Source organism: Acidovorax sp. NCPPB 3576, from assembly GCF_028473605.1.
Lineage (GTDB): Bacteria > Pseudomonadota > Gammaproteobacteria > Burkholderiales > Burkholderiaceae_C > Paracidovorax.
Window position 1 is genome coordinate 337501 of the sequence record NZ_CP097267.1, and the last position, 53358, is coordinate 390858.

Sequence of the window (53358 nt, forward strand, 5' to 3'; positions counted from 1 at the left end):
TGCTGGAAGATTAAATGATGGGGTGCAAGCTCTTGATTGAAGTCCCAGTAAACGGCGGCCGTAACTATAACGGTCCTAAGGTAGCGAAATTCCTTGTCGGGTAAGTTCCGACCTGCACGAATGGCGTAACGATGGCCACACTGTCTCCTCCTGAGACTCAGCGAAGTTGAAATGTTTGTGATGATGCAATCTCCCCGCGGAAAGACGGAAAGACCCCATGAACCTTTACTGTAGCTTTGTATTGGACTTTGAACAGATCTGTGTAGGATAGGTGGGAGGCTTTGAAGTGAGGACGCTAGTTCTCATGGAGCCAACGTTGAAATACCACCCTGGTGTGTTTGAGGTTCTAACCTAGGTCCATTATCTGGATCGGGGACAGTGCATGGTAGGCAGTTTGACTGGGGCGGTCTCCTCCCAAAGCGTAACGGAGGAGTTCGAAGGTACGCTAGGTACGGTCGGACATCGTGCTAATAGTGCAATGGCATAAGCGTGCTTAACTGCGAGACTGACAAGTCGAGCAGATGCGAAAGCAGGACATAGTGATCCGGTGGTTCTGTATGGAAGGGCCATCGCTCAACGGATAAAAGGTACTCTGGGGATAACAGGCTGATACCGCCCAAGAGTTCATATCGACGGCGGTGTTTGGCACCTCGATGTCGGCTCATCTCATCCTGGGGCTGTAGCCGGTCCCAAGGGTATGGCTGTTCGCCATTTAAAGAGGTACGTGAGCTGGGTTTAAAACGTCGTGAGACAGTTTGGTCCCTATCTTCCGTGGGCGCTGCAGATTTGAGGAAGCCTGCTCCTAGTACGAGAGGACCGGAGTGGACACACCTCTGGTGTATCGGTTGTCACGCCAGTGGCATTGCCGAGTAGCTAAGTGTGGAAGAGATAACCGCTGAAAGCATCTAAGCGGGAAACTCGTTTCAAGATGAGATCTGCCGGGGCCTTGAGCCCCCTAAAGAGTCGTTCAAGACCAGGACGTTGATAGGTCAGGTGTGGAAGCGCAGTAATGCGTTAAGCTAACTGATACTAATTGCTCGTGCGGCTTGACCCTATAACTTTGATCACCATTTGATCAAGTTGTTATGCCAAGTGACGCAGTCAAAATACAAGCTGATTCCAAACTCTATGAATTCGCCGCCTTGATCACATCAAGGTAGCTCCAAGTTATGCCTGATGACCATAGCAAGTTGGTACCACTCCTTCCCATCCCGAACAGGACAGTGAAACGACTTTGCGCCGATAATAGTGCGGGTTCCCGTGTGAAAGTAGGTCATCGTCAGGCTCTTACAGCCCAAAGCGCCCCGACATCCAACGATGTCGGGGCGCTTTGCTTTTGGGGAATGAAATCCTCTCCTGTAAAACATCGCTCACTCTATTCGGCTTGATTGACCAGCCCCCAGTCAGGCATTCCCTTCACTTGGGTCCAAGCGTTGATAACGCTTTGCATGGCCAATTCGGCGCTGTTCATCGGCCCAAGGCAGTGGACGAAGCCGCAACTCGCTGCCCCTCCAATAAGCCAGCCCCCCCATCCCCGCCCACTCAATCCGCTCCAGGCCCGGCGGATACGCTACGATTGACGTTACGTCAACGTCAGCAAACCCTCCCCACCACGGCAGCCCGCTGACAGGGATGGGTCTCAACTCCACGAGTCTCCCCCACCTCCTATGGCCGCCAACACCTACACCATCAGCGACCTCGCCAAAGAGTTCGACCTCACCACCCGCGCCATGCGCTTCTATGAAGATCACTCATGAGTCAATTAGATTGACGAAATCTTCTCCGTGCAGCGAAATACTGATACAATCATGAATTCTCCGGAGGGGTGCCCGAGTGGCTAAAGGGGGCAGACTGTAAATCTGTTGGCTTACGCCTACACTGGTTCGAATCCAGTCCCCTCCACCAAATATGAAGCTGCACTTAGTGCAACGCGGATTCTGCAAAGATGATGCGGGAGTAGTTCAATGGTAGAACCCTAGCCTTCCAAGCTAATGACGCGGGTTCGATTCCCGTCTCCCGCTCCACTCTGCAGCTGATTGATAGTTTGCTCGAGAATGTGATGTCTCGAAGGCGCCCATGTGGCTCAGTGGTAGAGCACTCCCTTGGTAAGGGAGAGGTCGCGGGTCCGATTCCCGCCATGGGCACCACAATTTACTTTGTTGGTCGCGATGTGTGCGATCACAGGTTGTGTTGGTGTAATTTTTTTCGGAGTCGAAAAAATGGCAAAAGGTAAGTTCGAACGTACCAAGCCCCACGTGAACGTGGGCACCATCGGTCACGTGGACCATGGCAAGACGACGCTGACGGCGGCTATCGCCACGGTGCTGTCCTCCAAGTTCGGCGGCGAAGCCAAGGCATACGACCAGATCGACGCAGCGCCCGAAGAAAAGGCCCGCGGCATCACGATCAACACCGCTCACGTGGAATACGAAACGGCCAACCGCCATTACGCCCACGTGGACTGCCCCGGCCACGCCGACTATGTGAAGAACATGATCACCGGCGCTGCCCAGATGGACGGCGCCATCCTGGTGTGCTCGGCCGCTGACGGCCCAATGCCCCAGACCCGCGAGCACATCCTGCTGGCTCGCCAAGTGGGCGTGCCCTACATCATCGTGTTCCTGAACAAGTGCGACATGGTCGACGACGAAGAACTGCTCGAGCTCGTCGAAATGGAAGTGCGCGAACTCCTGGACAAGTACAACTTCCCAGGCGACGACACCCCCATCATCCGCGGTTCCGCCAAGCTCGCCCTGGAAGGCGACAAGGGTGCCCTGGGTGAAGAGGCCATCATGAAGCTGGCAGAAGCACTCGACTCTTACATCCCCACGCCTGAGCGCGCTGTGGACGGCGCATTCCTGATGCCCGTGGAAGACGTGTTCTCGATCTCTGGCCGTGGCACCGTGGTGACGGGTCGTATCGAGCGCGGCATCATCAAGGTCGGCGAAGAAATCGAAATTGTCGGTATTCGCGACACGCAAAAGACCACCTGCACGGGCGTGGAAATGTTCCGCAAGCTGCTGGACCAAGGCCAGGCTGGCGACAACGTCGGTCTGCTGCTGCGCGGCACCAAGCGTGAAGACGTGGAACGCGGCCAAGTGCTGTGCAAGCCCAACTCCATCAAGCCGCACACGCACTTCACCGCCGAGGTGTATGTGCTGTCCAAGGACGAAGGTGGCCGTCACACGCCTTTCTTCAACAACTACCGTCCTCAGTTCTACTTCCGCACGACCGATGTGACTGGCGCCATCGAGCTGCCAGCCGACAAGGAAATGGTCATGCCCGGCGACAACGTGTCGATCACCGTCAAGCTGATCAACCCCATCGCCATGGAAGAAGGCCTGCGCTTCGCCATCCGTGAAGGCGGTCGTACCGTCGGCGCCGGCGTCGTGGCAAAGATCATTGCTTAAAGCATAAATGTAGGGGTATAGCTCAATTGGCAGAGCGTCGGTCTCCAAAACCGAAGGTTGTAGGTTCGATTCCTACTGCCCCTGCCACTTGATCGTGGCAATTACAAGCCCGCCAGGCTCTGGCGGGCTTCGGTGTCTTGTGGACGCCGAAACTTAAAGTAAGAAAATCAGTTAAGTATGGCCACGTCTCAAGTCGAAACTGTTAGTACGGGAGCTGATAAGGCTAAGCTCGCTGCTGTGGTGGCAATTGTTCTTGCCGCGATTGCTGGATTTTATTTGCTTGGTAAGCAGGGCCCTATCGTTCAGTGGGCGGCGTTGCTTGTCGGGCTTGCAATTGCCGTAGCGGTGTTTCTGGTATCCGAGCCTGGCCGTCAATTTGTGGGCTTTGCGCAGGATGCTTGGCGTGAGGTCAAGAAGGTTGTCTGGCCTACGCGGAAAGAGACACTACAAATGACGGCATACGTTTTTGCGTTTGTCGTCATCATGGCGCTCTTTCTCTGGTTCACCGACAAGACTTTGGAATGGGTTTTGTACGATTTGATTCTGGGGTGGAGAAAGTAATGACAGACACTATTGAAGTCAGCGGCGCTGAAGCTGCCACTCCAGCAACCCCTGTGAATCCTGATTTGCGCTGGTACATCGTTCATGCCTATTCCGGGATGGAAAAGGCGGTAGAGCGCAATATCGTGGAGCGCATCGGTCGCGCTGGCATGCAACAAAAGTTTGGCCGCATTCTCGTTCCGACCGAAGAGGTCGTTGAAATGAAGAATGGTCAACGCAAAACCACTGAACGCCGGCTCTTTCCCGGCTATGTGTTCGTAGAAATGGTCATGGACGATGACACTTGGCACTTGGTCAAGCACACGAACAAGGTGACAGGGTTTGTTGGCGGTGCAAAAAATCGTCCAGCTCCTATTTCTGAAGAAGAAGTTCAGAAAATCGTCAGCCAAATGCAAGAAGGCACAGACAAGCCTCGGCACAAGATTGAATTCATGGTGGGAGAGCTGGTCCGTGTTAAGGAAGGCCCTTTCACTGACTTCAATGGCTCTGTCGAAGAAGTCAATTACGAGAAAAGCCGGGTGCGCGTTTCCGTGATGATTTTTGGCCGTTCTACCCCTGTAGAGTTGGAATTTGGTCAGGTCGAAAAAACCTGATTGTTCAGATTCGCATTTTTCGACTCGGTGCGAATTGTTTAATGAGTCGTAAACCCCGGGGAGCTGAGGCCAGCGGCCAAGGCGTTAATACCCGTAAGGAGTGAACCATGGCGAAAAAAATCGTCGGTTTTATCAAGCTGCAAGTTCCAGCTGGTAAGGCCAATCCATCCCCACCGATCGGTCCTGCGCTGGGACAACGTGGTCTTAACATCATGGAGTTCTGCAAGGCGTTCAACGCTCAGACTCAAGGTGTCGAACCAGGTTTGCCTTTGCCAGTGGTCATCACGGCATTTGCAGACAAGAGCTTCACCTTCATCATCAAGACGCCGCCTGCGACGACATTGATCAAGAAGGCCATCAAGCTTGAAAAGGGCTCTGCCAACGCATTGAGCACCAAGGTCGGCAAGATCACGCGCGCACAGCTCGAAGAGATCGCCAAGACCAAGATGAAAGACATGAACGCTGCCAACGTCGACGCCGCTGTGCGTACGCTGGCTGGCTCTGCTCGCTCGATGGGCGTGACGGTGGAGGGTTTATAAAATGGCCAAGCTGACCAAGAAGCAAAAAGCCCTGCAAGGCAAAGTCGACAGCAACAAACTGTACGCGTTCGCTGACGCCGTTGTGATCGTGAAGGACGCCGCTACGGCCAAATTCGACGAATCCATTGATGTGGCCGTTCAGCTCGGCATCGACGCCAAGAAGTCTGACCAAGTGGTTCGTGGCGCTGTGGTGCTGCCGAATGGTACTGGCAAGACGACCCGTGTGGCCGTGTTCGCCCAAGGCGCCAAGGCTGAAGAAGCCAAGGCCGCCGGCGCTGACATCGTTGGCATGGATGACTTGGCCGCCATGGTCAAGGCTGGTGACATGCCTTTCGACGTGGTGATCGCCGCCCCAGACGCCATGCGCGTCGTGGGTACGCTGGGTCAAATCCTCGGCCCGCGCGGTCTGATGCCGAATCCCAAGGTGGGCACCGTGACGCCCGACGTCGCTACGGCTGTGAAGAACGCCAAGGCTGGTCAAGTGCAATTCCGCGTCGACAAGGCCGGTATCGTGCACAGCACGATTGGCCGCCGCTCATTCGACAACGACAAGCTTCAGGGCAACTTGGCTGCATTGATCGAAGCGCTGACCAAGGCCAAGCCTGCAACCAGCAAGGGCGTGTATCTGCGCAAGGTGGCGGTGTCTTCCACGATGGGCCTGGGTGTCCGCGTGGATACGCAATCCATCGCAGCGTAATTGCAAGAAATCTTCGATCCTGTCCTTGGATGGGTTCGATGTGGTGGGCTGCGGCTGTTTCGGGAGCCGCAGGCCATCCAAGACCGTTGGTGCGCGAACCGGTCGCGCTTAAATCCAAAGTGATGCCAACGCAGATGGCGATCCCGCTGCAGATGGAAAATTTTCCTGAACAGTTGGTCGCTGCAACAAGAGCGTGCATGAGGCCTGTGCCGAGTGCGCATTTTAAGGAGTAGACCTTGAGTCTTAATCGCAGTGAGAAAGAAGCGGTCATCAGTGAAGTGACCAGCCTCGCCGCTAAAGCTCAAACGCTTGTGATCGCGGAATACCGTGGCATCACGGTCGCCGACATGACCAAACTGCGTGTTGATGCTCGCAGCAAGGGCGTGACCTTGAGTGTTCTGAAGAACACCCTGGCTCGCCGTGCTGTGGCTGGCAGCGCATTTGACGTGGTGGCAGACCAGATGACCGGTCCGCTGATCTACGGCTTCTCCGAAGACGCTGTGGCTGCCGCTAAGGTGGTGGCCGATTTCGCGAAGACCAACGACAAGTTGGTGATTCGTGGTGGCGCTTTCGGTGGCAAAGCCCTGGATGTCAACGGCGTTAAGCAGCTGGCTAACATTCCTTCCAAGGAAGTTTTGTTGGCTCAGATTTGTGGCTTGCTTATGTCCCCCATTTCGCGTACCGCCGTTGTGCTGGGCGCGTTGGCGGCCAAAAAAGGCGAAGGCGCTGCCGAGACGGCCGCCGAACCTGTCGCGGCTTGATTGCCCGGCAGACAACCAACCAATTGTTAGGAAATAAAAATGGCATTCGATAAAGACGCATTTTTGACCGCTCTGGACAGCATGACGGTTCTGGAACTCAATGAGCTGGTGAAAGCCATTGAAGAAAAGTTTGGCGTGAGCGCAGCCGCTATGGCCGCTCCTGCTGCCGGCGGCGGCGGCGGTGCTGCTGCAGCTGCAGAAGAGCAAACGGAATTCAACGTTGTGCTGACCGAAGCCGGCGCGAACAAGGTTTCCGTCATCAAGGCCGTGCGCGAAATCACGGGCCTGGGCCTCAAGGAAGCGAAGGACCTGGTGGACGGCGCTCCGAAGAACGTCAAGGAAGGCATTGCCAAGGCTGACGCCGAAGCTGCCGTCAAGAAGCTGGTGGAAGCTGGCGCCAAGGCTGAACTCAAGTAATTCGCCTGGATTCCAGGGCTGGGGGCTCCGCAAGGGCTCCCAGCCTTTGGTGCTTATGGGGTTTACGCCCAGAGCGCACCAGAAAGCAGTGCCTACAGCACTGCTTTCTAGTGTCTTCTGACCATCCCGACAGCAGAAGATACCTTGGTTCGGGTGATGTGCAATGCATCGCCGTCCGCCATGGTTGGTAGTGGCCAACCGCCAAGCCTGCAAGGAAGCGCCTTTGCAGGTCAGTCGTCGAAGACCCAGGACTCATGTCTTTGCCCGGAGATCTCATGGCCTATTCCTATACCGAACGCAAGCGGATTCGCAAAAGTTTCGGCAGCCGCGACAGCGTGCTGGAAGTCCCTTACCTGCTTCAGATGCAGAAGGACGCATACACCGCGTTCCTGCAAGCTGACAAGGCCCCTCAAAAAAGAACCGTAGAAGGCTTGCAGGCTGCGTTCGATGCTGCTTTCCCCATCGTCTCGCACAATGGTTTTGTCGAGATGAAATTCATCGAGTACAACCTCGCCAAGCCAGCATTCGACGTGCGGGAGTGCCAGACCCGTGGTCTTACCTTCGCGTCGGCTGTGCGGGCCAAGGTGCAGTTGATCATCTATGACCGCGAGTCCTCGACATCGCAGTCCAAGGTCGTGAAGGAAGTGAAAGAGCAAGAGGTCTACATGGGCGAAGTGCCCTTGATGACCGATAAAGGCTCTTTCATCATCAACGGCACGGAACGCGTGATCGTTTCGCAGCTGCATCGCTCGCCTGGCGTGTTCTTCGAGCACGACAAGGGCAAGACCCACAGTTCCGGCAAGCTGCTGTTCTCGGCACGCATCATCCCCTACCGTGGTTCGTGGCTGGACTTCGAATTCGATCCGAAGGACATCCTGTACTTCCGCGTGGACCGCCGTCGCAAGATGCCGGTCACGATTTTGTTGAAGGCCATTGGCCTTAACCCCGAATCGATTCTGGCGAACTTCTTCGTCAACGACAACTTCCGCCTGATGGACAGCGGTGCGCAGATGGAGTTTGTCTCCGAGCGCCTGCGAGGCGAAGTGGCGCGTTTCGATATCACCGACAAGTCCGGCAAGGTCGTCGTGGCCAAGGACAAGCGCGTCACGGCTCGCCATACCCGCGAACTGGAGCAGTCCGGCACGACGCATATCAGCGTCCCCGAGGACTTCCTGATCGGCCGCGTGGTTGCTCGCAATATCGTCGATGGCGACACCGGTGAAATCATTGCCAAGGCCAACGAAGAGCTGACCGAAGCGTTGCTCAAGAAGCTGCGCTCCGCCGGTGTGCAGGACCTCCAGGTCATCTACACGAACGAACTCGACCAAGGCGCCTATATTTCGCAGACGCTGCGCATCGACGAAACGGTGGACGAATTCGCTGCACGCGTGGCGATCTACCGCATGATGCGCCCCGGCGAGCCGCCGACGGAAGACGCGGTGCAGGCCCTGTTCCAGCGCCTGTTCTACAACCCCGACACGTACGACCTGTCGCGCGTGGGTCGGATGAAGTTCAACGCGAAGATCGGCCGCGACGAATCTACGGGGCCCATGGTGCTCTCCAACGAAGACATCCTGGCCGTGGTCAAGATCCTCGTGGACCTGCGCAACGGCAACGGCGAAGTCGATGACATCGATCACCTGGGCAACCGCCGCGTGCGTTGCGTGGGCGAATTGGCTGAAAACCAATACCGCACCGGGCTGGCGCGTATCGAGAAGGCCGTGAAGGAGCGTCTGGGCCAAGCCGAGCAAGAGCCGCTGATGCCGCATGACCTCATCAACTCCAAGCCGATTTCCGCGGCGCTCAAGGAGTTCTTCGGTGCGTCCCAGCTGTCGCAGTTCATGGACCAGACCAACCCGCTGGCCGAAATCACCCACAAGCGCCGCGTATCGGCCCTTGGCCCGGGTGGTCTGACCCGCGAGCGTGCGGGCTTCGAAGTGCGCGACGTGCACGTGACCCACTACGGCCGCGTGTGCCCGATCGAGACGCCTGAAGGTCCGAATATCGGGCTGATCAACTCGCTGGCTCTGTACGCCCGCCTGAACGAATACGGCTTCATCGAAACCCCTTACCGCCGAGTGGTGGATGGCAAGGTGACCGATCAGATCGATTACCTCTCCGCCATCGAAGAGGGCAAGTACGTGATCGCCCAGGCCAATGCCACGCTCGACAAAGAAGGCCGCCTCACGGGTGACCTGGTGTCGGCGCGTGAAAAGGGCGAATCGACGTTGCTGAGCGCCGAGCGCGTGCAGTATATGGACGTGTCGCCTGCGCAGATCGTGTCCGTGGCTGCGTCGCTTGTGCCGTTCCTCGAGCACGACGATGCGAACCGCGCGCTGATGGGCGCCAACATGTCCCGCCAGGCCGTGCCCGTGCTGCGCCCGGAAAAGCCCATGGTGGGCACCGGCATCGAGCGAGTGGCTGCCGTGGATTCGGGCACCGTGGTGACCGCTAACCGCGGTGGGGTTGTGGACTATGTGGATGCGACCCGTATCGTGGTCCGCGTGAACGATGCGGAAGCGGTGGCCGGTGAAGTGGGTGTGGATATCTACAACCTCATCAAGTACCAGCGCTCCAATCAGAACACCAACATCCACCAGCGTCCCATCGTCCAGAAGGGCGATGTGCTGGCCAAGGGGGATGTGATCGCCGACGGCGCATCGACGGACTTTGGCGAAATCGCCATCGGCCAGAACATGCTGATCGCGTTCATGCCCTGGAACGGCTACAACTTCGAAGATTCGATCCTGATCTCCGAACGCGTGGTGTCCGAAGACCGCTACACCTCGATCCACATCGAGGAACTGGTGGTCATGGCTCGCGACACGAAGCTGGGCGCGGAAGAAATCACACGCGACATTCCGAACCTGTCGGAACAGCAACTGAACCGCCTGGACGAGTCCGGCATCATCTACGTGGGTGCCGAAGTGCAACCCGGCGATACGCTGGTGGGCAAGGTCACGCCGAAGGGCGAGACCACGCTGACTCCGGAAGAAAAGCTGCTGCGCGCCATCTTCGGCGAGAAGGCCTCCGACGTGAAGGACACCTCGCTGCGTGTGGACCAGGGTTCGCAAGGCACCGTGATCGACGTGCAGGTGTTCACTCGCGAAGGCATCCAGCGCGACAAGCGCGCCCAGCAGATCATCGACGATGAACTCAAGCGCTTCCGTTTGGACCTGAACGATCAGCTGCGCATCGTGGAGGCCGACGCGTTCGACCGGATCGAAAAGCTGCTGAATGGCCGTGTAGCCAACGGCGGCCCGCAAAAGCTGGCCAAGGGCACGAAGATCGACAAGGCCTACTTGGCCTCCGTCGAGAAGTTCCACTGGTTCGACATCCGTCCCGCAGAAGACGAAGTGGCGACGCAGCTCGAATCGATCAAGAACTCGCTGGAGCAGACGCGCCACAGTTTCGATCTGGCTTTCGAGGAAAAGCGCAAGAAGCTCACGCAAGGCGACGAGTTGCCTGCGGGCGTGCTGAAGATGGTCAAGGTGTACCTGGCCGTCAAGCGCCGCCTGCAGCCCGGAGACAAGATGGCCGGCCGCCACGGCAACAAGGGCGTGGTGTCCAAGATCGTTCCGGTCGAAGACATGCCCTACATGGCCGACGGCACCCCTGCCGACATCGTGCTGAATCCGCTGGGCGTGCCATCGCGCATGAACATCGGCCAGGTGCTCGAAGTGCACTTGGGCTGGGCCGGCAAGGGCATCGGACAGCGCATCGGCAACATGCTGCAGGAGCAGGCCAAGGCGTCCGACATGCGCAAGTTCCTCGAAGAGGTCTATAACTCGCGCGGCCGCAAGGAAGACCTGTCGCAGTTCAACGACGATGAACTGATGACCATGGCCGGTCACCTCACCAACGGCGTGCCGTATGCCACCCCGGTATTCGATGGCGCTTCGGAAGAAGAGATCAAGGACATGCTCAAGATCGCCTATCCGGACGACATTGCCGAGCGCAAGGGCCTCACGTCCGCCCGCACCCAGGCTTACCTGTTCGATGGCCGCACGGGCGAACGCTTCGAACGTCCGACCACCATCGGCTACATGCATTACCTGAAGCTGCACCATTTGGTGGACGACAAGATGCATGCCCGTTCCACGGGTCCTTACTCGCTCGTCACGCAGCAGCCGCTGGGCGGCAAGGCCCAGTTCGGCGGCCAGCGTTTCGGGGAAATGGAAGTGTGGGCGCTGGAAGCCTATGGCGCCGCCTACGTGCTGCAGGAAATGCTGACCGTGAAGTCCGATGACGTGGTGGGGCGTACCAAGGTGTACGAATCCATCGTCAAGGGCGAACACGCCATCGAAGCCGGCATGCCGGAATCGTTCAATGTGCTGGTCAAGGAAATTCGTTCCCTGGGCCTGGACATCGAACTGGAACGTTCTTAAGTATTTGAAGGGAAAGAGTCCATGAAATCGTTACTCGACCTGTTCAAGCAATTCACGCCGGATGAGCATTTCGATGCCATCCGCATCGGCATGGCTTCGCCAGAAAAGATCCGTTCGTGGTCTTTCGGCGAAGTGAAGAAGCCCGAGACCATCAATTACCGTACGTTCAAGCCCGAGCGCGACGGCCTGTTCTGCGCCAAGATTTTTGGTCCCATCAAGGACTACGAATGCCTGTGCGGCAAGTACAAGCGCCTGAAGCACCGCGGCGTGATCTGCGAGAAGTGCGGCGTTGAGGTCACGCAGACCAAGGTGCGCCGTGAGCGCATGGGCCACATCGACCTGGCCGCGCCTTGCGCCCACATCTGGTTCCTGAAGTCGCTGCCATCGCGTCTGGGCCTGGTGCTGGACATGACGCTGCGCGACATCGAGCGCGTGCTGTATTTCGAAGCCTACGTGGTGACCGACCCCGGCATGACCCCGCTGAAGAAGTTCAGCATCATGTCCGAGGATGACTACGACGCCAAGCGCAAGGAGTACGGTGACGAGTTCATCGCCAAGATGGGCGCGGAAGGCATCAAGGACCTGCTCGAAGCCATCGATATCGACCTCGAAATCGAAAAGCTGCGCGGCGACCTGACCGGCTCCGAAGTCAAGGTCAAGAAGAACGCCAAGCGTTTGAAGGTGCTGGAAGCCTTCAAGAAGTCCGGCATCCGGCCCCAGTGGATGGTGCTCGACGTGCTGCCCGTGCTGCCACCGGACCTGCGTCCGCTGGTGCCGCTGGACGGCGGCCGCTTTGCGACCTCCGACCTGAACGACCTGTATCGCCGCGTCATCAACCGCAACTCGCGTCTGCGCCGCCTGCTGGAGCTGAAGGCCCCGGAAATCATCGCGCGCAACGAAAAGCGGATGCTGCAGGAAGCCGTCGATTCGCTGCTGGACAACGGCCGCCGCGGCAAGGCCATGACGGGTGCCAACAAGCGCGCCCTCAAGTCCCTGGCCGACATGATCAAGGGCAAGAGCGGCCGGTTCCGCCAGAACTTGCTGGGCAAGCGCGTGGACTACTCCGGTCGTTCCGTGATCACCGTGGGCCCGACGCTCAAGCTGCACCAGTGCGGCCTGCCCAAGCTGATGGCGCTGGAACTGTTCAAGCCTTTCATCTTCTCGCGCCTCGAAGCCATGGGCATCGCGACGACGATCAAGGCCGCCAAGAAGGAAGTCGAATCCGGCACGCCAGTGGTCTGGGACATCCTGGAAGAGGTCATCAAAGAGCACCCGGTCATGCTGAACCGTGCGCCAACGCTGCACCGTTTGGGCATCCAGGCCTTCGAGCCGATCCTGATCGAAGGCAAGGCCATCCAGTTGCACCCGCTCGTTTGCGCGGCCTTCAACGCCGACTTCGACGGTGACCAGATGGCCGTTCACGTCCCGCTGTCCGTGGAAGCGCAGATGGAAGCCCGCACGCTGATGCTGGCCTCCAACAACGTGCTGTTCCCGGCCTCGGGCGAGCCCTCCATCGTCCCGTCGCAAGACGTGGTGCTGGGCCTGTACTACGCCACCCGCGACCGGATCAACGGCAAGGGTGAAGGCCTGGTGTTCGCCGACACTGGCGAAGTGCAGCGCGCGCTCGACGCCAATGAGGTCGAGCTGGCTGCGCGCATCACGGTGCGCCTGACCGAGTGGGCCAAGGACAAGGAAACGCGTGAGTTCGTGCCTTCCACGTCGCTGGTGGAAACCACGGCCGGCCGTGCGCTGCTGTCCGAGATCCTCCCCAAGGGCCTGCCCTTCAGCAACATCAACAAGGCGCTGAAGAAGAAGGAAATCTCCAAGCTCATCAACGTGAGCTTCCGCAAGTGCGGCTTGAAGGAGACCGTGGTCTTCGCCGACAAGCTGCTGCAGAACGGTTTCCGCCTCGCCACGCGCGCCGGCATTTCCATCTGCGTGGACGACATGCTGGTGCCGCCGCAAAAGGCCGGAATCATCGAGCGTTCCGAGAAGGAAGTGAAAGAGATCGAACAGCAGTACGTGTCCGGTCTGGTGACGGCCGGCGAGCGCTACAACAAGGTGGTGGACATCTGGGGCAAGGCCGGCGACGAAGTGTCGAAGGTCATGATGGCCCAGTTGGCCAAGCAAAAGACGATCGACCGCCACGGCAACGAAGTGGACCAGGAGTCGTTCAACTCCATCTACATGATGGCCGACTCCGGCGCCCGCGGCTCCGCAGCGCAGATTCGCCAGCTGGCCGGTATGCGTGGCCTGATGGCCAAGCCGGACGGCTCCATCATCGAGACCCCCATCACGGCGAACTTCCGTGAAGGCCTGAACGTGTTGCAGTACTTCATCTCCACCCACGGTGCCCGTAAGGGCCTGGCGGATACGGCGCTGAAGACGGCCAACTCGGGCTACCTCACGCGCCGCCTGGTGGACGTGACGCAGGATCTCGTGGTGACCGAAGAGGACTGCGGCACCTCCAATGGTTCGCTGATGCGCGCCATCGTCGAGGGCGGTGAAGTCATCGAATCGCTGCGCGACCGTATCCTGGGCCGTACCACGGCCGACGAAGTGCTGCATCCCGAAACGCGCTCGGTGTTGGCTCCTGCCGGCCAGATGCTCGACGAAGACCTCATCGAGGAGCTCGAAAACGCGGGTGTGGACGAGGTGAAGGTTCGCACGGCGCTGACCTGCGAAACGCGCTACGGCCTGTGCGCCAAGTGCTACGGACGCGACTTGGGCCGTGGCGGCCTGATCAACCTCGGCGAAGCCGTGGGTGTGATCGCTGCCCAGTCCATCGGCGAACCCGGCACGCAGCTGACCATGCGCACGTTCCACATCGGCGGTGCCGCTTCGCGCGCTGCCATCGCGTCGAGCGTGGAGGCCAAGTCCAATGGCGTGATCGGCTTCAACGCCACGATGCGCTACGTGAGCAACACCAAGGGCGACCTGGTGGTGATTGCCCGTTCCGGCGAGATCGTCATCCATGACGAACATGGCCGCGAGCGCGAGCGCCACAAGGTGCCTTACGGTGCGACGCTGGCGGTCAAGGCCGACCAGACGGTCAAGGCCGGCACCATCCTCGCCAACTGGGACCCGCTGACCCGCCCGATCATCACGGAGTTCGCCGGCCAGGTGAAGTTCGAGAACGTCGAGGAAGGCCTCACGGTTGCCAAGCAGGTGGACGATGTGACCGGTCTGTCGACCCTGGTCGTGATCGATCCGAAGCGCCGCGGCTCCGCCAAGGTGGTGCGTCCCCAGGTCAAGCTGATCGACGCGCAGGGCCAGGAAGTGAAGATTCCCGGCACCGACCACTCGGTGACCATCGGCTTCCAGATCGGCTCGCTGATCCAGGTGCGCGATGGCCAGGACGTGGGCCCCGGCGAAGTGCTGGCGCGGATTCCGGTCGAAGGCCAGAAGACCCGCGACATCACCGGCGGTCTGCCCCGCGTGGCCGAGCTGTTCGAAGCCCGCTCGCCCAAGGACAAGGGCATGCTGGCCGAAATCACCGGCACGGTGTCCTTCGGCAAGGAAACCAAGGGCAAGGTGCGGTTGCAGATCACCGATCCGGACGGCAAGGTCTGGGATGAACTGATCCCCAAGGAAAAGAACATCCTGGTGCACGAAGGCCAGGTCGTGAACAAGGGCGAGTCCGTGGTGGACGGTCCGGCCGATCCGCAGGACATCCTGCGCCTCTTGGGCATCGAAGAGCTGTCGCGCTACATCGTCGATGAAGTGCAGGACGTGTACCGCTTGCAAGGCGTGAAGATCAACGACAAGCACATCGAGGTGATCGTTCGCCAGATGCTGCGCCGCGTCGTGGTCGAGGCCCCGGGCGAGTCCAACTACATCGGTGGCGAGCAGGTCGAGCGTTCGGAGATTCTCAACACCAACGAGGCGCTGCAAGCCGCAGGCAAGATCCCTTCGACGTACAGCAACGTGCTGCTGGGGATCACCAAGGCTTCGCTGTCGACCGACTCCTTCATCTCGGCCGCTTCCTTCCAGGAAACGACCCGCGTGCTCACCGAGGCTGCCATCATGGGCAAGCGCGACGAGTTGCGTGGCCTGAAGGAAAACGTCATCGTGGGTCGCCTGATCCCTGCCGGTACGGGCCTGGCCTACCACCAGGCACGCAAGGCCAAGGAAGCCATGGACGACGCCGAGCGCCGGGCCATTGCCGATGCCGAAGCCGCTGAGTTGGCTGCCACGACGGAAGACACGTCCGACGTCGAAAGCACCACCAGCCTGGGCGACGCCACGGCTCAATAAGCCACGGCGCGCTCCCTGAAACGCTCCCGCTCTGCGCTTGGCAGACCGGGAGCGTTTTCTTATCTGTTTCCTTTTTTGCACCGGGCCCGCGGACTCCTGCGGGCTCGGCAGACGCAATGCTGCCTTCCTGGATCTTTCTTGCTCTGCTGCTGTTCTGGGCTGTGGGGGCCTACAACCGGATCGTGCGATTGCGCTCGGCCGCCATCCAGGCCTTCGGAGGGCTGGACGCACACCTCATGCGCATGATGGCCATGCTGGGTGAATACGAGGCCGCCCAAGGTCCGGCGCCTGCGGCCCATGCCGATGCGCGGGCGGCGCTGTGGGCCGCCACCACCCAATTCGGTGCTTCGCTGGCGGTCGCCCGGGCCCGGCCGCTGGATGCCGGCGCTGGCGCAGCGCTGCTGACGGCGCGCGAGGTGCTCGAGGCCGCGTGGCTGGCCATGGTGCGGGTCGCGGAGGTTCCGCAAGCGCCCGACGAAGGCGCGGCGCTTCCCCTGTGGGCGCAGCGATGGCAGGAGCTGGTGGCCCAGAATGCGCTGGCCACCCGGCAGTTCAACGATGCGGCGCTGCTGTACAACCAGGCCATCGGCCAATTTCCGGCGCGCCTGCTGGCGTGGCTGTTCGGGTTCAAAGCGGCAAGAACACTGTAGGCTGCATCCCCACCCATTCATCCTGCGGGAGGAATGGGGCATTTCCATTCCACCAGGGCGTGGCCGCCTCCATGGCGTCCGCAACCGGCTTTTCCTTTTTCACGACAGGCTCAGACAGAACATGACCGCCCCGCAGCCGAAACCGCCCTCTCGTTTCTTTCCGCCCCCAGCGGAGGGCGAACGCCGCATGGAGCCCGCGCTTTGGCGGCAGCTGGACGCGGTGGTGACGGCGTTGCAGGCAGTGCGCGCCGGGCAGTCGGGCACGGCAGCCATTGCGGAGGTCGAACCGGGATTGCGGCCGGGGGTGCAGGCCCTCTTGTTCCAGGTGCTGCGCAATCTGGGCCGGGCGCAGGCGCTGCGCAAGCAACTGGCGCCCCGCAATCCGCCACCGCGGGCCGATGCGCTGCTGTGCACGGCCCTGGCACTGGCATGGGCGCCCGAAGAGGCACCCTACGAGGCGTTCACGCTGGTCAATCAGGCCGTTGAAGCAGCCAAGCGCAACCCTGCCTCGCAGGCGCAGGCGTCCTTCCTGAATGCCTGCCTGCGCCGGTTTTTGCGCGAACGCGATGCGCTCGTTGCTGCCACCGACAGCGATCCGGTCGCCCAGTGGAACCACCCGGCCTGGTGGATCGCCCGGTTGCGCAAGGACCATCCGCAGCATTGGCAGCAGATCCTGCAGGCGAACAACGACCATGCGCCGATGGTGCTACGGGTCAATGTGCAAAAAACGACTCCAGCGCAATATCTACTAGGGCTAGATGCTATTAATTTAGGAGCATTTGCTGCGGATGCGTTCGGCATCGTCCTGGAACGGCCGGTGGCGGTGCACCAGTTGCCCGGCTTTGCCGAGGGCCAGGTGTCGGTGCAGGACAGCGCCGCGCAGATGGCCGCTCCACTGTTGCTGCAGGGGCTCGATCTGGCGCAGCCGCTGCGGGTGCTGGACGCCTGCGCCGCCCCCGGTGGAAAAACCGCGCACTTGCTGGAATATGCGGGTGCCGCATCGCCGGTGAAGGTCGTGGCGCTGGAAATCGATGCCGACCGTGCCATCCGTATCCATGAAACGCTGGACCGGGTGGGCGTTCATGCCCAGGTCCTCGTGGCCGATGCGGGGCGGCCGCAGGACGGGTGGCTCGACGCCAGCGGGGGCGGGCTGTTCGACGCCATCCTGCTCGACGCGCCGTGCACGGCCTCCGGCATTGTCCGCCGCCACCCGGACGTGCGGTGGCTGCGGCGCGAATCCGACATCGAGCAGCTGGCCCAGCAGCAGGCCCGCCTGCTTGCTACGCTCTGGCCGCTGCTCCAGCCCGGCGGGCGACTGCTCTACTGCACCTGCTCCGTGTTTCGCGCTGAGGGCGAAGCGCAGGTGCAAACGTTTCTTGCGCGCAACACCGATGCGCATTTGCTCCCGTCTCCCGGCCATTTAATGCCCGGCAAAACGGACGAAAGCGGCGGCGTCTCGGAGAATCGTCCGGGTGACCATGACGGTTTCTTTTACGCCCTGTTGCAAAAACATGCCGGCTGATCGACCCGCTTCGCGCCCTGCCGCGTGGCTGTCGATGGCCGTGGCCGCGCTGCTGTGGATGTGCCTGGCACTGTGGTCGCCCGCGGTGCTGGCACAGCCCGATGCCGGCGACCTGCGCGTCGAAGCCAACGACGAGGGCCTGTACCTGTCCACCACGCTGCATTTCGACTTGCCCGAGCTGGCGGAAGACGCTCTCTACAAGGGCATCTCCATGTACTTCGTGGCGGAGGCCGATGTGGTCCGCGAGCGCTGGTACTGGTATGACAAGGCCGTTGCCCACTCCGTGCGCTACCTGCGCCTGAGCTACCAGCCGCTCACGCGCCGGTGGCGCCTGAACCAGTCCTCCACGCCATTCGCCAACACGGGCCTGGGGGTGGCGCTGGGACAGAATTTCGATGAACTGGGCGACGCGCTCTCTGCCATGCAGCGCATCAGCCGCTGGAAGATCGCCGATGCGGAGGAGGTCTCGGGCGGCCCCTACACCGTGCATTTCCAGTTTCGCCTCGATATGTCCCAATTGCCCCGTCCCTTCCAGATCGGCGCGGTGGGGCGCTCGGGCTGGGACCTGATGCTGTCGCGCAGCGTGCGCGCCGTGCCAGAGCGCGCGCCATGACCGACGACCACAGCGTTCCGCGCACGCCCCAGCAGACCCGTGCCTCCCGCTGGGCCCTGGGCGTGGGCGTGGCGATCATGTGCGCGATCGGGCTGGTGCTGCTCTTTCTGCTCACTGTGGCCACCAACAACCGGGCACTTTACGAGCGCAACTACGGGTGGCTGTTCGGCCTCAACGTTCTCATCGCCCTGCTGCTGCTCGCCGTGCTCGTATGGGTTGTCGTGCGCCTGGCGATGCGCCTGCGGCGGGGTCGGTTCGGCAGCCGCCTCCTGGTCAAGCTGGCGGGCATCTTTGCCGTCGTGGGGCTGTTGCCCGGCCTGCTGATCTACGTGGTGTCCTACCAGTTCGTATCCCGCTCCATCGAGAGCTGGTTCGACGTGAAGGTGGAGGGCGCCCTGGCCGCCGGCGTCAGCCTGGCCCGGGTCACGCTGGATACGATCGCCAGCGACATGGCCACGCAAACGCGCACCGCCAGCAGCCAGCTCGCGCAGGTGCCCGACGCGGGGGCGGGTGTGGTGCTCGAACGCATCCGCGACCAGCTCGGGGCCAGTGACGTGGTGCTGTTCAGCACGTCGGGCCAGCCCGTCGCCAGTGCCGGGCAGTCCCGCTTCGACCTCAGCCCCGAGCGGCCCAGCGCCCAGTTGCTGCGCAACGCGCGCCAGCAGCGCGCCACTTTCCAGATCGAGGGTCTGGACGACATCGCCGATCCCGCTGCAGTGCAGAACGCCCGGGTCAAGACCCTCGTGGCCGTCGGCAACGCCAGCGTGGGACTGCTGGTGGAGCCCCGCTACCTGCAGGCCACGCTGCGGCTTCCGCAAGTGCTGGTGTCCAACGCCATCGCCGTGCAGGAGGCCAACCGGGAGTACCAGGAGCGCGCCCTGGCCCGCGAAGGGCTGCGGCGCATGTACATCGGCACGCTCACCTTGAGCCTGTTCCTGGCCGTCTTCGGCGCCGTGCTGCTCGCCGTCCTGCTGGGCCGCCAACTGGCGCGCCCCCTGCTGGTGCTGGCCGAAGGCGTGCGCGAGGTCGCATCGGGCAACCTGAGCCCCAAGGCCGTGCTGCAGGGCAACGATGAACTGGGCGGGCTGACCCGGTCCTTCGCCGTCATGACCCAGCAACTGGCCGATGCCCGCAACGCCGTCGAGCACAGCATGGACGAGGTCGATGCGGCGCGGGCCCACTTGCAGACCATTCTCGACAACCTCACCGCGGGCGTGATCGTGCTGGACGCCGAGGGGCGCATCCGCTCCACCAACCCCGGCGCCACCCGCATCCTGCGCGCCCCGATGGCGGCCTTCGAGAGCCGGCCGCTGGCTGACGTGCCGGGTCTGGCCGAATTCGCCAGTGCCATTCAGGGCCATTTCGAGGCTTTCCTGGGCGACCGTGAGCAACACGGGCTGGACCATTGGCAGCATTCCTTCGACCTCTACGGCTCGCCCGCCTCGGGCGTGGCCGCCAGTGGCACCAGCCTGGTGGCGCGGGGCGCCGAATTGCCCAACGCACTGCGCTTGCTGGTGTTCGACGACATCACGGAAATCGTCTCGGCGCAGCGTGCACAGGCTTGGGGCGAAGTCGCCCGGCGCCTGGCCCACGAAATCAAGAATCCGCTCACACCGATTCAGCTGTCCGCTGAGCGCCTGGAAATGAAGCTCTCCGGCAAGCTGCAGGACCCTGAGCAAGCCGTGCTGACCAAATCCGTGCGCACCATCGTCGATCAGGTGGATGCGATGAAGCGGCTGGTCAACGAGTTTCGCGACTACGCCCGCCTGCCGGCGGCGGAACTGCATGCGCTCGACCTGAACGCCCTCGTCACCGACGTGCTGCAACTCTACGGCGCCGAGAACGCCACCGTCCCCGTCGAGGCCGAACTCGATCCCCGTTGCCCGCCGATCGCGGGCGATGCCCAGCAACTGCGGCAGGTCATCCACAACCTTTTGCAAAACGCACAGGACGCCAGCGAGACCCCGCGAGAGCAGGCGGAGGCTGGCGGCGGAACTGTCAGTGCGCCCGTGCGCATCACCACCCGCTGGAGCCAGTCATCGCGGCGCGTGCGCCTGACGGTGACCGACAGCGGAACGGGATTTCCCAACCACATCCTTCAGCGGGCATTCGAACCGTATGTAACCACCAAGCCACGGGGCACTGGCCTGGGACTTGCTGTAGTGAAAAAGATCGCCGACGAGCATGGGGCCCGTGTCGATCTTGTCAATCGGGTGGAAGAGGGGGTGGTGCTTGGCGCACAAGTGTCGCTATCATTCGCCCCTGGCCACGTGGTGGCACATTAACAACACTTGGAAACGTATCGCGAGGCTGATCAAAACCCATGGCAAACATACTGGTGGTGGACGACGAACTGGGCATCCGTGACCTTTTGTCGGAAATTCTGAACGATGAAGGGCACAGCGTGGACCTCGCAGAGAACGCCACGCAGGCCCGCGCCGCCCGTGCCGCCAATGCGTACGACCTCGTGCTTCTTGACATCTGGATGCCCGATACCGATGGCGTCTCGCTCCTCAAGGAGTGGGCCATGGCCGGTACGCTCACCATGCCCGTGATCATGATGAGCGGCCACGCCACCATCGACACCGCGGTCGAAGCCACCCGCATCGGCGCCTTTTCCTTCCTGGAAAAGCCCATCACGATGCAGAAGCTTCTCAAGGCGGTCGAGCAGGGCCTGGCGCGCAGCGCCGCGCAGCCGGCTGCATCGGCCACCGCGCCGGCTGCTGCCACCCCGCCGCCTGCGATGGCGGCCCCCGCTGCACCCGATACCCAGGGTGTGCCGGTGGCGCCTTTGCCCGTGGTCGCGAAAGACCCCGGTCCGCACGCGCACCAGGGGTTCGATCTGGACCGCCCGCTGCGTGAAGCCCGCGACGGTTTCGAGAAGGCGTACTTCGAGTTTCATCTGGCGCGCGAAGGCGGCTCCATGACGCGCGTGGCCGAAAAAACGGGCCTGGAGCGCACCCACCTGTACCGCAAGCTGCGCCAGCTCGGCGTGGACCTGGGCCGCGGCAAACGCAATTAAGTCGCCTGAGTTTCAAAACGCCTCTTTTTTCTGGTTATAATTTGAGGCTTAGGCCCGGTAGCTCAGTCGGTAGAGCAGAGGATTGAAAATCCTTGTGTCGGTGGTTCGATTCCGCCCCAGGCCACCATGTCATGTAAGCCGCTATAGCTATGAAAGCTATAGCGGCTTTTTCGCTTTATTCCCGCGTTGGGAATTGACACTTCTTTCAAGGCGATCGTTTTTTTCTTGTTGCTGATGCGGGCAACTGTGCGTACAGTAGCTTAGTGGTCTGTGGATAACATGTCTCTTGTCGTTCCATAACCTGTGGATAATCTTGTATAACTCTTGGTAGGTGGCTCATGATTGCGCTTGAAACTGAGCTCCATGCGTATAGGGAGCAATTGCCAGCCATGTTGTCGCAGCATGAAGGTGACTACGTGGTGATCAGGGGCGATTCGCCTGTTCAGTTTGCTCGGACTTATGAGGAAGCCCTCACATGGGCTTATGCCAAATTCGGACTCGAAGCCTTTTTCGTAAAAAAGGTCGCGGAGGACCAGGACGTGGCTCACTTTGCGCGTGACTTGGGTCCGTGCCGCAGATAAGTGGTGGGTATGGGCCAAGTGGAGTCATCATTGACGTATGGATCGGCGTCAGTGATCCACGCGCGAATGCGATGAGGGCTGTTGGGCAATCCGTTCCTTCGCCCATCCGCCTGCCATTCCTGGTCGATAGTGGGGCTGACACCACCATGGTTAACGAGGACACCATGCGTAGTTTGGCAATCCCGCAACGCGGCGCACGCGACATTGTGGGCTCTACAACCCACATTGCGCCCACGACCTGCAACTCCTATGACGTGCGATTTGAACTCCGTACGCCTGGCGAGCATGCTCTCGTCCTGCCCGCCCTTGAGGTGCTCGCACGACCCTTTTTTAACGTCTCCATCTTCGGGTTGATCGGTAGAGATGTACTTGACAGACTGACCTTCACCATGGGACACGAACGTTTTAGGTTGGAATACTAGCCTAGCCCCTTGCGTACGGATATGCGCGAACGGTCGTAGATCTTTGCGGTGGTCTTCGCGTCGGCATGCAGCTCTGGCAGCGCACCATATTGCGCCTTGTGTTGGGTCGTGTAGTAGGCGCGCAGATCGTGGAACGTGAAGCGCCTTGGGATCACCTTGTCCTTCACGGCTGTTGCCATTGCCCGCTGCCAGGTCGAGGCGAAGCCCGTGTCTGTGTACGGGTTGCCATCTCGTGTTGTGAACACATGCAGGCATCCATCGGGCCGGGGCAGCGCGCGCGCGCGGCGCACTAGGTCTTCCATTGCCGACGTGATGACCACGTTCTCGGCTCGTTTTGCTCCCCCGTGCTGCTTCGCGCGCATCAGGCGGATCACGCTCGCCGCGCTGTCGATCTGCGGCAGCGTCAGGTGTAGAAACTCCACGCGGCGAGAGCCAGCCATTGCGGCGAACTCAGCCATCAGCGCGATGACCTTCCGCTGCTCCCCCTGGCTGGCCAGCCAAGCGATGAACCGGGCCAGCTCGGCCGGCTCGGGCGCCTCCGTGCGGGGGCTCTCAAGGTTGCGCTTTACTTGCTTGCACGGATTCACGTCAATGTCGCCGCGCTCTACCGCAACGGTCATCAGGTTTGACAGCAAGGCAATCTCACGATTCGCGCGCACCGGTGCATCGGCGCGCTCCACGCGCAGATAGCGGGCAATGTCGGCAGGGCGGATGATGCGCGCCGAGGCCTTGCCCATCACCTCCAGCAGCTTCACGCTGTAGATGGTGTAGTCCTTCTTGGTCTGGTCGCTCAGGCGCTTCCATTGGGGTAGCGTTTGGTATGTGCGCCAAAGCTCAAGTAGTGTCCCGCTGTCGTCTGCGGCACCGTTCATGTCCAGCACCTTCTGGATGGCTGCCCGTTTGTCCTGACCCAGGTTCACCGGTTTCCCACCCATGGGGTGGTATCGGTAGGTCACCTTGTCGCCGCCTTTGTGGGGCCGAGCCTCCATACGCGGCAGAAGGCCGAACCCCGACGCGCGGTCGCGCTTTCTCCCCATCATCGACTCCAGTTGAATCCGCCGGCCTTCTTCGTGGTGCCGACCCGGTTGAGACGCTCCTCTGCCATCCGACGGCCGACCAGTGGCAGCCCATCGGGGCGGCGCGGCAGGCTCTCCACGTCCAGCAGCAGGCACATGTGCCGCATCTGGGCATGGCGCTGGGTCAGCGGCGCGCACAGATCATCGATCTCGGCGGCTGTCAGGTGCGGAGTTATGGCGGCGATCGCTTCTGTCATCCCGTACCCCCTGCCGATTCGCCCTCGACCTGCTGCGAGCCTGCCCGCTCTACCTCGTACAGGGCCTGGGCCATTTCAAGCAGGCGCACGGGATCTGGCGCCCGGCCCGGTTCGCCCCTGCGGCCTGCGATCTCCAGGCAAAACTCCATTACCAATTCCTCCTGGCCGGGCGTCATGCAATCGAATTGGGGCTCCCACGTCGCTGCTGATGTGGCGCTGGGTGCGGCTGCCGGCGGGCGAGCATAGCGGTCCAGCGCGTTGACCGCAGCGCGCACGTACTTGGGCACCGCACGGGCCTTGTCGTGGGCCTGCACCATGCGCACCTGCGCGCTTTGGTCCAGCGGCGGATTGCCCAGCACGTCCGCGATGTTGCGCGCGGTGGCCACCAGCTCTTCGGGGCTCTGCCCGATCTCGCACTGCACCCAGGCCACGAGGCGGCGCAGGTGCTGCAGGTCAGAGCGCTTCATGGTATTCGCCCCAGTTGATTGTGAGAGCCAGCACCGGGCAGCTGAAACTGAGCCCTGTGCGCTGCTGGAATCTCTCCTGAGCGCTGGCCAAGGCGTCCTCGAGATCCTGCCGAGTTTCCTCTGCTGCTGCTTGCAGGTTGGCCATCACTGCCGCGGCCACTTGGCCAGGGCTTGGGTTCAGGTGGTCCATGCTCACCGTGGAGTTGGCTGCCTTCATAGTGCGGCCTCCCTGAGAGGCGCTCGGATGCCCACTTTTTCGAGTGCTTCTTTCGCGATGTTCAGCGCTTCGGCGGCTGCGCTGAAGTAGCTGCAGCAAAGTGCATCGGATAGCCGGTCGAAGGTGAATCCGTTCGCGCATTCGAGGCCCTCGATCAAGTCGATCAGTTCGCTCGCCTCAAATGTCCGCCAGCGCAGATCGTCGGGGAGGGGTGCGTCCGTTCTCATGATCTCCAGGTGCAGGCCTTTCAGCAGCCACTGCGCGTGCTGAAGGGCGCCGTGGAGGCCGTGCACAGCCCCTGGTTCATCAACGCCCGCGTCCCCCCCGAACAGGTGAACCAGTGTCTGCAACACAGCCAGGGCGTGATCCATTCGAATGAACAGGCTGTTGTGTTGATCTGGTGCGAGCGTGTACTGGACGACTTGGGGCTGTTCTTGCCGGGCGTGCTCGCCCCGTCCGGGGACGTGCTCCGTCTTGGAGGGCGGCGAATCGGTGAGCGCGTCCAGGAGAGTGTGCGCCGCGAGGATGGAATCGAAGCGCTCTTTGGAGGTGTCCACGTCGAGCGCCCTTTGCGCAGCATGGGTTAGCGCGCGGATTGTGCGCAGGCTTTCACGATCAGAATCGGTTTTTATCTGCTGCAGACCTTCAGCAACGTTGAACGCGGCAAGGAGGATATGGCTGGCTTCGTCGGCTCGGTCTTCAACCTCCGTGGCGCACCATGCGGATTCAAGCGCGCGCGTGAGTGCATCGATGGTCGCTGTGGGGGTCGTCTGCAGCACCTGCTTGGCTGCAGGCGTAACACGGGTTTTTCGAGGGGGTGCAGTGGCGACGGCGTTCATGCTTTCAACTCCATGCGCATGTCGCGCGCAACCAGGCCGGACAGCGTGCGCACCTGCCACTCTGTCAGACCGCTGATGGTGATGGTCCTTCCGGCCTCGGGCTGAAGGTGGATGTATGCACCGCCCTCGGCCTCGCCGATGCCGGTCACCCGACCGACCTCCAGGACGCCGGGCCGGTCGTAGCGCTCGCGCCGGTTGTAGATGCCATGCACCTTGCCCAGAATCTGGATTCGCTCCCATTCCTCGGTCGGGATCGGTTTCCAGCCGCGCGACTCTCCGTGCACGAAGCGCTCGAACTGGCCGTTGCTTCGGTGAATTTCCTGCACGCATGTCCATCGGCTGGAGAATGGCCAGCAGCCCGGCGCTCCGACAACCTCACCGGCTGGCGGACTGTGGTGCAGCAGATATCGCCCTTCGCCGCGGTACTCGCGCACGTCGAAATCGATGTCGAGAACGTCCCCTTTATCGGCCTCTGGCCAGGCCAGATTTTCATGGTCCACCACCAGGTGGCGGCCGGCCCCATAGCCGAACGGCTGGGGCAAAGGGGTGACCTCCGCCACTACGCGGGCGGTGCTGGCGCGGGGCTTGCGAACCCCCGATGGGGTGTCGATCACAGCGTTCATGCTGCAGCCCTCCGCAGCTTGCTCGCGGGCTTATAGACCTCACGCACCACGCCATAGACGGTGATGCGCGATTGCAGGTCTGGTGACACTGGCGCCCAGGCCTGCGCGGCTACGTCCAAGCCCCACAACCTGCAGCCCTCAGTGTCAGGCCGGATCTGGAAGCGACGCGCCCCGTGCCAGCGGGCTCCATCTTCGTGATCGATCGCGATCAGGTAGAGCCCGTCGTGTCGGAAGGTTCGTCGGTCGAAATCGACCTCGATACAGTCTCCCGACTCGATTTCAGGGTGGCACAGCGGGGCGTGCACCTGCACCAGCTGCTGGCCGAAAAGATGGGCGAGATCGTCCGGCGCTGCTATCCGCTCCACCGCCCGCGCGGGCAGGCCCGAACCGCGCGCCTCGCGGTTCGCACTTGGGCGTTCTGCTACAACTTTCATAGCTTCCCCTCTTTTGCAGCCGCGCGAATGCGCTCCTTGCGAGGCTTGCACTCATCCAAGTAGTGGTTCAGCGACTCCTTTCCCTTTTTGCTCAGGCGTTCATACACAGGGTGTGCGCGAAGCTGGCTCGCGGTCACAGTGACGTTGCGGCCGGTTTCGTCGCGGACTGTGTACTCATCTTCGGTGCTTTCAGGCATGAAGGTTCCGACGTGCTGGATTGCCCCGATCAAGGTGTTCAAGAGTGCGGGGTCATCGACCATCGACTGGTGGCTGTGAACGTGGACTCTGGCGACAAAAGCGTCTGGAAAATCGACCTTCATCCGATCCACGACGGTGGCGGCATCTGCCCAGGACAGGTGCCGGAACTCCAGCCGATGGCCGTGGGACGTCCACGCTTCGTAGCGGTACTGCGATCCGCCGACCTCAGCGAGATGCAGCCAGTCCTTCAGCAGATGGCGCTTCTCGGAAAATTCATGCTCGGCCGCGTTGTGCCGGCCTTGATCCTTCAGGCGTTCCACCGCCCACTCGGGCAGCGGCGCTACCGGGTGAGGGTGGATCCTGTCGCGACACTGGTGTGTCTCCAGCACCGAATCGATGACGGACCACCAGTGGACGCCGATTTCTCCGATGCGCTCCAGAACGTCCTGCGCGGTGATAGGGTCGGGCAGGGCTGGCTGGGGCCTGCGCTTGTTTGGCGAGAGGCGGCTGGTGGGTGTGCCCGTGGTGGGGCGGTTGCCTGCCGTGGTTGCGGGCGCGGGTGTCCCTGCGATACGATTCGCCATGATCTGAATTCCTTGCTATGGTTTTTGATCTAGAAGCCCTGATGCGCTCTCACCTGCATCGGGGCTTCGCCGTTTTGGCCGGTTGCCTGAAAAGTGCAACCGTTCCTGCCGCTGGAGGCGGCGGTGGGCGCGGTCACAACAGTGCTCCTTGCGGCTCGTCTGGGCCCTTCGGCAGCTTCTGGGCGAACACACCCTTCGCCTTACCGCGCTGTGACCTCTCTTGCGGAAGGTTGTCGCGCACCAGAGGCACCACCGATTCCCACCAGTCGATTTGGATGCCGCCGTGATCGTTCATCGCTCTGAAATCGTGGGCCTCGCCGTACTTGGCTCCTTCTTCGGTGAGGGCGTAGCCGCTCTCTGTGTGCCGCTGCAGGCCCAGCGCGATCAGGACCTTGTTGACCACCTGCGAACTGACCTTCGCGCGACCAGTCTGCTCCGCAACGCGCGCACCGATCTGGGTAGGGTTCAGGTGGACCATGTGCTCCAGCGCCACGGGTGGGAGCGCCCGGCGAAACTCGCTGAAGTCAATGCCGGTGTGTTCCTGAAATGCCTTGAGCTTTGCGGCTGCAACCATGCCTAGCCGCACGCCCGGCACCTGCTTCAGTGCATCGCCCACGAAGTTGATGATCTTCACTTGCTCAAGTGGCGTGCGGCCACGCACGGGGGGGCGCTTGGCCTTCTCGGGCTGGGGCAGGGCGGCGGCTTCCTTGGCGCGGAAGTAGCCGGTAACCACCTGGCGCTGGACTTGCCATGCGAGATCGTCGGTGAACGGCTTCACCAGCATGGTGTAACCCTGCTCGGTGATGAGCATGCCCTTTGGGGTGCGCGGTGCGAAAGCATCGCCCAGCGACTGCGTACGAATTTCGTCCGCAGTCACCTCGAAGTAGTCCTCGCCTTCCACAAGACGATGCTTGTGCTCGTTGAAGTTGCGGCGCGCCGTGCCCTCCGGCCGGCCATGCACGGCGTCGATCTGCGCCAGCGTTGCGACCCGCTGGCCCTGGTACTCAATCACCTGCAGGGCGGTTTCGTTGATCTTGACGATGTTGCTCACTGCTGCTGTCCTTTCTGAGCGACCTCGCGCTCAAGCAAACGAACGATCAGGCTGTTCAAGCTCAAGTGCTCTGACTTTGCGAGCCCCTTCGCCTTTTCCTGAAGCGGGCCGGGAACACGAAGCGTGAACGTCACGCCCTGGGGCTGCTGGGTGTCCATACTCTTGTCCTCGTCGGCTTCAAAGTGAAGCCGCACAATTAATGTAGTTCGGCTTCATTTTGGTGTCAACACCATTTTGAAGCCGGCGGGTAAAATTCACCATATGGCTCAAGACGACTACATCCGCACAGCGCTGCGCGTCCCCCCCGACTTGCACAAGGAAATTCACGAGGCTGCTGACAAGGCCGGACGAAGCTTCAATGCCGAGATCATCGAAAGGCTTCAGCAGACCGGTCTTGAGGGGCGTCGCCTTGAAGCTGAGCAAGCTCTGAAAGCCACGTTTGTTGGCGTGCAATCGATGCTGTGTTTCCACCTCAGGCAGTTCTATGCGTTGCTGCCACCAGCCGCACAGGCAAAGCCTGTCAATAAAGCTGTGCGAGACATGGCAATTGCAATCGGGCATGGAACACCGGACGACATTGTTCGAACGATGCAGACCTATTTCAAATTGGACAGTGCCAAGTCCGTTGAGCACATCGCGCATTCGATTCACGAAAGCCGTACGGTCATGGATGCCGCCATTCAAGCGGCCCCAGGCAATCCCGAAGAACTGCAGGAAATCGCCAAGGATCTCAAGGCTGAACCCTGATCCCACTACAAAATCTTTGTAGTGCTTCACATCGTGGTCGTGCCATCGGGCAGCAAGGACATGGCTCATGATGGCTGTCCTCTCTGTTGGGTAGTGGAAGTGCGCTTCCCCTTGAAGGTGGAGCGCGAGAGATGGGCTTGAACTGCAGGAAGCCCAGACAGTCTTTTGTAGGTGTGCTTTTCTTGACGCGGCACTCGATTGCCAATCTTTGGGCGCATGTCCAAATGCGCGGGTGGCCAGCCCGCCTTAAGGCGTAGATCCAGCGTCCCCTCTGGCACTCTGAACTTTTCCGCCCATTCCCGAAGCTCACGGACTTCGCCTTCGATTTCCCAGAACACGGTCCCAACGGGTGTGCCGATATCTTCTGGTTTGCGCCAGCGGCGGCATTGAGCCCGATCTGTGATGCTCATGCGTGCCCGCATCGCACGGTCGCGCGCATTGTCTTTTGCAGTGCCCAGGTAAAGGTGGTCGGGGTTACAGCAGTTCGGCACATCGCATTTGTGCAGAACCCACCAATTTCCATTGGACAGCGCGGAGGGACTGATTGGACCGTGCTTCAACTCGTAGGCCAGTCGGTGTGCAGAGAAGGAAAAGCCCCCGGCACTGACCAACTGATAGCCATTTGAATACCTGCCACGGCCGATAAGAAGGTGGCAACCGCCTTCCGCCTGGGTTAGTCGGCTGGCCAGTTTTGATCTTACTTTTTCAACCTGCCAGGGCTCGAGCAAGGCGATGGATTTCATGATTTCGGCCCTTCCTGCTGCGATGGCTGGGCGCGAGCAAACGCTTCCTCTAACAGCCGGTTTGCGATCCAGCCCTGGCTGCGTTCCTGCTCTTTCGCCAACTGGGTGATCCATGCCTTGAGTTCTGGACGGACTTTGTGTTGTATCCACCCAGGCGACTTAGCTGTATCCTCTGCAGTACTCAATTTAAGCTCCTCTACGACGTTTCTAAGCGTTTATGTTGATTGTATGTAGTTTGAAGTACTTTTCAAAGTACTTTTCATTTAGTTCTCATGACTGATTACAAAGACTTTGCAATTCGGCTATCACTGGCGCGCAACCGAGCCGCGATGAGCCAGGGCGAAATCGCTCAGCAAGTTGGAATCACTCAAACGCAGGTGTCCCGATACGAAATTGGCAAGGCCTTCCCTCGGCCTGCGACACTGCGCGCTCTGGCGACGGCTTTGGGAGTTACTCCTGAGTGGTTGGTTAACGGTGAGGGGGACGGGCGACAGATGCTGGTGAAGGTCGGCGCGCCCAGAGGGGCTTTCAGCTGGCTCACGATTCACGGCGATCCCGCTACGCTGGACGGCTTTACGGAATTGGCGGCGAAGGAGGGGATGACGCCCGATCGATTTCTCGCCAAACTGGTCGCGGAACACATGACCAAACTCCAGGCGAAGGATGGCGCGGGCCCCGTCGAAGACAGTGACCTCGCCCAACTCAGCAAGAGAATTCGAGCTTTGGAGGCAAGGGTGGGAACGGGTGACGATGCCGAGCCCAAGGCCTGATCCCAATACAAAACTTTTGTAGTGCCCAATGTGCGCAGGTTCGCGCACCCCTACCGTTGTGGAAATCGCAATGGTTACCATCACACCACTCCCTTCGGCCAGCGCTTGCACTTGCACAAAACCGCTTCCGCTGCGGTTTTCCTCCCCCACAGTGAGGGCGGTATCAAAGCTGACGGGGTTACTGTTCGCGCCCAGCGTGACGAATGTCCATCTTGCAGCCGGATTTATCTGTAGCAACAAATAATCCTTGCGTTGCAAATTTAACGTTACTACAATAAATTCATGTTCACCGTGATCGAGACCCCCGAATTTGTCGCCTGGGCCTCGCAAGTCTGGTCCGATGAAGAGCGTGCTGACTTCATCAGTTGGATCGCGGTGAACACCGAAGCTGGTGACGTCATCCCGGGCTCTGGCGGGTTGCGCAAGGTGCGCTGGGCGCGGGCAGGGATGGGCAAGCGAGGCGGCGCGCGGGTGATTTACTTCACGCGCAACGAGCGCGGCGAGGTCGTTCTGATCTTGGTGTACGCCAAGGCCAAGTTCGACAACATCAGCGCCGATGTGTTGAAGGCCATCAAGGAGAAATTCGATGCCGAAAATCAAAGACCCTGAAGTGGCGCAGTTTGAAGCAGCTCTGCTGCGCAGCATGGACCAAGCCGTGCGTGGCGAGTACGCTGCTGTGCATACCTCGGAGCAGATTGTTGCGCGCAAGCGTGGGCGGCCAGCGGGGACTGTAAAGACTGACGCGAAGGTGTCTACCACCATTCGCTTTGACGCAGACGTGCTGCAAGCGCTCAAGGCCACGGGCCAGGGCTGGCAGACGCGGGCCAACGATTTGCTGCGGGCTGACATCAAGGCAGGGCGGTTGTAGGCGCCGCAAGCCTTCGTGGAAATTGCCAGGGCTGTCATCACCACGGCCTCCCTGCCAGCCGCTCCAGCAATGGCCGCTCGCGGTATTCGCCGAATGCGCCGTTGAAGAACTCGTTCGCGCCGTCGTGCACGATGCGGTCGAGCTTGGGGCTCGTTTGCATGGCGCGCAGGAAGGCCATGGTGTGGCACCACTTCAGCGGGCGGGTGGTGATCTCGTCGTCCTTGGTCGCGCTGTTCTCGAGATCCAGCACGCAGATCAGGCTATGGCTGCGGTCGCCATACTTGCGCACCATCTCGGTGTCGCGGTCAGCGGTGCCGCAGTTGATGGCCTCGAAGATCTGGATCCGGCTGGCCTTCTTGTCGAGCGCACTGCAAAGGCGCATCAAGTACTCGCCGATTTCGATCTCACTCGACCGCAATAGCAGTTGGCGCTCGGCAGCATCGGCCAGTTCGCTGATCGCGACGCCTTGCGTCGCCCCGTCTGGCGCGTTATCCCGCTGCCGCTCCCAGTAGTCGCGCACCCAGTCTGCGTCCTGTGTGCCCTTCACCACGCGTCGGGCGACGATCCGCAGACCCACGAGCTGCTTGATCAGTTGGTCGCCGCTTTCTTCTCCCGAAATGCTGAAGTTCATGGGCGGCTCCCACGAGCTCGCCACAGCAGGCCGGCGGCCCAGGTGACGGCATCGACAGGCCCAGCGCCAGCGGCGCGCCGCATGCCGGCCAGCCGGCAAAGAAGGATGACTTGCTTCATTTCGATGCTCCTTTCGTTCGGGTGACGGTGACGGGGGCGATCTGAAAAGCCGCGCCGTTGTTGATCTCAGCCTCGATCAGCAGGCTTCGCTTGGCCGGGTCAACGCCCGCAGCGGTCAGCTGTGCATGGCGAAGCGCGGCGTAGTGCTGGCGCAGGCGCTCCTTCCCCCCGATCTCGTTGCTGTTGCCCTCGCAAAAGGCGCACATGCAGCGCACTCCGGTGGCGCGATCCTGCCGGCCCTGAAGCTCTGCGGCTCGCACGGCATCGGCCGACGTGACGTTCTGCCGGCAGAAGAAGCGCAGGGCGCGGGCATCCATCGGAGGCATGCCGTGGCACGCGTCGAGCCGGACTTCGAGCAGGGCCTGCTGGCTCATGGATAGAGTTGTGGAGCTCATGCCCACCGCCACACTGCGCGGGCCAGCACGGCCACGATGAAAAGCGCTGCCATGGAGCCCATGAACGCGGCTGCCCACGCCCTTTGCGGGTTAGGGCGGCGGCATTCGCCCCGGGCAGCCTGGCTTTCTGCTTCTGCACACTGACGCTCATAGTCCCTTCGGGCGTTCTGAATTTCGCGCTCGGTAGTCATGCCGCTGCCCTTGCGAGTTCAGTACGGCGCATGCGCCGCGCCGGTGCTGTGGTTTTGTTCATTTCAGCCCTTCGAATTTGATTGATCCCATGCCTGCCAAGCCATTCCGAGCCATGCCCTGCCCAGCCTCGCCGTGCCTGGCCCCGCCGTGCCTGCCCTACCAAGCCACACCTCGCCTCGACGCGACTCACCGCGCCATGCCTCGCCTGCCAAGAGTTGCCGAGCCACACCCTGCCAAGCCGTGCCACACCTCGCATCGCCTGCCATGCCGAGAAGGTCATGCCGTAATGCCCTCTTTCGGTTGCAACTGCAGCGCTACCTGGTCGAGTGCTTCAAACACGCCCGCCAACTCCTGCAACTCGCGCCACTTGCGGCTGACTGCTGAGAGTTCGGCGTGGGCGCGTTTGAGCACCTGGGCCCGCATCTCGCCATCGTTCATCGCGCGCACCGATGATTCGTACACGCGCTCACCCGTACCTGTTTCGACGGGCAGGAAGGCGCGAACAGTGCGCGGCGGGGCCGATGCCTCGGGCTCTTCGAACACCACCGTCACGCTGCGAATCAGGTGTCCCGCCTGGTCGAGCCGATAGCGCTCGGCGGCCTTCGAGTCGTCCCATTCGAAGTGCGGGTGCAGCACACTGCTGGGCTGTGCTGCGTCGGCCACCACCGACTCGGGGGTGAGGCCGTTTGCTTTGCTGCGGATCTGGTCGAGTCGTTCGCCGACTGCCTGGGCGTCACCGCTGATGTGCGCGCCGGCCTTGAATTGGTAGACGGTCTTCATGGGTCACTCCACATGAAACATGCCGAAGGAGCCATCGCGCTGGGGGCGCCACTCACCCACACCGATGGCGAATCCGCCGGTGTTGAAAAGGTTCACGATCTGCTCCGCGCTGAGCACATTGCGGTTGAAGCGGACCGTGATCTCGGCCGCCCATTGACGGAATTCGCCGCGGTAGCGAATGTCGGCCGTGCCCATGCCGACGCGCACCATGTCTTCCCGTGGCGCCGGCTCGCCTTCAAGCTTCACCATGTCGCCAACGATGTGGAATGCACCTCGGGCCTCCACCTTGGTGATGCCGGCGACGTGCGAGCAGGCATCGACCGCGGCGCTCTTGAATGCCACGGCGGGGAAGCCGTAGCCGCCGTCAGGGTGGCGGTACAGGGACTGCTCGTAGTCGGCCTGGGGGTCTTTGGCTTCCTTGGCCTGCTTGGCCTTTTTCATCTGCGCGTCGAGCATCTGGCGCTTGGCCTTCTCGCTCCATGCGTGGCAGATCAGCGGGGAGTCCCCCACCAGGCGAATGCGGATGACCTCGATGGCCAGGCGCGGAAGTTCGATCGCTTGCTCGGTTTTTTTGGCTACTGCCATGCTTCACTCCGAAACCGCCCGGGGTGGGCGTCTGGAATGAATTATTCCTAAAAGAATTTACAACGTCAAGCGCGAAGGAATATTTAAATTCTTCTCCGACTACTTACGTAGTTTTGGTCAGCAGGGCTCGATGAATGCATCGGGCGGCACGCTGCCCCCTACCCGATGGATCGAATCAACCTCTGCCGTGTCGAGCGTCATCGGTGCATAGCCGTCGTTGATCGACAGAAGCTGCAGCTCTTCAGGCCGTTGCCAGTTGAGTTGCTTCAGCAGCTTCCTGCCGTCGCGCATCCGCACCACCACGTCATTGCCTTGCTGAGCCTCGATGGAAGGCGTCACTACGATGAACTCTCGGGCTCGGTATCGGGGGTGCATCGAGTCGCCCTTGATTCTCAGGGCGTAGGCAGCCTCGTCTTTCGTCCAGTATTCAACGCAGCCTTCGCCGTGGCCGACGGGGTACTGCATCTCCTCCAGGTATCCGTCAGGCCCTGCCTTGACGTGTCCTACCACTGGGACCAGCCGTGACCGGCCGAGCATTGGGGCTGCCGCGACATTGGATTCTTCCGGTCTACGCGGTCCATCGCCCGTGTCCAGCCACTGCGGGTTCACGGCCAGAGCCATAGCCAAACGGATAAGGTTGGAGGTCTTCTGCGAGTCGCCGCGCTCCAACTTCGACACATCCGATTGTTTCATCTCGGCCCGCTTGGCCAATTCCACCTGAGTGATCCCGAGCTCCGTGCGGGCAGATCTGATGCGTTGGGCGAGTGTTTGCATAGACACCATTTAATCTCAGTTGAATATTCTTGCGAGACATGTAAAAATAGTCCGAAAGGAATATTCGCCATGGACCTCGAACCCCGTGATCTAGTGCTCGCGCTTAAGGCCAAGGGCTTTACGCAGAAGCAGATCCAAGCCGAAACCGGCATCCCTCAGCCCACCATCAGCAAGATCGAACGAGGCGACTCTAGGGACGTGATGTCCCGGAACTACCGGGCGCTCGTTGCCATGCACGCGAAGGTGGCCGGTGAAATGCCCGCGCCTGCACCAGTTGCAAGCGCCGAAGCTGCTTCTGCGGCGGGCTGACCAATGTCCATGCATCTCTTGGAAGCGCTGGTGGTGCCCGCCGGCTCAACGGTGATTCTTCGTACCGCGCAGCCCCTGTCGGACGCCGCCCGGGCCAAGCTCGCAGCCCATCTTTCCGCCGAGGAAGCCCGGACCGGGACGAAGTTCCTGGTATTCGCCGATGCGCACTGGGAAGCCATGGTCATTGGAGCGCCTGAATGAGCGCAGCAACCGCCCCAAGTGCTCCGATGAGCGTGGCCGCCAATGCCCAGCCGTTGCGCGCGATCCATCGCGCAAAGCGCCTGAGTGGCGGAGCCACCATGTGTCCTGGCGAGAACCAGCCTGGTTCGCTGAACGCGCCTTCCAGCCGTTCGTCCCAGTGCTTCGCCTTCCAGCGTTCCCAGCGACGCATATCCCACCCCCGTCAGTGCTTCGATCGCGGGATTGTGGCTGAGGCGGCTCATCGCCGGGCACCGCTCTGGCTCCGTGTGCCGGCGAGCACGACCCGGCTCGACTGGCAGCGAATCCGCAACTCCCCTGCCTCCCAGTGCATATCGAGCCGACTGGTGCGCAGCACCTGTGATCGCTCCCCCGTGTGTTGGTCAACGTTTTGCGAAAGCGCCGTGCGTGCGCTGGCGTGGAAGGTCTGGTTCAGAACCGGCTTGAAGGGGTTGGGGCGTGTGGTCATGAATCGAATGGTCGGCGTTCTGCTGGCAAAAACATATAGCAACAAATCGGAGCAACTGCTATGAGCCTTCTCGACGCGGCACGCCGCCTTGTCCGTCGCCTCCCTGGCGGGATCGAAACCAACGCTCAGCGCTTCGACGTCACCCCATCCACGCTGCGCCATCAGCTTGCCGGAACAGGGGGCTATCGGTTCAGTTTGGAGAACGCCGAGCTGGCGACGCAGTTCGCGATCGAGCAAGGGGTGGACAACCCACTGGAGATCGTGAACACGCTGGCCAAGAACTGCGGCGCGATGGTCATTCCTCTCCCGGGGCTTTACGAAACCGGGGGCGGCACGATGAAAGACCTGGCGGCGGCGGCACACGAGTTCGCACAGTTCGTGAGCTTGGCCGCCCTCGCGCCGGCTGATGGCGTCGTCACTGCTAACGAGCTTTCTGCTGTGACCACCGAGCTTTCGCACCTGATCGGGTGCGCGCAGCGGGTGCGCGCAGGCCTGGCGGAGATGCATGAGGCAGGCAAGCCGAAAGCCGAGAGCCCGCATCTCGACGTTCCGGTCATTGACAGCGCGGGCCCAGAGGCCGCGCGCAGCAGCTGGACAGCAGGGCCCGGCACAGGCGCTGCGTGGGTCGGCCGGATGCAGGAGGCGTAGGCATGGCAGGCGAGTGGCTCAAGTTCGAATGCAGCCTGCCGGAAAAGCCGGAAACGCTGGCCATCACTGCATCCATGGGGTGGGACGACCCGGATCTGACCGTGGGCAAGCTGATGCGGCTGTTCCGCTGGTTCGACCAGCACACCTTGAACGGTAACGCTCTCGGCGTTACCCCGGCGTTATTGGATCGCATCATCGGCGTTACCGGATTCGTTGCTGCGGTCGCTGCGACCGGCTGGATCGTCATCGGAGACACCTTTGTGTCGCTCCATAACTTCGACCACCACAACGGGGCGACTGCAAAAAGCAGGGCGCAGACCGCGAAAAGGGTGGCAAAACACAAGACCAACGGGGGAGGTAACGCTGAACCTAACGATATAGGTAACGCATGCAGCGTTAGTGATGCGTTACCTAGAGAAGAAAAGAAAAGAGAAGAAGTAATACCAGCACCTAACGGTGCTTTGTCGGCAGAGCCGCCACATGGCGATCAGCCGAACCTGAACGGCGTACCCGAAGCGCCGGGGTCATCGCCAGGGCGGAGCGGGGTTCCGCCGTGCCCGTACGACCTGCTGCTGGGGCTGTACCACGAGCTTTGCCCGACCATGCCCAGCGTCCGAGCCGACCTCTTCAAGGACGGGAAGCGCGCCGACGCGATGCTGGCTCGCTGGAAGTGGGTGATGACGTCGAAAGCCGTGGTTGGGGAGCGCGCCGGCCAGCGAATGGCGACCACCAGGGAGGAGGGGCTTGCGTGGTTTCGGAAGTTCTTCGTCTACGCGTCGAAGTCGCTGTTCCTGCGCGGAGATGCGGCCCCGCGCGAAGGCGCCCGTCGCTTCGTTGCCGACCTCGGGTGGTTGGTGAAGCTCGAGAACTTCGAGAAGGTGCTCGAGGGCAAGTACCACGGCGACGTGCAGGAGGTCGAACATGCGTGACGATCGCCGTATTCCGGTCAGCCTTGAGTCGGAGGCTGGGCTGCTGAGCGGGCTGCTTCTGGACAACGAGGCGATCCATCGCATCCCAGGCCTGGACGCCGATGCATTCCACGGCCCCGTGAACGCGGAGGTGTTCCGCGCGATCCAGCAGCTGGCGTCCGCCGGAAGGCCGTTCGACACCGTGTCCGTGTACACGCACCTGCAAGCGATTGGCAGCGAGACGACGCTGATCGAGCTGAACGACATTGCCCAGTACGTGCCGAGTGCAGCCAACATCCGGCGCTATGCCGAAGTGGTGGCGGACCGCTACCGGCTGCGGCAGCTCATGGAGGCAGGCAGCGCGATAGCCGACATCGCCATGGAGCCGAACGCGACTTCGGCCGAACAGATTGACCAGGCGCAGATGATGCTCGCGAAGCTCGCCACCGTGAAGGCCAAGCGGGAGCCCCAGCACATAGCCGAGTCCCTTACCCACTACCTGGGGCTCCTGCAGGACCTGAGCGACGGCAAGAACCCGGCAATCCGAACGGGGATCGGGGGACTGGACAAGATACTGAACGGGGGCATGCGCCGCGGAGAGGTAATGGTCATCGGGGCTCGGCCCAAGCATGGGAAGACGGCGCTGTCGCTGACCATGGCGCGCAACATGGCGCGGGATCACAGCGTCCTGTTCCTGAGCCAAGAGATGCCGATCTCTCAGCTGATGCACCGGCACACTGCCGCCGCCGGGTCCTTCGATCTGGCGCGCATTCTGGCCGCAGACGCTGGGGACCACGACATGTGGGACGCGGTAGCAGACGCCGCGCGCCGCCTGGGCGACCTGAACCTGAACCACGATGACCAGTGCAGCCTCTCGCTCATGGACATCCGCCGGAAGGCGATCAAGGTCAAGCGTGAAAGAGGCCTTGACGTGCTGTTCGTGGACTTTCTGCAACTCATGGCAGGAGCCGGCGAGGAGAGCCGAAATCGCGAGCTGGATGTGATCGTCAACGGCATCAAAGCCCTGGCGCTCGATCTCGGCATCTGCGTGGTGGTGCTGAGCCAGATGAGCCGTAAGGCCGATGAGCACTACAGCCGCCCGGCCATGACCTACCTCCGCGATTCGGGCGCGATCGAGGCTGCTGCTGACCAGATCGCGCTGCTGTTCACGGACTGGGCCCACCCGTTGAGCAAGCGAAAGCCGGAGTTCCAGGGGTTTGCCGAACTCGAGATAGTCGCGCATCGCAACGGGCCCCAGGGGCTCGTGCCGCTGGAGTTCATCGGCAAGTACCAGCAGATGGGCGACTGGCTGCACCCGCTGCCTGTGCACACCCAATCCACCATGCCCGTGAGCCGCGGCGCGAAATTCTGAAAGGCAACCCATGTACGAATCACCCACCACCGCCCAGGCCGCGCCAGCCTCCATCGCCACGCACGCGCTGCTGTGGAGCCATAGCCAATGTGCGCTGCACGTTGAGCCGATTGCGGACATGTTGAGCTCCAATCGGCAGGCCTACACCCAGGACCGCGGCTCCGACTATGTGCCCATCTTTCTCGGCTGTGACGACGACTGCCGCAAGGCGGCGGAGGCGGTGCGCGACACCATGCATCGCCGCCAGACTGCCCGGAACTTTGATGGTCGGGGCTCCGGCATCGCAGCGCAAGAAGCCGGGGAGTGCCTAGCTTGAACTTGCACCTCACCTACTTGCTGCTGGTCTTTACGCTTTCCGTTTGCTCGCTGGCCCTTCGTTGGCACTTGGCCGCCACGAGACGCAAGCGGCATGAGCAGCGCCGTGCACGCCTCGACCGAAAAGCAGAAACCGAGCGCCGTGCTCGCAGCGCCCTTTGACTCCAGGAACCCGAATGTCTGACACCCCCACCCAAGAGCGGCCCAACCTGTCCGAGCGCCTGACGAGCGCTGGCAACAGCAGCGATCTGTCGGTGCGCACCGATGCGCGCGGGGACGCTGACTACCTGATTGCAGCTGGCACGACACCAGCACGGCTGGGCCGGTATATCTACTCGCTGATGGCCGAGTACGACGCATGCGCGAAGCCCCGGCCGATCACCGATGACGCCGTGCGCCGGATGAGCAAAGAGGTCAGCGCTGCGGACGAAAAGCGCTGGAAAGATCAGCTGCCAGCTTTGAAGCTCGACGGACGCGGCAGGCCCACGAAAGCGAGCGTTGAGGCTCGCAAGATGGCCGCGGCTCGTCTTGAGCTGAACAAGTGGCTGGCCGGGGAGCGCCGCCGTGTGCTGGGCCGCCTGCACAGCTTGCCCAAGCTGATGGACCCGCACTCAGGCCTGCTGCCCTGGGTGGTAGCCCGCGGTGGCAGCACGCCCGAGGGCAAGCTGCTGGACGTCCTGGGCTGGTGGGCCGATCGCCTCTGTCCGAGTTGCAGCGGGACGAAGAAACAAGGTGGCAGGACCTGCACGGCATGCCGGGGCGTGGGGCTGCGCGAGATCCCGCACGGCAAGGAAGGGCAGGCTATCTCGGAGCACATCGCCGCCCAAGTGGATCGCTCCCGTCGAGGTATCAAAAACGGGCTACCCGGCCTGCGGCAACTAAAATCCTATGCAGCTGGGCAAGACGGTGGCCGGAACGGACTGTGAGATTGGCTGCATGGGTGATCGCATCAATGCGGACCCTAGCGTGGCGATCCGACTTCATGTAGAATGCGGCCCTAGAGCGCAGGCGCCTTGAAATCCGCCTTGTACAACATGCTGAAACGGCCCCAGGCGGTGAGTCTGGCAAGCCTGAACTTGTTGGATGCGCTCGCCCTGAAACTCCCAAGCCCGCACGGTTCGCCCTGCGGGCTTTTTTGTTTGTCGCGGTGTAGCTCAGCCAGGTAGAGCAATGGGTTCATACCCCGTCTGTCGTCGGATCGAAGCCGACCACCGCAACCATTCCGCCGTGTGCCCGAGTTGGTCTAAGGGTGACGCGATGCAAGAGGGAGAGCGCGGCGCCGCGAGCCTATGCGTGATCCTGCCTGGGTTCGAATCCCAGCACGGCAACCAGTTCGCCACCACCGGGGCGCATCCACCACGCACCACACCGCCAGGGACGCCATGCCCCAGGTGGTGGCACCTAATTGGAGCTCAGCGATGGGACTATTTCGGGGAATCGTGATCTTCACCAGGCAGCTGGCCTTTTGGATATCCGTGCGGACTTGTGATGATCGTTCCCCACTCTTGCAGCGCTTCGGCAAGAGCGCTATCGGTTGCTGCCGTGGGCGCGTCCTGAGCAAAGGCTTCAAGGGCGGCATTGCTCGATTTTGCAATTACCCCATCGGCCGTCTTCACGTAAATGAATTCGATCAAATTCCTGCGGGAATCCTCGTGTGCCGATGCGGGCACAAAAAGATGAACGTTTGCCCGTGGGCCCAAGCGTATGGGGAGATGATGTCCAGAAACGCGAGAAGGGTGAAAGACTCCGTGTGTGGTGCCGCGTCCATAAATGAAGCCCATCTCTGCGATGGACACCTCAAAAGCACTGAGGTTTGTAACATTCAGCGAAAGCCGATAACCCCCCAAGTGCAATCTGGCAATTGAAGGCTCAACCTTAATACGAGCTTGGTCACGTCGTCGCTCGTGCATGAAGTTGAATGTTCCTATTGCTGCTGCATAAGTAGCTATGGCGAGCGTGCCCCAATCAAGGATTACCTTGGCGTCCATGCCGCCCTCCCGGCGATGGTTGTGTGAGAACTCCATCGTAAAGCCGGGAGGGCAGCCCTTCCGAAATCCCGCAACCAACTGACACGTTGCCCGCTCGGGGCATGCGTGAAGGCAAGCGTGGCCCCCAGCGCACCGCGGGCAAACGGACGCATCCCTTCGCAGCGTCAGCACCAACAGCCCGTAACCTCCCGGGCCGCTGGCGTTGCGAAGGGCTCTACTTCGGAGACCCCGTATGAACGACTACCTGATCGCCGCATCCGTCGCCATCGCTGCCACCCCCATCGCCGGCGGCGCTTGGCTGCTGTGGCGTGCTCGCAAGAGGCGCGATGAGGCGGCCATGCATGCCAGGTTTGAGCGGGAGACGCGGGGCTACGTGCACCGCGGCGAGGGCATCTTGCCGGTGGCGCTGGTTGCCGACGCGGGGAGCGTGGATGCCGGTAGCTGCGATGGCGGATCCTCCTGCTCGGCCTTGGACTGATGGCCACTCGCCCTCGCATCCCCGCCGCTGCTACCCGCATCAATATGGCCCAGGCCACGAGGATGCAGCAGGCGCCACGCATCGGGGCAACCTACCGCGACCGAGGTAGAGGCAGACAGGAGGCCCGGCTGCGCATCTGGCTGCGGGATGGCCCCAACTGCAAGGGCTGCGGCAAGCTGATCGACATCACGCCCGGCACGCCGGACCCCTTCGAGCTGGATCACACGGTCCCACTCTGGAAGGGTGGCAAGGACGCCGACCACAACCGCCAGTGCCTGTGCCCGGAATGCCATGACGCCAAGACCAGGGGCGAGGCGGGGGAGCGGGCGCAGGCTGGATACCCAAAGGATTGACCATGAAGAAGTGCAAGCAAGCCATCGCCGCCCTAGTGATTCACACCTTCGTTTGCACGATGCTCTACCTATGGAAGGTGCTCGGCGTCGCTGGCGCAGGCAATATGCTGATGGCGTGGTGCGCGCTGAACCTGGCTGGCGGTATCGGCTTGGTGCTGACCCACAAGGACACCGAACCCCCAACGCCCGCGGCGCTTCCCTTCGGCATCGCCCGCATCCTGTACCTGAGCGAAATGGCCGTGCTCCTGTGGTTCGGCCACTGGGTGATGTTCCTGTGCCTGGGCTTCACCTGGCTCATGTCGGCCGGATCGAACAAGCGTCGTCGGGATCATTGGGCGGCACAGGCTGCGAAGGTCTGACCATGGCATCCATCCGAAGCATCCGCGAACGCGGGCAATTGGCGCTTCGCCGTGGGCGGGCTTTCGACTGGGCTTTGAAGCGGCTCGGCTCCGGCCTTCGATCCGCCACGCTTGAAGCGTTCTCCATGCAAATCCCCGAACGGGTTCGCGGCCTGATTGATGGCTGTGGCGCTCAGACCGCTGTCGGCGCCGTGTCCATGCTGACCCCAGACGGTTGGAAGGTTCTCGGCATCACCACTGGTCCCTTGGCCCTGGGAGGCGCTCCAGCGGCCGCCTGACGCGACGCAGGGGCATCGTGAGCCGGTAGGAAAGGCAGAAGGGCAGGGGGGTGGGCGAAACCTTGAGAGGCTTGCCCCTGGATACCGCCCTGTTCCGCACGCGCGGAAAAAATCCCCTGCGTATGAATTCCGGAGGGGCGAAATTCAAAGAATTCAAAGGAGGCCGCCATGCCCAGAGGTGGTGCGCGACCTGGTGCGGGCCGCCCGAAAAAATCTGCACCGGCTGACGCGCCGAAGCCGGCGGAGCCAGCGAAGAAGCGGGCGCCCCGCAAGCCAGCGTCAGCGCCGGCGGTTGACGCGGAGGGCTTCAAGACCGATCCGAACTGGCCCTTCGGGCAGGAGAGGCCGCCGCCCCCGAAGGACCTAAGCGAGCTGACCCCACTGGAATTTCTCCTGCAGGTCATGCGGGACGAGGTTGAGGACAAGAGGACGCGGATTCAGGCGGCGCAGCTCGCCGCTCCGTACGTCCACCCCAAGAAGGGCGAGAGCGGCAAGAAGGATGAGAAGCAGGCCGCGGCCAAGCAGGTTGCGAGTCGGTTCGCCGCCGGCGCGCCGCCGAAGTTGGTCGCCGCTGGCGGGAAGAAGGTGTAACGCATGGAATGGACGACAGCCTGCGTCGATTGGGAGAGCAGGCTGGTCGAGGGCCGTTCGATCATCCCGGCGCCGATATACCGCGACGAGGCCGAGGCTGCGCTGGCCATCTTTCGCGAGCTGAAGGTAGTGGACTTGCCCGGCAAACCCACTTTCGGCGAATGCTCGGAGCAGTGGGTCTTCGACTTCGTGGCTGCAATTTTTGGCGCGTACGACGCCGAGACCGGCCAGCAGCTGATCCGTGAATACGGCCTGCTGATCTCGAAGAAGAACACGAAATCGACCATCGCCGCCGGCATCATGCTGACGGCGCTGATCCTGTGCTGGCGCGAGGACGAGGAACACCTGATCCTGGCGCCGACGAAAGAGGTGGCTGACAACAGCTTCAAGCCGGCGGCCGGGATGATCCGGGCCGACGAAGAGCTCTCCGCGCTGTTCCACGTCCAGGGCCACGTGCGCACCATCACCCATCGCCTGAACGGCAACAGCCTGAAGGTGGTGGCGGCCGACACGGACACGGTGTCAGGCAAGAAGTCCGGCAAGGTGCTGGTGGACGAGCTCTGGCTGTTCGGCAAGCGCGGCAACGCCGAAGGCATGTTTCTGGAGGCGCTGGGCGGCCAGGTCTCGCGCGACGAGGGTTGGGTCATCTTCCTGACCACCCAGAGCGACGAACCGCCGGCGGGCGTGTTCAAGGAGAAGCTGGGCTACTGGCGCGACATCCGGGACGGCGTGATCGTCAATCCCAAGGTTCTGGGCGTGCTGTACGAGTTCCCGGCCAAGATGGTCGAGCGCAAGGAATACCTGGCGCGCGAGAACTTCTACATCACCAACCCGAACATCGGCAAGTCGGTGAGCGCCGAGTGGCTGGCCGACAAGCTGCTGGAGAACCAGACCAAGACGGACGGCACCTACCAGCAGTTCCTGGCCAAGCACCTGAACGTCGAGATCGGGCTGAACCTGCGCAGCGACCGCTGGCTGGGCGCGGACTTCTGGGAAGCCGCGGCAATCCCGGTGTTCACGCTGGAGGAACTGCTTGAGCGCTGCGAGGTGGCCACCATCGGCATTGACGGCGGCGGGCTGGACGACATGCTGGGCCTGGCAGTGGTCGGGCGCGAGATCGGCACCGGCCGCTGGCTGGTCTGGACGCGCGCCTGGCTGCACCCGATTGCGCTGGAGCGCCGCAAGTCCGAGGAATCGCGCTACCGCGACTTTGCGAAGCAGGGCGACTTGGTGCTGGCGGAGCAGGTGGGCAAGGACATCGCCGATGTGATTGCCATCGTGTCGCAGGTCGTGGAATCCGGCCTGCTGGACAAGGCGGGCGTGGACCGCGCGGGGCTCGGAGGCATCTACGACGCGCTGGTGGGCACCAAGGACGAGCCCGGTCCTGTGAAAGAGGACCAGGTGGTGGGCATCCCGCAGGGGTGGCAGCTGCAAGGCGCCATCAAAACGGCCGAGCGCCACCTGGCCGCCAAGAAGCTGGTGCATGGCGGGCGGGCGCTGATGGCTTGGTGCGTAGGAAACGCGAAGGTGGTTGCGGTCGGCAATGCTATTTCGATCACCAAACAGGCCAGTGGTTTCGCCAAGATCGACCCGCTCATGGCCCTGTTCGACGCCATCTACCTGATGGCACTCAACCCGAAGGCGAGAGGCCGCTCTGTGTATGAAGAGCGCGGCTTCCGCTACCTGTAAGGACCAGCATGGGCATGTTCGACTTTCTCCGCCGGGGCGCCTCGGCGGAGGCGCCGCCGCGTCCGCGCGCGGAGGCAACCAGCACCATCACGTTCACCGGGATGGACGACCCGGCACTGCTGGAGTTCATCCGCAACGGGCAGCGCAGCTCGGAAATCACCATGCTGCGCAACACCGCGGCGCTGCGGTGCCTGACCCTGATCAGCAACGGGCTGGGCATGCTGCCCACGAACCTCTATCGCTCAGGCGACGACAAGGAAATCGCCAAGGATCACTCCGCCTACAAGCTTCTGCGCGTGAAGCCGAACCCCTGGCAGACGCCCATGGAGTTCAAGAGCCAGATGCAGGTACTGCTGGAGACCGAGGGCAACGCATACGCCCGCGTGATCCGCGCAGCGGGCCGGCCGATCCACCTGATCCCATTCGAGAAGGGCCGGGTCGATCCGAAGCTGGGCAGCAACTTCCGCATGCAGTACCGCTGCCAGACGGAAAACGGCGGCCAGATCACGTTGGACCAGGACGAAATCCTGCACGTGCGCGACCTCTCGCTCGACGGCGTGACGGGGCTCTCCCGCCGCAAGCTGTCCACCGAGGTGTTCGAGCTGGCCCAGGGCGCGCAGCGCGCCGCGTCGCGGGTCTTCGAGAAGGGCGTGATGGCGGGCGGCGCGATCGAGGTGAAGGAGGCGCTCTCCGACAAGGCGTATGAGCGCATGCGCAGCTCCCTCGACAACGACCACGCCGGCTCGGAAAACGCCGGCAAGTGGATGCTGCTGGAAGAGGGCGCAACGGCCGCGAAGTGGTCATCCACTGGCCGCGACGCACAGCACATCGAGAACCGCAACTTCCAGATCGAGGAAGTCGCCCGCCTTTACGGCACGCCTCGGCCTCTTCTGATGATGGATGACACCAGTTGGGGCTCTGGCATCGAGCAACTGGCCATCTTCTTCGTGCAGTACACGCTGGCGCCGCGCTTCGTCTCCTGGGAGCAGGCGCTGGAGAGATCGCTTCTGACGGACGCCGAGAGGGGCAACTTCTACTTCAAGTTCAACGAGCGCGCGCTGATGCGCGGCACGCTGAAAGACCAGGCCGACTACTTCGCCAAGGCGCTTGGCGCTGGCGGGCACCAGCCCTGGCACACCGCCAACGAAGTCCGCGACTTGGCCGACTACCCCGCCGACCCGAACGCCAAGTTCGACACCCTGGGCGATCCCTCGGGAAAGAAAGCACCCAATGAGCCTGACAAAACTCCCTGAGATCCGCGCCGATCACCGCCTGGGCGCCGCGCAATTCGACGCTCGGCCGGATGCGCTGGAGCGTTGGCAGCCGGAGGTGCGCGCCGCGACCGAGGGCGACAACGCCATCTCCATCTACGACGCCATCGGCGAGAGCTGGGACGGCACCGGCGTGACTTCCAAGCGGATCGGCGCAGCGCTGCGCTCAATCGGCGCAGGCAAGGACGTGACGGTCAACCTGAACTCCCCGGGCGGCGACTTCTTCGAGGGCGTGGCCATCTACAACCTGCTGCGCCAGCACGATGGCAAGGTGACGGTGCGCGTGATGGGCTTGGCAGCCTCGGCCGCGTCGGTCATCGCCATGGCGGGCGACGAGATCCTGATGGGCGACGGCGCCTTCCTCATGGTGCACAACGCCTGGGCGGTGGCCGTTGGCAACCGGCACGACATGCGCGACGCCGCCGACCGGCTGGAACCCTTCGATGTCTCCATGGCGAGCGTCTACGCCGCGCGGGCGGGCATCTCCGTTGCGGAGGCGGCAGCCCTGATGGACAAGGAAACGTGGATCGGCGCCGCGCAGGCGGTCGAGGACGGCTTCGCCACGGGCCTGATCGACAGCAAAGACATCACGAAGAACGCCAGCGCGCATGTCGAGCGCAAGACGCTGGCGCTCGTGGAGGCCTCCATGGCGCGCGCGGGGCACTCCCGCGCGGTTCGCCGTGATGCCTTCAAAGCCCTTTTCTCTGGCAAGCCGGGCGCTGCCGAAGAAACCGCCATGCCGGGCGCTGGCGAAGCCGCAGCACTGCTGCAATCCCTCACCAACTCCCTGAAAGTTTGACCATGAAGAAGTCTCTCGTGTCCCTGGCGGCTGTGGCCGCCATGCTCTCCATCGCCGCCGGCTCGGCCCACGCGATGGCTCTCCAGAAGGTGGCCGACTTGGCCGCCGCGCAGCCCGTGCCCCGAGGCATCCTGGCCGTGCGCGCCGACGCCGGCACCAGCCCTGGCGAAATCAAAGCCCTCGTGGAAGGCATGAATAAGGCGTTCGCCGACTTCAAGGCTGAGCACACCCGTCAACTGGACGAGATCAAGGCCAGCCGCTCCGGCGCGGACCAGGAGGCGGCGATCCAGAAGATCAACGCCCACCTCGATCGGCTGCAGAAGGAAACCGAAGACGCCCACACCAAGCTCGCCTCGGCCCAGATGGGTGCGGGCGAGAAGACCGTGGTGGACAAGGAATACAGTGCCGCGTTCCGCGCACACTTCGCGCGCGGTGAAGTTCAGGCGTCGCTGAACAAGGGCGTGGCCACCGAAGGCGGTTACCTGGCACCTGTCGAATGGGACCGCTCCATCACAGACCGCCTGATCGAAGTCTCTCCGATCCGCAGCATCGCCTCAGTGCAGTCGATTTCGACGGCTGGCTACACCAAGCTGTTCAACAACCGCGGCGCCACGTCCGGGTGGGTGGGCGAGACCGCTGCGCGGCCGCAGACCAACACGCCGACGTTCAGCCCGCTGACGTTCAAGCCGGGCGAGCTGTACGCCAACCCGGCCGCCACGCAGCAACTGCTGGACGACTCGGAGATCAACCTGGAATCCTGGCTCGCCAACGAAGTGGAGACCGAGTTCGCCTATCAGGAGGGTATCGCCTTCCTGAGCGGCACCGGTGCCAACGATCGCCCGAACGGCCTGCTGACGTACGTCACCGGTGGCACCAACGCAGCCACGCACCCCTGGGGTGACATCAAGACGGTGGGCTCTGGCGCGGTGGGTGCGATCACAGCGGATTCGTTGATCGATCTGATCTACGCGCTGCCCGACGAGTACACCGCCAATGCGCGCTTCGTGCTGAACCGCACCGCCCAGGGCGTGATCCGCAAGCTGAAGGACGGCCAGGGCAACTACCTGTGGCAGCCCAGCTATGTGGCGGGCCAGCCGGCCACCATCGCCGGCTACCCCGTGACCACCGTGGCCGGCATGCCCAACATCGCGGCCAACGCCATCGTGGCGCTGTTCGGCGACTTCAAGCGCGGCTACCAGATCGTGGATCGCACTGGTGTGCGCGTCCTGCGCGATCCGTACACCAACAAGCCGTTCGTGCAGTTCTACACGACCAAGCGCGTGGGTGGCGGTCTGCTGAACCCTGACGTGATCAAGGCCTTGAAGGTCAACGCAGCCTGATGGCGGGGGCGGGCTGCTGCCCGCCCTGCACGGAGAACACCCATGAAAGCAATCAAGGAATTCCAGGGCGTGCCCAACGGCGAGATCTACCCGGTGACGTACGCGCCCGGCGACGAGGTCCCGCCCGAACTGCATGCCACGGCGCGCTACTTCGGCGGCGAGGCCAGCACCGCTGGCCCTGCGGACCTCACGATCCCCGAGATCAAGGCCAAGCTGGACGAGCTGAAGATTGAGCACAAGTCCGGCATGTCCAAGGCCGAACTGCTGGCCCTGCTGCCCAAGGACTGAGCATGTCCCTTGTGTCTCTGGACCAGGGCCTGGCGCACCTGCGGGCCGACGCCGGCGATGAGGACGACCTGATCGCCCTCTACCTTGGCGCGGCCGAGCAGTCGGTGGTCGATTACCTAAATCGCCAGGTGTTCGCCGACCAGGCCGCCATGGACGCCGCCGTGACCGCTGGCACTGCGGGGCTTCACCCCATGGTGACGAACAAGGCGGTAGAGGCGGCGATCCTGATGACGCTGGGGCACCTCTACGCAAACCGCGAGCAGGTGGCGATCGGTGTGTCGGTGGCTGAGATGCCATTTGGCCCCCGGTCGCTCCTGCGCCCGCATCGCATCTTTCCGGGGTTTTGAAATGCTCGCTGCAGGATCACTCAATCGACGGATCACCATCCAGAAGCCGGGGCAGTTGCACGATGAGTGGGGCTCCCCAATCCCGGGCTCCGAGAACTGGGTCGAGGTGGCCAAGCCCTGGGCGAGCATCAAGAACCTGAGCGGCTTGGGCGCTATCAAGGCTGACGCGCAAGCCTCTGTTGTGAAGACGTCCATCCGCATCCGTTACCGCACCGACATCACTGCCGGCATGCGTGCGCTGCACGGAGCTACGGTGTACGACATCAATGCGGTGCTGCCGGACGAAGCTCGGCGCGAGCACGTCGACCTGGTTTGCGAGGTGAAGAAATGACGCGGACGGGTGCGAAGACGTTCAGTGCCGCGGTGGATACCGCAGGCCTCGATTCCTTGCTCGATCAGTTGGGTGAAGTGGCAGACGATGCGGTGCGCCCCTCGGCCCAGGCAGGCTCCCAGGTGCTGTACGACGAGGTGAAGCGCAACGTCGCCGGCCTTGGCCGAAAGACCGGCAATCTGGATGCCTCGATCTACCAGAAGTTCAGCCCGGAAAAGTCGCTGGACGGAAAGGCGGTCTACAACATCAGTTGGAACCACAAGAAGGCGCCGCACGGTCACTTGGTGGAGTACGGCTATCTGCAGCGCTATCGCTACCGTCCTGACGGAATGGGCCCCATGGTACGCCCGGGTATGGACGGCCAGCGCAAGCCCGGCCGCCGCGCTTCGCAGGCCGAAAAGGACGCCTATTACGTGACTCTCCCGACGCCGAAGCAGGTTCCTGCCAAGGCATTCGTGCGGCGCGCTGAGAGTGCCTTTGATCGCGCCTACAAGGCGGCCGAGGACGAACTGGTCCGCCGAGTCGCGGCGAAGGCAGGTGCTGCATGAGTCTTGAGACCGACCTGATCTCTGTTCTGAAGGCGCGCTGCCCGCGTGTCCACCTTGGCACAGCGCCGCACGACACGGCGACGCCTTACATCACCTGGCAGCACGTCGGCGGCGCTTCGCTGCGCTACCTCGACAACAGCCCGGCCGACAAGCGCAACTCCTTCATCCAGATCAACGCCTGGGCCGCGACGCCAAAGGCTGCGCTGGACCTGCTGCGCCAGATTGAAGACGACCTGTGCGCAGCCACCAACTTGACGGTCTCGCCCCAGGGTGAGCCGGTCGGTGCCTATGACGACGGCGACACGCTGAAGGGCGCGCTGCAGAGCTTTTCCATCTGGGGCGCGCGCTCATAAAAACCGGCAGAGACCGGACTCGCTAAACCGCCGCAGGGCGGTTTTTTCGTTTCTTAACCATGAAAGAGCATGTATGCAAGAAATCAACGAACTCGTCTCTCTCGCAGATGGGAGGCCCGTCACAACGAGTCGGCAAATGGCCAAGCGCTTCAGGAAGCGCCACGACAACATCCTCCAGCTTTATCAAAAGCGTGTTCTCGGTCGGCACTCCGAGGAATTCATCGCCCTGAATTTTCAGGTGGTCGATTACGTGGACGCCAAGGGCGAGTCTCGCCCAGAGCTTCTGATGACGAAAAACGGCTTCATCGCCATGGCGACGAAGCTCCGTGGCGCTGAAGACTGGCAGGAGCGCTTCATTGCCGCGTTCGATGCATTGGCCGAGCAGGTCGAGCGGATGGCGTTCACCCTGTGGAACCGTCGTCTTGCACTGGAAACGCGCGATGCCAGCTCTGCGGCCAAGGCATCAATCGGCTCTCGGCTGATGCTGGACCGGAAAAAAGATCTGCCTGCTATCAAGGCAGAGCGGGCCTATCTGGCCGCAGAGATGCAGCCCGGTCTGCCTCTCCACTGAATACCACTCTGCTCTTTCGTGGTTGCCACCTTCGGGTGGCTTTTTTATTCCTGGCCCTTGTGCCATCCCGCCCGCGAGGGCATCCCACCAGTGCCCGCGTCGCGGGCTTTTTGCATTGAAAGGCCCAACATGGCTGTATCTCTCCCCGACGGCGCGACCGTCGCAATTGCAACCGGCTACGGTGCCGTGAAGGCGGTCTCCGCCATCAGCAACGCCGATCCTGGCGTTGTTACCTCGCCGGCCCACGGTCTCCTGAACGGCGCGTTCTACGAACTGAAGACCGGCTGGCAAAAGATCAGCGAGCGGATCTTCAAGGCCGCCAACGTGGCAGCCAACGTGCTGGACGTGTCGGGTATCAACACCACGGACGCGAACCGCTTCCCGGTGGGCTCGTCGGCGGGCTCGCTGCGCGAGATCACGGCCTGGACGCAGATCCCGCAGATTCTGGAGTTCACGACCAACGGCGGCGACCAGCAGTTCGCGAACTTCTCCTTCCTGGAAGAGGACTACGAACGCCAGTTGCCCACGGTGACGAGCGCCCAGTCCATCCAGATCGGCATCGGCGACGACCCCACGCTGCCGGGCTACCAAGCGCTGAAGCTGGCCGGAGAAACCCGCGCCATCCGCGCGATCAAGATCACTCTGCCCAATGGCTCGGTGATTCTCTACAACGGCTACGTGTCGTTCAACGAAACGCCCACCCTGACCAAGGGCCAGGTGATGCAGGTGCGCGCCACCATCTCGCTGCAGGGCCGGCCCGTCCGCTACCAGGCCGCCTGATCGATTTCGCAACGGGCCCTTCGGGGCCTCTTTCATGCCCCGCCGAACGTAAGCGGCGCGGGTCTTTTTCTCTCCCTCTGAAAGCAAAAAACCATGGCAAAGATCAAGCTGGGCAACCGTCCGAAGAACTTCAAGAAGACCATCTCCGTCCCGATGCTCGATGGCACCTCGGGCACCATCGAATGCCTGTTCAAGTACCGCACGCGCAAGGAGTTCGGCGAGTTCGTGGACGGCCTGACGGAAGCCGCGCGCGCTGAGGGCAAGGCCGCAGAGGAAAGCGCCGAGCGGGACGGCCAAAACGAACCGAAGCCTTTCTCCCTCAAGGATCACCTCGAAAAGACCGTGGGCGCGAACGCCCAGTACATCCTGGAGATCCTGGAAGGATGGAACCTCGACGTCGAGCTCTCCCGCGAGTCGCTGGAGCAACTGGCCGACGAACTGCCTGGTGCTACCGCTGCGATCGTGGAAACGTACCGCACCGCCATCACCGAAGGCCGCCTGGGAAACTGACCTCTGCGGCGGCTGCACTGTACAAGCCGCCGCCCGATCCCAGGGAGCTGGCTGCCTGGGGCATGACGCCATCCGACTACGACCATGAGGTTGTGGAGATCTGGCCAGAGAACTGGGAGGCCTTCCGCCTTTTTCAGATGCTGGCTACCCAGTGGCGGGTAAGCATGGGCGGGCCGACGGGGCTCGATCACAACGTCCTGTTGGCGCGCCTCGATCGCATGGCGCTTGAGCCCGAAGACCGGGATCAGCTCGATGAGGACGTGCGGCACATGGAGTGCGCGGCCCTTGAGGTGATGGCCGAGCAACGCTCAAGCGATAAGTAAAAAACGCCCAAGCTGGGCGAGTCACACAAAAGCCCTGCGGCTCACCCCGCAGGGCTTTTTCATTGGGCGATCCGAAATGGCAGATCAAGAGCGGAAAGCAGCATTGGCCTTCGAGGTAGACGCCTCTGGCGTGAAGCCGGGCCTCGACGGCATCAAGCGCGACGTGCGCGACATGGCCCAGGACGTGCAGCAGTCCGGCCAGCAGGCAGCGAAGGGCCTTGCCGCCATTGGTGATGGTGCGCCTGCTGCGTCCCAAAAGGTGGACGGCGCAGCTCGCTCGATCATCGGCAGCATCGAGCGCGCCACCGCCGCCATGAAGGCCGGAGAGAAGGGCAGCGCCTCCTATTACGAGACGCTGGGCCAGCAGCGCGGCGTGAGCGCAGACGTACTCAAACCGTACATCGACCAGCTACGTCAAGCGGAGCGCGCGCAGCAGGCAGCCAGCGGTTCCTTGAACACCATGGGTGTGTCCGCGAAGCAGACTGCCGCTGCATTGCGCGGCGTGCCGGCGCAGTTCACCGACATCATCACGAGCTTGCAGGGTGGCCAGGCCCCGCTGACGGTGCTGCTTCAGCAGGGCGGCCAGTTGAAGGACATGTTCGGTGGTGCCGGCAATGCCGCGCGAGCGCTGGGCGGCTATGTCCTCGGTCTGGTCAATCCATTCACGGTTGCAGCAGCTGCTGTCGCCGGGCTTGGCTTTGCCATGTTCCGCGCGGAAGATTCGCTGCGATCGTCCAACTCCATCGCGATCCAGCTCCAGGCCACGGGCCGCTCTGCAGACCTGACGCGCGACCAGATAAAGGCGTTGAAGCAGGAACTGACGTTCTTGCCTGATGTATCTAAGGCAGCAGCTTCCGCGATCATCAATGAGTTCGTGAAGACTCGCGAGGTCGGGGGCAAGCTGTTCCGGGATCTGGCACTAAGCGTGGCGGACTTCGCCGTGGCCACTGGCACCGATGCCCCTACTGCGGCGAAGACGCTCGCTCAAGCGTTTAACGATCCGGCCAAGGGTGCAAAGCAGTTGGACGAGGCTCTCAATGTCCTGACTGCAAGCCAGTATCTCGCTGTGGATGCAATGCTGGCGGTCGGCGACAAGGCGGGCGCTCAGGCGGTGCTGTTCGATGCGCTGAAGGCGTCCACTCAGGGCTTGGCTCAAGACTCCCTGACCCCGCTTGAGAAAGCCATCAATGGCCTAGGCGACACCTGGACACTGACCATT

Annotated in this window: 64 protein-coding genes, 6 tRNA genes, 2 rRNA genes and 2 pseudogenes (2 of these 74 cut by a window edge); 55 read left to right on the forward strand and 19 right to left on the reverse strand. The window is 62.2% G+C overall.

Annotated features, from left to right (window positions below; translation table 11 throughout):
- From M5C98_RS01640 to M5C98_RS24735, 23 genes and pseudogenes are all read left to right on the forward strand, one after another.
- Positions 1–1054, forward strand: a 23S ribosomal RNA gene (locus M5C98_RS01640); it begins 1824 nt to the left of the window's first position.
- Positions 1055–1172: 118 nt separating this feature from the next.
- Positions 1173–1285 (forward strand): 5S ribosomal RNA (rrf, locus tag M5C98_RS01645).
- Between the two features lie 382 nt (positions 1286–1667).
- Positions 1668–1748: pseudogene (locus M5C98_RS01650) on the forward strand (MerR family transcriptional regulator); the annotation flags it as partial.
- Between the two features lie 71 nt (positions 1749–1819).
- A tRNA-Tyr gene (locus tag M5C98_RS01655) sits at positions 1820–1905 on the forward strand.
- Between the two features lie 45 nt (positions 1906–1950).
- Positions 1951–2024, forward strand: a tRNA-Gly gene (locus M5C98_RS01660).
- A 48-nt stretch (positions 2025–2072) separates the two neighbouring features.
- Positions 2073–2147: transfer RNA gene (locus tag M5C98_RS01665), tRNA-Thr, on the forward strand.
- A gap of 72 nt (positions 2148–2219) precedes the next feature.
- The gene (gene tuf / locus M5C98_RS01670) at positions 2220–3410 is read left to right on the forward strand and encodes an elongation factor Tu (RefSeq protein WP_272549654.1); all 1191 of its coding nucleotides are present in this window, start codon (positions 2220–2222) and stop codon (positions 3408–3410) included.
- An 11-nt stretch (positions 3411–3421) separates the two neighbouring features.
- A tRNA-Trp gene (locus tag M5C98_RS01675) sits at positions 3422–3497 on the forward strand.
- Positions 3498–3587: 90 nt separating this feature from the next.
- A complete protein-coding gene (secE, locus tag M5C98_RS01680) occupies positions 3588–3971 on the forward strand; it encodes a preprotein translocase subunit SecE (RefSeq protein WP_272550594.1) in 384 nt (127 codons plus the stop codon).
- Entirely contained in the window at positions 3971–4564 is a 594-nt protein-coding gene (gene nusG, locus M5C98_RS01685; RefSeq protein WP_272550596.1) for a transcription termination/antitermination protein NusG, read from the forward strand. The genes secE and nusG overlap by 1 nt, the downstream gene beginning before the upstream one ends.
- Before the next feature lie 107 nt (positions 4565–4671).
- Positions 4672–5103: a 50S ribosomal protein L11 gene (gene rplK, locus M5C98_RS01690; protein ID WP_092941599.1), complete on the forward strand. Its 432-nt coding sequence runs from the start codon at positions 4672–4674 to the stop codon at positions 5101–5103.
- 1 nt (position 5104) lies between these two features.
- Positions 5105–5800 (forward strand): 50S ribosomal protein L1, encoded by a 696-nt coding sequence (gene rplA / locus M5C98_RS01695; RefSeq protein ID WP_272550598.1) that lies wholly within the window; start codon positions 5105–5107, stop codon positions 5798–5800.
- 236 nt (positions 5801–6036) lie between these two features.
- A complete protein-coding gene (gene rplJ, locus M5C98_RS01700) occupies positions 6037–6561 on the forward strand; it encodes a 50S ribosomal protein L10 (protein ID WP_092746154.1) in 525 nt (174 codons plus the stop codon).
- A gap of 39 nt (positions 6562–6600) precedes the next feature.
- Entirely contained in the window at positions 6601–6978 is a 378-nt protein-coding gene (gene rplL / locus M5C98_RS01705; RefSeq protein WP_272550599.1) for a 50S ribosomal protein L7/L12, read from the forward strand.
- A 275-nt stretch (positions 6979–7253) separates the two neighbouring features.
- A complete protein-coding gene (gene rpoB / locus M5C98_RS01710; RefSeq protein ID WP_272550600.1) occupies positions 7254–11366 on the forward strand; it encodes a DNA-directed RNA polymerase subunit beta in 4113 nt (1370 codons plus the stop codon).
- Positions 11367–11387: 21 nt separating this feature from the next.
- A complete protein-coding gene (gene rpoC, locus M5C98_RS01715; RefSeq protein ID WP_272550601.1) occupies positions 11388–15623 on the forward strand; it encodes a DNA-directed RNA polymerase subunit beta' in 4236 nt (1411 codons plus the stop codon).
- A 116-nt stretch (positions 15624–15739) separates the two neighbouring features.
- Entirely contained in the window at positions 15740–16273 is a 534-nt protein-coding gene (locus M5C98_RS01720; protein WP_272550602.1) for a LemA family protein, read from the forward strand.
- Positions 16274–16460: 187 nt separating this feature from the next.
- Positions 16461–17795, forward strand: coding sequence for a 16S rRNA (cytosine(967)-C(5))-methyltransferase RsmB (gene rsmB, locus M5C98_RS01725; RefSeq protein ID WP_272553109.1), 1335 nt, complete (start codon positions 16461–16463; stop codon positions 17793–17795).
- Positions 17785–18408 (forward strand): DUF4390 domain-containing protein, encoded by a 624-nt coding sequence (locus M5C98_RS01730; protein WP_442867219.1) that lies wholly within the window; start codon positions 17785–17787, stop codon positions 18406–18408. Before rsmB ends, M5C98_RS01730 begins: the two co-directional genes overlap by 11 nt.
- A complete protein-coding gene (locus M5C98_RS01735) occupies positions 18405–20693 on the forward strand; it encodes a sensor histidine kinase (RefSeq protein WP_272550604.1) in 2289 nt (762 codons plus the stop codon). The genes M5C98_RS01730 and M5C98_RS01735 overlap by 4 nt, the downstream gene beginning before the upstream one ends.
- A gap of 38 nt (positions 20694–20731) precedes the next feature.
- Positions 20732–21430 carry a response regulator gene (locus M5C98_RS01740; protein ID WP_272550605.1) on the forward strand — a complete coding sequence of 233 codons (699 nt, stop codon included), beginning with the start codon at positions 20732–20734 and terminating at the stop codon, positions 21428–21430.
- Between the two features lie 51 nt (positions 21431–21481).
- A tRNA-Phe gene (locus M5C98_RS01745) sits at positions 21482–21557 on the forward strand.
- A 262-nt stretch (positions 21558–21819) separates the two neighbouring features.
- Entirely contained in the window at positions 21820–22011 is a 192-nt protein-coding gene (locus tag M5C98_RS24735) for a DUF5678 domain-containing protein (protein ID WP_442867269.1), read from the forward strand.
- 418 nt (positions 22012–22429) lie between these two features.
- Here the strand turns inward: M5C98_RS24735 and M5C98_RS01750 are convergent, their stop codons facing one another.
- The 10 genes from M5C98_RS01750 to M5C98_RS01795 all read right to left on the reverse strand — a co-directional run bounded on the left by M5C98_RS01750 (position 22430) and on the right by M5C98_RS01795 (position 28277).
- Complete coding sequence (locus tag M5C98_RS01750; protein ID WP_272550606.1) at positions 22430–23368, reverse strand: tyrosine-type recombinase/integrase; 939 nt, start codon at positions 23366–23368, stop codon at positions 22430–22432.
- A gap of 101 nt (positions 23369–23469) precedes the next feature.
- Positions 23470–23706 (reverse strand): hypothetical protein, encoded by a 237-nt coding sequence (locus tag M5C98_RS01755; RefSeq protein ID WP_272550607.1) that lies wholly within the window; start codon positions 23704–23706, stop codon positions 23470–23472.
- Positions 23703–24173 carry a hypothetical protein gene (locus M5C98_RS01760; RefSeq protein ID WP_272550608.1) on the reverse strand — a complete coding sequence of 157 codons (471 nt, stop codon included), beginning with the start codon at positions 24171–24173 and terminating at the stop codon, positions 23703–23705. Before M5C98_RS01760 ends, M5C98_RS01755 begins: the two co-directional genes overlap by 4 nt.
- Entirely contained in the window at positions 24160–24390 is a 231-nt protein-coding gene (locus M5C98_RS01765) for a hypothetical protein (protein ID WP_272550610.1), read from the reverse strand. The genes M5C98_RS01760 and M5C98_RS01765 overlap by 14 nt, the downstream gene beginning before the upstream one ends.
- Positions 24387–25229: a hypothetical protein gene (locus M5C98_RS01770; protein ID WP_272550612.1), complete on the reverse strand. Its 843-nt coding sequence runs from the start codon at positions 25227–25229 to the stop codon at positions 24387–24389. Before M5C98_RS01770 ends, M5C98_RS01765 begins: the two co-directional genes overlap by 4 nt.
- Positions 25226–25852 (reverse strand): hypothetical protein, encoded by a 627-nt coding sequence (locus M5C98_RS01775; protein WP_272550613.1) that lies wholly within the window; start codon positions 25850–25852, stop codon positions 25226–25228. Before M5C98_RS01775 ends, M5C98_RS01770 begins: the two co-directional genes overlap by 4 nt.
- Positions 25849–26286 carry a hypothetical protein gene (locus M5C98_RS01780; RefSeq protein ID WP_272550614.1) on the reverse strand — a complete coding sequence of 146 codons (438 nt, stop codon included), beginning with the start codon at positions 26284–26286 and terminating at the stop codon, positions 25849–25851. The genes M5C98_RS01775 and M5C98_RS01780 overlap by 4 nt, the downstream gene beginning before the upstream one ends.
- Entirely contained in the window at positions 26283–27068 is a 786-nt protein-coding gene (locus M5C98_RS01785) for a hypothetical protein (RefSeq protein ID WP_272550615.1), read from the reverse strand. Before M5C98_RS01785 ends, M5C98_RS01780 begins: the two co-directional genes overlap by 4 nt.
- Before the next feature lie 133 nt (positions 27069–27201).
- Positions 27202–28119 carry an ORF6N domain-containing protein gene (locus M5C98_RS01790; RefSeq protein ID WP_272550616.1) on the reverse strand — a complete coding sequence of 306 codons (918 nt, stop codon included), beginning with the start codon at positions 28117–28119 and terminating at the stop codon, positions 27202–27204.
- Positions 28116–28277 (reverse strand): toxin-antitoxin system HicB family antitoxin, encoded by a 162-nt coding sequence (locus M5C98_RS01795; RefSeq protein ID WP_272550617.1) that lies wholly within the window; start codon positions 28275–28277, stop codon positions 28116–28118. Before M5C98_RS01795 ends, M5C98_RS01790 begins: the two co-directional genes overlap by 4 nt.
- A gap of 103 nt (positions 28278–28380) precedes the next feature.
- Between M5C98_RS01795 and M5C98_RS01800 the strand changes: the two genes are divergently transcribed.
- The gene (locus tag M5C98_RS01800) at positions 28381–28866 is read left to right on the forward strand and encodes an Arc family DNA-binding protein (protein WP_272550618.1); all 486 of its coding nucleotides are present in this window, start codon (positions 28381–28383) and stop codon (positions 28864–28866) included.
- 65 nt (positions 28867–28931) lie between these two features.
- Here M5C98_RS01800 and M5C98_RS01805 read toward each other — a convergent pair whose 3' ends face one another.
- Positions 28932–29609, reverse strand: coding sequence for an HNH endonuclease signature motif containing protein (locus M5C98_RS01805; RefSeq protein ID WP_272550619.1), 678 nt, complete (start codon positions 29607–29609; stop codon positions 28932–28934).
- A gap of 272 nt (positions 29610–29881) precedes the next feature.
- On the opposite strand from M5C98_RS01805, the gene M5C98_RS01810 reads away from it, so the two are divergent.
- The 3 genes from M5C98_RS01810 (at position 29882) to M5C98_RS01820 (ending at position 31247) form a co-directional block, all read left to right on the forward strand.
- Positions 29882–30379 carry a helix-turn-helix domain-containing protein gene (locus tag M5C98_RS01810; protein ID WP_272550620.1) on the forward strand — a complete coding sequence of 166 codons (498 nt, stop codon included), beginning with the start codon at positions 29882–29884 and terminating at the stop codon, positions 30377–30379.
- 282 nt (positions 30380–30661) lie between these two features.
- The gene (locus M5C98_RS01815) at positions 30662–30988 is read left to right on the forward strand and encodes a type II toxin-antitoxin system RelE/ParE family toxin (protein WP_272550621.1); all 327 of its coding nucleotides are present in this window, start codon (positions 30662–30664) and stop codon (positions 30986–30988) included.
- Positions 30966–31247, forward strand: a complete 282-nt coding sequence (locus M5C98_RS01820; RefSeq protein WP_272550623.1) for a BrnA antitoxin family protein — start codon at positions 30966–30968, stop codon at positions 31245–31247. The genes M5C98_RS01815 and M5C98_RS01820 overlap by 23 nt, the downstream gene beginning before the upstream one ends.
- Positions 31248–31284: 37 nt before the next feature.
- Here M5C98_RS01820 and M5C98_RS01825 read toward each other — a convergent pair whose 3' ends face one another.
- The 5 genes from M5C98_RS01825 to M5C98_RS01845 form a co-directional block, all read right to left on the reverse strand.
- Positions 31285–31878 carry a hypothetical protein gene (locus M5C98_RS01825; protein ID WP_272550624.1) on the reverse strand — a complete coding sequence of 198 codons (594 nt, stop codon included), beginning with the start codon at positions 31876–31878 and terminating at the stop codon, positions 31285–31287.
- A gap of 115 nt (positions 31879–31993) precedes the next feature.
- Positions 31994–32371 carry a hypothetical protein gene (locus M5C98_RS01830; protein ID WP_272550625.1) on the reverse strand — a complete coding sequence of 126 codons (378 nt, stop codon included), beginning with the start codon at positions 32369–32371 and terminating at the stop codon, positions 31994–31996.
- Positions 32372–32860: 489 nt separating this feature from the next.
- Entirely contained in the window at positions 32861–33364 is a 504-nt protein-coding gene (locus M5C98_RS01835; RefSeq protein WP_272550626.1) for a hypothetical protein, read from the reverse strand.
- A 3-nt stretch (positions 33365–33367) separates the two neighbouring features.
- Positions 33368–33949: a hypothetical protein gene (locus M5C98_RS01840; RefSeq protein WP_272550627.1), complete on the reverse strand. Its 582-nt coding sequence runs from the start codon at positions 33947–33949 to the stop codon at positions 33368–33370.
- 117 nt (positions 33950–34066) lie between these two features.
- Positions 34067–34723: an XRE family transcriptional regulator gene (locus M5C98_RS01845; RefSeq protein WP_272550629.1), complete on the reverse strand. Its 657-nt coding sequence runs from the start codon at positions 34721–34723 to the stop codon at positions 34067–34069.
- A gap of 69 nt (positions 34724–34792) precedes the next feature.
- Here M5C98_RS01845 and M5C98_RS01850 point away from each other — a divergent pair, with 69 nt between their 5' ends.
- Positions 34793–35032 carry a helix-turn-helix domain-containing protein gene (locus tag M5C98_RS01850; RefSeq protein WP_272550630.1) on the forward strand — a complete coding sequence of 80 codons (240 nt, stop codon included), beginning with the start codon at positions 34793–34795 and terminating at the stop codon, positions 35030–35032.
- A gap of 3 nt (positions 35033–35035) precedes the next feature.
- The gene (locus tag M5C98_RS01855; RefSeq protein WP_272550631.1) at positions 35036–35233 is read left to right on the forward strand and encodes a hypothetical protein; all 198 of its coding nucleotides are present in this window, start codon (positions 35036–35038) and stop codon (positions 35231–35233) included.
- Between the two features lie 238 nt (positions 35234–35471).
- On the opposite strand, the gene M5C98_RS01860 is transcribed toward M5C98_RS01855, so the two are convergent.
- Positions 35472–35699: a hypothetical protein gene (locus M5C98_RS01860; RefSeq protein ID WP_272550632.1), complete on the reverse strand. Its 228-nt coding sequence runs from the start codon at positions 35697–35699 to the stop codon at positions 35472–35474.
- A 60-nt stretch (positions 35700–35759) separates the two neighbouring features.
- Between M5C98_RS01860 and M5C98_RS01865 the strand changes: the two genes are divergently transcribed.
- From M5C98_RS01865 to M5C98_RS01885, 5 genes are all read left to right on the forward strand, one after another.
- Complete coding sequence (locus M5C98_RS01865; RefSeq protein ID WP_272550633.1) at positions 35760–36347, forward strand: phage regulatory CII family protein; 588 nt, start codon at positions 35760–35762, stop codon at positions 36345–36347.
- A 2-nt stretch (positions 36348–36349) separates the two neighbouring features.
- Entirely contained in the window at positions 36350–37276 is a 927-nt protein-coding gene (locus tag M5C98_RS01870) for a hypothetical protein (RefSeq protein WP_272550634.1), read from the forward strand.
- Positions 37269–38627 carry a replicative DNA helicase gene (locus M5C98_RS01875; protein ID WP_272550635.1) on the forward strand — a complete coding sequence of 453 codons (1359 nt, stop codon included), beginning with the start codon at positions 37269–37271 and terminating at the stop codon, positions 38625–38627. Before M5C98_RS01870 ends, M5C98_RS01875 begins: the two co-directional genes overlap by 8 nt.
- Before the next feature lie 10 nt (positions 38628–38637).
- Positions 38638–38943 carry a hypothetical protein gene (locus tag M5C98_RS01880; RefSeq protein ID WP_272550636.1) on the forward strand — a complete coding sequence of 102 codons (306 nt, stop codon included), beginning with the start codon at positions 38638–38640 and terminating at the stop codon, positions 38941–38943.
- A gap of 175 nt (positions 38944–39118) precedes the next feature.
- Positions 39119–39868, forward strand: a complete 750-nt coding sequence (locus tag M5C98_RS01885) for a hypothetical protein (RefSeq protein ID WP_272550638.1) — start codon at positions 39119–39121, stop codon at positions 39866–39868.
- 71 nt (positions 39869–39939) lie between these two features.
- Here M5C98_RS01885 and M5C98_RS01890 read toward each other — a convergent pair whose 3' ends face one another.
- Complete coding sequence (locus M5C98_RS01890) at positions 39940–40122, reverse strand: hypothetical protein (RefSeq protein WP_272550639.1); 183 nt, start codon at positions 40120–40122, stop codon at positions 39940–39942.
- Here M5C98_RS01890 and M5C98_RS01895 point away from each other — a divergent pair.
- Positions 40086–40162, forward strand: a tRNA-Met gene (locus tag M5C98_RS01895). The two genes, M5C98_RS01890 and M5C98_RS01895, sit on opposite strands and share 37 nt — an antisense overlap.
- A 3-nt stretch (positions 40163–40165) precedes the next feature.
- Positions 40166–40273: pseudogene (locus M5C98_RS01900) on the forward strand.
- A 93-nt stretch (positions 40274–40366) separates the two neighbouring features.
- On the opposite strand, the gene M5C98_RS01905 reads toward M5C98_RS01900, so the two are convergent.
- Complete coding sequence (locus M5C98_RS01905; protein ID WP_272550640.1) at positions 40367–40930, reverse strand: hypothetical protein; 564 nt, start codon at positions 40928–40930, stop codon at positions 40367–40369.
- A 232-nt stretch (positions 40931–41162) separates the two neighbouring features.
- Here M5C98_RS01905 and M5C98_RS01910 point away from each other — a divergent pair, with 232 nt between their 5' ends.
- From M5C98_RS01910 to M5C98_RS02000, 19 genes are all read left to right on the forward strand, one after another.
- A complete protein-coding gene (locus M5C98_RS01910; RefSeq protein ID WP_272550641.1) occupies positions 41163–41408 on the forward strand; it encodes a hypothetical protein in 246 nt (81 codons plus the stop codon).
- Entirely contained in the window at positions 41408–41761 is a 354-nt protein-coding gene (locus tag M5C98_RS01915; protein ID WP_272550642.1) for an HNH endonuclease, read from the forward strand. The genes M5C98_RS01910 and M5C98_RS01915 overlap by 1 nt, the downstream gene beginning before the upstream one ends.
- A gap of 2 nt (positions 41762–41763) precedes the next feature.
- Positions 41764–42120, forward strand: a complete 357-nt coding sequence (locus tag M5C98_RS01920; RefSeq protein WP_272550644.1) for a hypothetical protein — start codon at positions 41764–41766, stop codon at positions 42118–42120.
- Positions 42121–42122: 2 nt separating this feature from the next.
- Positions 42123–42398, forward strand: coding sequence for a hypothetical protein (locus M5C98_RS01925; protein ID WP_272550646.1), 276 nt, complete (start codon positions 42123–42125; stop codon positions 42396–42398).
- Between the two features lie 168 nt (positions 42399–42566).
- Positions 42567–42989 carry a terminase small subunit gene (locus tag M5C98_RS01930; protein WP_272550647.1) on the forward strand — a complete coding sequence of 141 codons (423 nt, stop codon included), beginning with the start codon at positions 42567–42569 and terminating at the stop codon, positions 42987–42989.
- A 3-nt stretch (positions 42990–42992) separates the two neighbouring features.
- A complete protein-coding gene (locus M5C98_RS01935) occupies positions 42993–44678 on the forward strand; it encodes a terminase large subunit (RefSeq protein ID WP_272550648.1) in 1686 nt (561 codons plus the stop codon).
- A 14-nt stretch (positions 44679–44692) separates the two neighbouring features.
- Positions 44693–45931 (forward strand): phage portal protein, encoded by a 1239-nt coding sequence (locus M5C98_RS01940; RefSeq protein WP_272550649.1) that lies wholly within the window; start codon positions 44693–44695, stop codon positions 45929–45931.
- A complete protein-coding gene (locus M5C98_RS01945; protein ID WP_272550650.1) occupies positions 45909–46748 on the forward strand; it encodes a head maturation protease, ClpP-related in 840 nt (279 codons plus the stop codon). Before M5C98_RS01940 ends, M5C98_RS01945 begins: the two co-directional genes overlap by 23 nt.
- Before the next feature lie 74 nt (positions 46749–46822).
- Complete coding sequence (locus tag M5C98_RS01950; protein ID WP_272553111.1) at positions 46823–48088, forward strand: phage major capsid protein; 1266 nt, start codon at positions 46823–46825, stop codon at positions 48086–48088.
- Positions 48089–48130: 42 nt separating this feature from the next.
- Positions 48131–48376, forward strand: a complete 246-nt coding sequence (locus M5C98_RS01955; protein ID WP_272550651.1) for a hypothetical protein — start codon at positions 48131–48133, stop codon at positions 48374–48376.
- A 2-nt stretch (positions 48377–48378) separates the two neighbouring features.
- Positions 48379–48723, forward strand: coding sequence for a head-tail connector protein (locus M5C98_RS01960; protein ID WP_272550652.1), 345 nt, complete (start codon positions 48379–48381; stop codon positions 48721–48723).
- A gap of 1 nt (position 48724) precedes the next feature.
- Complete coding sequence (locus M5C98_RS01965) at positions 48725–49054, forward strand: phage head closure protein (RefSeq protein ID WP_272550653.1); 330 nt, start codon at positions 48725–48727, stop codon at positions 49052–49054.
- Positions 49051–49602 carry an HK97 gp10 family phage protein gene (locus M5C98_RS01970; RefSeq protein ID WP_272548207.1) on the forward strand — a complete coding sequence of 184 codons (552 nt, stop codon included), beginning with the start codon at positions 49051–49053 and terminating at the stop codon, positions 49600–49602. The genes M5C98_RS01965 and M5C98_RS01970 overlap by 4 nt, the downstream gene beginning before the upstream one ends.
- Positions 49599–49955 carry a tail completion protein gp17 gene (gene gp17, locus M5C98_RS01975; RefSeq protein WP_272548206.1) on the forward strand — a complete coding sequence of 119 codons (357 nt, stop codon included), beginning with the start codon at positions 49599–49601 and terminating at the stop codon, positions 49953–49955. The genes M5C98_RS01970 and gp17 overlap by 4 nt, the downstream gene beginning before the upstream one ends.
- A gap of 73 nt (positions 49956–50028) precedes the next feature.
- The gene (locus tag M5C98_RS01980) at positions 50029–50526 is read left to right on the forward strand and encodes a Rha family transcriptional regulator (protein WP_272550655.1); all 498 of its coding nucleotides are present in this window, start codon (positions 50029–50031) and stop codon (positions 50524–50526) included.
- A gap of 129 nt (positions 50527–50655) precedes the next feature.
- Positions 50656–51306: a phage tail protein gene (locus M5C98_RS01985; RefSeq protein WP_272548204.1), complete on the forward strand. Its 651-nt coding sequence runs from the start codon at positions 50656–50658 to the stop codon at positions 51304–51306.
- A 93-nt stretch (positions 51307–51399) separates the two neighbouring features.
- The gene (locus M5C98_RS01990) at positions 51400–51816 is read left to right on the forward strand and encodes a phage tail assembly chaperone (protein ID WP_272548203.1); all 417 of its coding nucleotides are present in this window, start codon (positions 51400–51402) and stop codon (positions 51814–51816) included.
- Positions 51817–51878: 62 nt separating this feature from the next.
- On the forward strand, positions 51879–52139 hold the full coding sequence (locus M5C98_RS01995; RefSeq protein WP_272548202.1) for a DUF1799 domain-containing protein: 261 nt from the start codon (positions 51879–51881) through the stop codon (positions 52137–52139).
- A 76-nt stretch (positions 52140–52215) separates the two neighbouring features.
- Positions 52216–53358, forward strand: the 5' end (the start) of a protein-coding gene (locus tag M5C98_RS02000; protein WP_272548201.1) for a phage tail length tape measure family protein. Its footprint extends 4338 nt past the window's final position; 1143 of the gene's 5481 nt are visible here — the first part of the coding sequence; the start codon lies at positions 52216–52218; the stop codon falls past the right edge of the window.

Coding starts and splice junctions, on each gene's coding strand:
- M5C98_RS24735 (WP_442867269.1), top strand. CDS start 21,820: ATGTTGTCGCAGCATGAAGGTGACTACGTGGTGATCAGGGGCGATTCG.
- M5C98_RS01800 (WP_272550618.1), top strand. CDS start 28,381: ATGGCTCAAGACGACTACATCCGCACAGCGCTGCGCGTCCCCCCCGAC.
- M5C98_RS01905 (WP_272550640.1), bottom strand. CDS start 40,930: ATGGACGCCAAGGTAATCCTTGATTGGGGCACGCTCGCCATAGCTACT.
- rplA (WP_272550598.1), top strand. CDS start 5,105: ATGGCCAAGCTGACCAAGAAGCAAAAAGCCCTGCAAGGCAAAGTCGAC.
- M5C98_RS01955 (WP_272550651.1), top strand. CDS start 48,131: ATGAAAGCAATCAAGGAATTCCAGGGCGTGCCCAACGGCGAGATCTAC.
- M5C98_RS01845 (WP_272550629.1), bottom strand. CDS start 34,723: ATGCAAACACTCGCCCAACGCATCAGATCTGCCCGCACGGAGCTCGGG.
- M5C98_RS01815 (WP_272550621.1), top strand. CDS start 30,662: ATGTTCACCGTGATCGAGACCCCCGAATTTGTCGCCTGGGCCTCGCAA.
- gp17 (WP_272548206.1), top strand. CDS start 49,599: ATGAGTCTTGAGACCGACCTGATCTCTGTTCTGAAGGCGCGCTGCCCG.
- rplL (WP_272550599.1), top strand. CDS start 6,601: ATGGCATTCGATAAAGACGCATTTTTGACCGCTCTGGACAGCATGACG.
- M5C98_RS01820 (WP_272550623.1), top strand. CDS start 30,966: ATGCCGAAAATCAAAGACCCTGAAGTGGCGCAGTTTGAAGCAGCTCTG.
- M5C98_RS01850 (WP_272550630.1), top strand. CDS start 34,793: ATGGACCTCGAACCCCGTGATCTAGTGCTCGCGCTTAAGGCCAAGGGC.
- M5C98_RS01770 (WP_272550612.1), bottom strand. CDS start 25,229: ATGAACGCCGTCGCCACTGCACCCCCTCGAAAAACCCGTGTTACGCCT.
- M5C98_RS01775 (WP_272550613.1), bottom strand. CDS start 25,852: ATGAACGCTGTGATCGACACCCCATCGGGGGTTCGCAAGCCCCGCGCC.
- M5C98_RS01795 (WP_272550617.1), bottom strand. CDS start 28,277: ATGGACACCCAGCAGCCCCAGGGCGTGACGTTCACGCTTCGTGTTCCC.
- M5C98_RS01730 (WP_442867219.1), top strand. CDS start 17,785: ATGCCGGCTGATCGACCCGCTTCGCGCCCTGCCGCGTGGCTGTCGATG.
- M5C98_RS01890 (WP_272550639.1), bottom strand. CDS start 40,122: ATGAACCCATTGCTCTACCTGGCTGAGCTACACCGCGACAAACAAAAA.
- M5C98_RS01720 (WP_272550602.1), top strand. CDS start 15,740: ATGCTGCCTTCCTGGATCTTTCTTGCTCTGCTGCTGTTCTGGGCTGTG.
- M5C98_RS01755 (WP_272550607.1), bottom strand. CDS start 23,706: ATGACAGAAGCGATCGCCGCCATAACTCCGCACCTGACAGCCGCCGAG.
- M5C98_RS01840 (WP_272550627.1), bottom strand. CDS start 33,949: ATGGCAGTAGCCAAAAAAACCGAGCAAGCGATCGAACTTCCGCGCCTG.
- M5C98_RS01875 (WP_272550635.1), top strand. CDS start 37,269: ATGCGTGACGATCGCCGTATTCCGGTCAGCCTTGAGTCGGAGGCTGGG.
- M5C98_RS01865 (WP_272550633.1), top strand. CDS start 35,760: ATGAGCCTTCTCGACGCGGCACGCCGCCTTGTCCGTCGCCTCCCTGGC.
- M5C98_RS01945 (WP_272550650.1), top strand. CDS start 45,909: ATGAGCCTGACAAAACTCCCTGAGATCCGCGCCGATCACCGCCTGGGC.
- M5C98_RS01950 (WP_272553111.1), top strand. CDS start 46,823: ATGGCTCTCCAGAAGGTGGCCGACTTGGCCGCCGCGCAGCCCGTGCCC.
- rsmB (WP_272553109.1), top strand. CDS start 16,461: ATGGAGCCCGCGCTTTGGCGGCAGCTGGACGCGGTGGTGACGGCGTTG.
- rplK (WP_092941599.1), top strand. CDS start 4,672: ATGGCGAAAAAAATCGTCGGTTTTATCAAGCTGCAAGTTCCAGCTGGT.
- M5C98_RS01810 (WP_272550620.1), top strand. CDS start 29,882: ATGACTGATTACAAAGACTTTGCAATTCGGCTATCACTGGCGCGCAAC.
- M5C98_RS01780 (WP_272550614.1), bottom strand. CDS start 26,286: ATGAAAGTTGTAGCAGAACGCCCAAGTGCGAACCGCGAGGCGCGCGGT.
- M5C98_RS01740 (WP_272550605.1), top strand. CDS start 20,732: ATGGCAAACATACTGGTGGTGGACGACGAACTGGGCATCCGTGACCTT.
- M5C98_RS01880 (WP_272550636.1), top strand. CDS start 38,638: ATGTACGAATCACCCACCACCGCCCAGGCCGCGCCAGCCTCCATCGCC.
- rpoC (WP_272550601.1), top strand. CDS start 11,388: ATGAAATCGTTACTCGACCTGTTCAAGCAATTCACGCCGGATGAGCAT.
- secE (WP_272550594.1), top strand. CDS start 3,588: ATGGCCACGTCTCAAGTCGAAACTGTTAGTACGGGAGCTGATAAGGCT.
- M5C98_RS01750 (WP_272550606.1), bottom strand. CDS start 23,368: ATGGGTGGGAAACCGGTGAACCTGGGTCAGGACAAACGGGCAGCCATC.
- M5C98_RS01920 (WP_272550644.1), top strand. CDS start 41,764: ATGAAGAAGTGCAAGCAAGCCATCGCCGCCCTAGTGATTCACACCTTC.
- M5C98_RS01835 (WP_272550626.1), bottom strand. CDS start 33,364: ATGAAGACCGTCTACCAATTCAAGGCCGGCGCGCACATCAGCGGTGAC.
- M5C98_RS01940 (WP_272550649.1), top strand. CDS start 44,693: ATGTTCGACTTTCTCCGCCGGGGCGCCTCGGCGGAGGCGCCGCCGCGT.
- nusG (WP_272550596.1), top strand. CDS start 3,971: ATGACAGACACTATTGAAGTCAGCGGCGCTGAAGCTGCCACTCCAGCA.
- M5C98_RS01870 (WP_272550634.1), top strand. CDS start 36,350: ATGGCAGGCGAGTGGCTCAAGTTCGAATGCAGCCTGCCGGAAAAGCCG.
- M5C98_RS01970 (WP_272548207.1), top strand. CDS start 49,051: ATGACGCGGACGGGTGCGAAGACGTTCAGTGCCGCGGTGGATACCGCA.
- M5C98_RS01760 (WP_272550608.1), bottom strand. CDS start 24,173: ATGAAGCGCTCTGACCTGCAGCACCTGCGCCGCCTCGTGGCCTGGGTG.
- tuf (WP_272549654.1), top strand. CDS start 2,220: ATGGCAAAAGGTAAGTTCGAACGTACCAAGCCCCACGTGAACGTGGGC.
- M5C98_RS01930 (WP_272550647.1), top strand. CDS start 42,567: ATGCCCAGAGGTGGTGCGCGACCTGGTGCGGGCCGCCCGAAAAAATCT.
- M5C98_RS01785 (WP_272550615.1), bottom strand. CDS start 27,068: ATGGCGAATCGTATCGCAGGGACACCCGCGCCCGCAACCACGGCAGGC.
- M5C98_RS01735 (WP_272550604.1), top strand. CDS start 18,405: ATGACCGACGACCACAGCGTTCCGCGCACGCCCCAGCAGACCCGTGCC.
- M5C98_RS01985 (WP_272548204.1), top strand. CDS start 50,656: ATGGCTGTATCTCTCCCCGACGGCGCGACCGTCGCAATTGCAACCGGC.
- M5C98_RS01995 (WP_272548202.1), top strand. CDS start 51,879: ATGACGCCATCCGACTACGACCATGAGGTTGTGGAGATCTGGCCAGAG.
- M5C98_RS01960 (WP_272550652.1), top strand. CDS start 48,379: ATGTCCCTTGTGTCTCTGGACCAGGGCCTGGCGCACCTGCGGGCCGAC.
- M5C98_RS01825 (WP_272550624.1), bottom strand. CDS start 31,878: ATGAACTTCAGCATTTCGGGAGAAGAAAGCGGCGACCAACTGATCAAG.
- rpoB (WP_272550600.1), top strand. CDS start 7,254: ATGGCCTATTCCTATACCGAACGCAAGCGGATTCGCAAAAGTTTCGGC.
- M5C98_RS01855 (WP_272550631.1), top strand. CDS start 35,036: ATGTCCATGCATCTCTTGGAAGCGCTGGTGGTGCCCGCCGGCTCAACG.
- M5C98_RS01965 (WP_272550653.1), top strand. CDS start 48,725: ATGCTCGCTGCAGGATCACTCAATCGACGGATCACCATCCAGAAGCCG.
- M5C98_RS01805 (WP_272550619.1), bottom strand. CDS start 29,609: ATGAAATCCATCGCCTTGCTCGAGCCCTGGCAGGTTGAAAAAGTAAGA.
- M5C98_RS01830 (WP_272550625.1), bottom strand. CDS start 32,371: ATGAGCCAGCAGGCCCTGCTCGAAGTCCGGCTCGACGCGTGCCACGGC.
- M5C98_RS01980 (WP_272550655.1), top strand. CDS start 50,029: ATGCAAGAAATCAACGAACTCGTCTCTCTCGCAGATGGGAGGCCCGTC.
- M5C98_RS01990 (WP_272548203.1), top strand. CDS start 51,400: ATGGCAAAGATCAAGCTGGGCAACCGTCCGAAGAACTTCAAGAAGACC.
- M5C98_RS01915 (WP_272550642.1), top strand. CDS start 41,408: ATGGCCACTCGCCCTCGCATCCCCGCCGCTGCTACCCGCATCAATATG.
- M5C98_RS01925 (WP_272550646.1), top strand. CDS start 42,123: ATGGCATCCATCCGAAGCATCCGCGAACGCGGGCAATTGGCGCTTCGC.
- M5C98_RS01885 (WP_272550638.1), top strand. CDS start 39,119: ATGTCTGACACCCCCACCCAAGAGCGGCCCAACCTGTCCGAGCGCCTG.
- M5C98_RS01935 (WP_272550648.1), top strand. CDS start 42,993: ATGGAATGGACGACAGCCTGCGTCGATTGGGAGAGCAGGCTGGTCGAG.
- M5C98_RS01860 (WP_272550632.1), bottom strand. CDS start 35,699: ATGACCACACGCCCCAACCCCTTCAAGCCGGTTCTGAACCAGACCTTC.
- M5C98_RS01765 (WP_272550610.1), bottom strand. CDS start 24,390: ATGAAGGCAGCCAACTCCACGGTGAGCATGGACCACCTGAACCCAAGC.
- M5C98_RS01910 (WP_272550641.1), top strand. CDS start 41,163: ATGAACGACTACCTGATCGCCGCATCCGTCGCCATCGCTGCCACCCCC.